This is a genomic window from Mesorhizobium sp. WSM4844, from assembly GCF_055811775.1.
Genome location: NZ_JBVVQB010000057.1, coordinates 1 through 41,083 on the forward strand (window position 1 = coordinate 1; position 41,083 = coordinate 41,083).

41 protein-coding genes and 1 pseudogene are annotated in these 41,083 nt (G+C 64.3%); 21 read left to right on the forward strand and 21 right to left on the reverse strand.

Annotation, left to right across the window (positions count from 1 at the left end):
- Window positions 1–148 precede the first annotated feature (148 nt).
- Window positions 149–769 (reverse strand): DUF922 domain-containing Zn-dependent protease, encoded by a 621-nt coding sequence (locus tag AC0L2A_RS29635; protein WP_473611819.1) that lies wholly within the window; start codon window positions 767–769, stop codon window positions 149–151.
- Window positions 770–999: 230 nt separating this feature from the next.
- Between AC0L2A_RS29635 and msuE the strand changes: the two genes are divergently transcribed.
- Genes msuE through AC0L2A_RS29660 form a run of 5 tightly spaced genes read left to right on the forward strand, consistent with a single transcriptional unit; the run spans window position 1,000 to window position 5,675 of the window.
- Complete coding sequence (gene msuE / locus AC0L2A_RS29640; RefSeq protein ID WP_027154279.1) at window positions 1,000–1,551, forward strand: FMN reductase; 552 nt, start codon at window positions 1,000–1,002, stop codon at window positions 1,549–1,551.
- Between the two features lie 53 nt (window positions 1,552–1,604).
- A complete protein-coding gene (locus tag AC0L2A_RS29645; RefSeq protein ID WP_287137469.1) occupies window positions 1,605–2,969 on the forward strand; it encodes an LLM class flavin-dependent oxidoreductase in 1,365 nt (454 codons plus the stop codon).
- Window positions 2,970–2,995: 26 nt separating this feature from the next.
- A complete protein-coding gene (locus AC0L2A_RS29650) occupies window positions 2,996–3,844 on the forward strand; it encodes an ABC transporter permease (RefSeq protein ID WP_473611821.1) in 849 nt (282 codons plus the stop codon).
- 57 nt (window positions 3,845–3,901) lie between these two features.
- Window positions 3,902–4,900, forward strand: a complete 999-nt coding sequence (locus AC0L2A_RS29655) for an ABC transporter substrate-binding protein (RefSeq protein ID WP_287215845.1) — start codon at window positions 3,902–3,904, stop codon at window positions 4,898–4,900.
- Window positions 4,901–4,913: 13 nt separating this feature from the next.
- Window positions 4,914–5,675, forward strand: coding sequence for an ABC transporter ATP-binding protein (locus AC0L2A_RS29660; RefSeq protein WP_236377479.1), 762 nt, complete (start codon window positions 4,914–4,916; stop codon window positions 5,673–5,675).
- Between the two features lie 90 nt (window positions 5,676–5,765).
- Here the strand turns inward: AC0L2A_RS29660 and AC0L2A_RS29665 are convergent, their stop codons facing one another.
- The 4 genes from AC0L2A_RS29665 to AC0L2A_RS29680 all read right to left on the reverse strand — a co-directional run bounded on the left by AC0L2A_RS29665 (window position 5,766) and on the right by AC0L2A_RS29680 (window position 9,574).
- Window positions 5,766–7,733, reverse strand: a complete 1,968-nt coding sequence (locus tag AC0L2A_RS29665) for an acyltransferase family protein (RefSeq protein WP_473611822.1) — start codon at window positions 7,731–7,733, stop codon at window positions 5,766–5,768.
- A 543-nt stretch (window positions 7,734–8,276) separates the two neighbouring features.
- On the reverse strand, window positions 8,277–8,639 hold the full coding sequence (locus AC0L2A_RS29670) for an SPW repeat protein (protein WP_027154285.1): 363 nt from the start codon (window positions 8,637–8,639) through the stop codon (window positions 8,277–8,279).
- A gap of 138 nt (window positions 8,640–8,777) precedes the next feature.
- Complete coding sequence (locus AC0L2A_RS29675; protein ID WP_473611847.1) at window positions 8,778–8,999, reverse strand: alkylphosphonate utilization protein; 222 nt, start codon at window positions 8,997–8,999, stop codon at window positions 8,778–8,780.
- Window positions 9,000–9,343: 344 nt separating this feature from the next.
- Entirely contained in the window at window positions 9,344–9,574 is a 231-nt protein-coding gene (locus AC0L2A_RS29680; RefSeq protein WP_236377482.1) for a hypothetical protein, read from the reverse strand.
- Between the two features lie 492 nt (window positions 9,575–10,066).
- Here AC0L2A_RS29680 and AC0L2A_RS29685 point away from each other — a divergent pair, with 492 nt between their 5' ends.
- Both AC0L2A_RS29685 and AC0L2A_RS29690 read left to right on the forward strand, forming a co-directional pair.
- Window positions 10,067–10,993: a hypothetical protein gene (locus tag AC0L2A_RS29685; RefSeq protein ID WP_473611824.1), complete on the forward strand. Its 927-nt coding sequence runs from the start codon at window positions 10,067–10,069 to the stop codon at window positions 10,991–10,993.
- Between the two features lie 166 nt (window positions 10,994–11,159).
- Window positions 11,160–13,169 (forward strand): AI-2E family transporter, encoded by a 2,010-nt coding sequence (locus tag AC0L2A_RS29690; protein WP_473611825.1) that lies wholly within the window; start codon window positions 11,160–11,162, stop codon window positions 13,167–13,169.
- A gap of 46 nt (window positions 13,170–13,215) precedes the next feature.
- On the opposite strand, the gene AC0L2A_RS29695 is transcribed toward AC0L2A_RS29690, so the two are convergent.
- The 7 genes and pseudogenes from AC0L2A_RS29695 to AC0L2A_RS29725 all read right to left on the reverse strand — a co-directional run bounded on the left by AC0L2A_RS29695 (window position 13,216) and on the right by AC0L2A_RS29725 (window position 20,665).
- Entirely contained in the window at window positions 13,216–14,145 is a 930-nt protein-coding gene (locus AC0L2A_RS29695; protein WP_091598842.1) for a phosphatidate cytidylyltransferase, read from the reverse strand.
- 162 nt (window positions 14,146–14,307) lie between these two features.
- Window positions 14,308–14,967 (reverse strand): annotated as a pseudogene (locus AC0L2A_RS29700) (lysophospholipid acyltransferase family protein); the annotation flags it as partial.
- An 8-nt stretch (window positions 14,968–14,975) separates the two neighbouring features.
- Window positions 14,976–15,404, reverse strand: coding sequence for a hypothetical protein (locus tag AC0L2A_RS29705; protein ID WP_473611826.1), 429 nt, complete (start codon window positions 15,402–15,404; stop codon window positions 14,976–14,978).
- Window positions 15,405–15,669: 265 nt separating this feature from the next.
- Window positions 15,670–17,001, reverse strand: a complete 1,332-nt coding sequence (locus AC0L2A_RS29710) for a phosphatase PAP2/dual specificity phosphatase family protein (protein WP_473611828.1) — start codon at window positions 16,999–17,001, stop codon at window positions 15,670–15,672.
- Window positions 17,002–17,003: 2 nt separating this feature from the next.
- Window positions 17,004–18,785, reverse strand: coding sequence for a bifunctional alpha/beta hydrolase/class I SAM-dependent methyltransferase (locus AC0L2A_RS29715; RefSeq protein ID WP_473611829.1), 1,782 nt, complete (start codon window positions 18,783–18,785; stop codon window positions 17,004–17,006).
- A gap of 30 nt (window positions 18,786–18,815) precedes the next feature.
- Window positions 18,816–19,418, reverse strand: a complete 603-nt coding sequence (locus tag AC0L2A_RS29720) for a CDP-alcohol phosphatidyltransferase family protein (protein WP_473611830.1) — start codon at window positions 19,416–19,418, stop codon at window positions 18,816–18,818.
- A 128-nt stretch (window positions 19,419–19,546) separates the two neighbouring features.
- Window positions 19,547–20,665, reverse strand: coding sequence for a nucleotidyltransferase family protein (locus AC0L2A_RS29725; protein ID WP_473611832.1), 1,119 nt, complete (start codon window positions 20,663–20,665; stop codon window positions 19,547–19,549).
- A gap of 270 nt (window positions 20,666–20,935) precedes the next feature.
- On the opposite strand from AC0L2A_RS29725, the gene AC0L2A_RS29730 reads away from it, so the two are divergent.
- The 6 genes from AC0L2A_RS29730 to AC0L2A_RS29755 are packed head-to-tail and all read left to right on the forward strand — an operon-like array spanning window position 20,936 to window position 27,406.
- Window positions 20,936–21,925, forward strand: a complete 990-nt coding sequence (locus AC0L2A_RS29730; RefSeq protein ID WP_473611833.1) for a sugar phosphate isomerase/epimerase family protein — start codon at window positions 20,936–20,938, stop codon at window positions 21,923–21,925.
- A 39-nt stretch (window positions 21,926–21,964) separates the two neighbouring features.
- Window positions 21,965–23,023, forward strand: coding sequence for a sugar ABC transporter substrate-binding protein (locus AC0L2A_RS29735; protein WP_473611834.1), 1,059 nt, complete (start codon window positions 21,965–21,967; stop codon window positions 23,021–23,023).
- Between the two features lie 56 nt (window positions 23,024–23,079).
- Entirely contained in the window at window positions 23,080–24,633 is a 1,554-nt protein-coding gene (locus AC0L2A_RS29740; protein ID WP_473611836.1) for a sugar ABC transporter ATP-binding protein, read from the forward strand.
- Window positions 24,630–25,607, forward strand: a complete 978-nt coding sequence (locus tag AC0L2A_RS29745) for an ABC transporter permease (protein ID WP_023799047.1) — start codon at window positions 24,630–24,632, stop codon at window positions 25,605–25,607. Before AC0L2A_RS29740 ends, AC0L2A_RS29745 begins: the two co-directional genes overlap by 4 nt.
- A complete protein-coding gene (locus AC0L2A_RS29750) occupies window positions 25,604–26,482 on the forward strand; it encodes a MurR/RpiR family transcriptional regulator (protein ID WP_091598869.1) in 879 nt (292 codons plus the stop codon). The genes AC0L2A_RS29745 and AC0L2A_RS29750 overlap by 4 nt, the downstream gene beginning before the upstream one ends.
- A 33-nt stretch (window positions 26,483–26,515) precedes the next feature.
- Window positions 26,516–27,406 carry a ribokinase gene (locus AC0L2A_RS29755; protein WP_473611837.1) on the forward strand — a complete coding sequence of 297 codons (891 nt, stop codon included), beginning with the start codon at window positions 26,516–26,518 and terminating at the stop codon, window positions 27,404–27,406.
- Window positions 27,407–27,705: 299 nt separating this feature from the next.
- Here AC0L2A_RS29755 and AC0L2A_RS29760 read toward each other — a convergent pair whose 3' ends face one another.
- Together AC0L2A_RS29760 and AC0L2A_RS29765 are read right to left on the reverse strand one after the other, a co-directional pair.
- Window positions 27,706–28,242: an Hsp20/alpha crystallin family protein gene (locus AC0L2A_RS29760; RefSeq protein ID WP_473611838.1), complete on the reverse strand. Its 537-nt coding sequence runs from the start codon at window positions 28,240–28,242 to the stop codon at window positions 27,706–27,708.
- Window positions 28,243–28,300: 58 nt separating this feature from the next.
- A complete protein-coding gene (locus tag AC0L2A_RS29765; RefSeq protein WP_128171064.1) occupies window positions 28,301–28,765 on the reverse strand; it encodes an Hsp20 family protein in 465 nt (154 codons plus the stop codon).
- Window positions 28,766–29,011: 246 nt separating this feature from the next.
- On the opposite strand from AC0L2A_RS29765, the gene AC0L2A_RS29770 reads away from it, so the two are divergent.
- Together AC0L2A_RS29770 and AC0L2A_RS29775 are read left to right on the forward strand one after the other, a co-directional pair.
- Complete coding sequence (locus tag AC0L2A_RS29770; RefSeq protein ID WP_023799042.1) at window positions 29,012–29,230, forward strand: hypothetical protein; 219 nt, start codon at window positions 29,012–29,014, stop codon at window positions 29,228–29,230.
- Window positions 29,231–29,376: 146 nt separating this feature from the next.
- On the forward strand, window positions 29,377–29,634 hold the full coding sequence (locus AC0L2A_RS29775) for a DUF982 domain-containing protein (protein WP_128247007.1): 258 nt from the start codon (window positions 29,377–29,379) through the stop codon (window positions 29,632–29,634).
- Between the two features lie 120 nt (window positions 29,635–29,754).
- Here AC0L2A_RS29775 and AC0L2A_RS29780 read toward each other — a convergent pair whose 3' ends face one another.
- Window positions 29,755–30,042 (reverse strand): usg protein, encoded by a 288-nt coding sequence (locus AC0L2A_RS29780; protein ID WP_091598882.1) that lies wholly within the window; start codon window positions 30,040–30,042, stop codon window positions 29,755–29,757.
- A 376-nt stretch (window positions 30,043–30,418) separates the two neighbouring features.
- On the opposite strand from AC0L2A_RS29780, the gene AC0L2A_RS29785 reads away from it, so the two are divergent.
- The 3 genes from AC0L2A_RS29785 to AC0L2A_RS29795 all read left to right on the forward strand — a co-directional run bounded on the left by AC0L2A_RS29785 (window position 30,419) and on the right by AC0L2A_RS29795 (window position 32,732).
- Entirely contained in the window at window positions 30,419–30,736 is a 318-nt protein-coding gene (locus tag AC0L2A_RS29785) for a co-chaperone GroES (protein ID WP_023799038.1), read from the forward strand.
- 58 nt (window positions 30,737–30,794) lie between these two features.
- Window positions 30,795–32,423: a chaperonin GroEL gene (gene groL / locus AC0L2A_RS29790; protein ID WP_473492907.1), complete on the forward strand. Its 1,629-nt coding sequence runs from the start codon at window positions 30,795–30,797 to the stop codon at window positions 32,421–32,423.
- A gap of 102 nt (window positions 32,424–32,525) precedes the next feature.
- Window positions 32,526–32,732 carry a hypothetical protein gene (locus tag AC0L2A_RS29795; RefSeq protein WP_473611840.1) on the forward strand — a complete coding sequence of 69 codons (207 nt, stop codon included), beginning with the start codon at window positions 32,526–32,528 and terminating at the stop codon, window positions 32,730–32,732.
- A 330-nt stretch (window positions 32,733–33,062) separates the two neighbouring features.
- Here AC0L2A_RS29795 and AC0L2A_RS29800 read toward each other — a convergent pair whose 3' ends face one another.
- The 5 genes from AC0L2A_RS29800 to AC0L2A_RS29820 all read right to left on the reverse strand — a co-directional run bounded on the left by AC0L2A_RS29800 (window position 33,063) and on the right by AC0L2A_RS29820 (window position 38,220).
- Window positions 33,063–34,079 (reverse strand): ABC transporter permease, encoded by a 1,017-nt coding sequence (locus AC0L2A_RS29800; protein WP_473611841.1) that lies wholly within the window; start codon window positions 34,077–34,079, stop codon window positions 33,063–33,065.
- Window positions 34,076–35,647, reverse strand: coding sequence for a sugar ABC transporter ATP-binding protein (locus tag AC0L2A_RS29805; protein ID WP_473611842.1), 1,572 nt, complete (start codon window positions 35,645–35,647; stop codon window positions 34,076–34,078). Before AC0L2A_RS29805 ends, AC0L2A_RS29800 begins: the two co-directional genes overlap by 4 nt.
- A 238-nt stretch (window positions 35,648–35,885) precedes the next feature.
- A complete protein-coding gene (locus AC0L2A_RS29810) occupies window positions 35,886–36,836 on the reverse strand; it encodes a substrate-binding domain-containing protein (RefSeq protein ID WP_473611848.1) in 951 nt (316 codons plus the stop codon).
- 247 nt (window positions 36,837–37,083) lie between these two features.
- The gene (locus AC0L2A_RS29815; protein WP_473611843.1) at window positions 37,084–37,965 is read right to left on the reverse strand and encodes a DMT family transporter; all 882 of its coding nucleotides are present in this window, start codon (window positions 37,963–37,965) and stop codon (window positions 37,084–37,086) included.
- A 48-nt stretch (window positions 37,966–38,013) separates the two neighbouring features.
- Complete coding sequence (locus AC0L2A_RS29820; protein WP_128171069.1) at window positions 38,014–38,220, reverse strand: hypothetical protein; 207 nt, start codon at window positions 38,218–38,220, stop codon at window positions 38,014–38,016.
- Between AC0L2A_RS29820 and AC0L2A_RS29825 the strand changes: the two genes are divergently transcribed.
- Together AC0L2A_RS29825 and AC0L2A_RS29830 are read left to right on the forward strand one after the other, a co-directional pair.
- A complete protein-coding gene (locus AC0L2A_RS29825; protein WP_473611844.1) occupies window positions 38,204–38,425 on the forward strand; it encodes a hypothetical protein in 222 nt (73 codons plus the stop codon). The genes AC0L2A_RS29820 and AC0L2A_RS29825 overlap by 17 nt on opposite strands.
- A 26-nt stretch (window positions 38,426–38,451) precedes the next feature.
- Window positions 38,452–39,891, forward strand: coding sequence for a LuxR C-terminal-related transcriptional regulator (locus AC0L2A_RS29830; RefSeq protein WP_473611846.1), 1,440 nt, complete (start codon window positions 38,452–38,454; stop codon window positions 39,889–39,891).
- 134 nt (window positions 39,892–40,025) lie between these two features.
- Here AC0L2A_RS29830 and AC0L2A_RS29835 read toward each other — a convergent pair whose 3' ends face one another.
- Window positions 40,026–40,310: a BrnA antitoxin family protein gene (locus tag AC0L2A_RS29835; RefSeq protein ID WP_473611849.1), complete on the reverse strand. Its 285-nt coding sequence runs from the start codon at window positions 40,308–40,310 to the stop codon at window positions 40,026–40,028.
- A gap of 303 nt (window positions 40,311–40,613) precedes the next feature.
- On the opposite strand from AC0L2A_RS29835, the gene AC0L2A_RS29840 reads away from it, so the two are divergent.
- Complete coding sequence (locus AC0L2A_RS29840; RefSeq protein WP_029351283.1) at window positions 40,614–40,838, forward strand: hypothetical protein; 225 nt, start codon at window positions 40,614–40,616, stop codon at window positions 40,836–40,838.
- Window positions 40,839–41,083 lie beyond the last annotated feature (245 nt).

The following is a 41,083-nucleotide window of genomic DNA, read 5'->3' on the forward strand; positions in this document are numbered from 1 at the left end:
GGACAGAGGGGGGTGGGAGGGCGTGGCTGCGATCGATTGACAGGTTGGAGGGACAGCACCCCCCTCTGCCCTGCCGGACATCTCCCCCGCAAGGGGGGAGATTGGCCGTCATCAACGCCTTCGCCAGCCTTGCTGCGGTTTCCATTCTCTACCGCCCCATCAGCAAAGCGACGATGAGCCTCTGCAGATTGCCGCGCGGGGCGAATTCTACCCGGTCGAAATCGCGGCTTGCCTGCCGCTGCGCCTGGGAGAATTCGGCAAGCCGCCTGGTCATTTCGGTCCTGATCTTTTTGCAGCCGGGATCGTCGGGGACGGACAGGCCGATGGTCGCCGTCTCGATCTTGCGGACCATGTCGACGATGATATCGCGGTGCACCTTTTCGTGGGCGGCGAGGCCAGCGGCAAAAACGTCCCAGCTTTTCTGCACGGCGGCCGGAATTGGCCCGGACGCTTTGGGCAAGGTATAGGTTATGATGAGTTTGGGGAGCGCCGACACCAGCGCGCAGGCATTGCCTTGCCGCTGATAGTCCCTGACCCAGGTCAGCTTGAAATTGGTATAGGCCATGGCGCGGACCCTGCTTTTGCCGATGGTTGGCCCCTGCTCGCCCATCGAGGCATGGAGTTCCGGCCCGGTCTGCCCTGAAATGGCGTAGGTCTCGACCTTCTCGACCGGCTTCCACTGCGACTTCGACTGCGCCCCCATCTGCGCCTGCCCCGGCGATGCCAGCAAACAGGCCAGGAGAAGATACTTCAGAACGGCTGTTTTCATGCGAATCCCCCGGGGCGATGCCTTTGGTGTGAGATCATCAACGCATGGCCGGAATACGGTCAAGGCGCCGATGCCGAACTCGCCGTGCGCATTTCGCGTCAAAAGAACCAATCAACGGCGATGTGCCGCAAACTCAATCCGCTTGGCGGGCTCGTTTTGAAATCTTCTTTCTCATTAAACTCTATAAACTTAGTAGAGTTAGTGCACACAGCGTTTTGCGAGGAGCCAAAATGTCGAAAAATCTGGTGGTGGGGCTGTCGGGCAACCTGACCCGTCCGTCAAAAACCAAGGCGTTCATCAGCCACATCGTTGCGGAGGTGGCGAGCAGCACCGGTGCAGCCTCGACCGTTTTCGACATCGAGGATCTCGGTCGGTCGTTTCCGCTGGCAAGGCGCATTGGCGATCTGGATCCATCGGCCAGGAACATCGTCGAGCGATTGCTGGGCGCCGACGTCCTGGTGGTTGGCTCGCCGACTTTCAAAGGCAGCTACACCGGGCTTTTCAAGCATTTCTTCGACCTGCTCGACCCATCATCCCTGCGGGGAAAGCCGGTCATCCTTGCTGCAACCGGCGGCGGCGATCGTCATTCGCTGATGGTCGAACATCAGCTTCGGCCGCTGTTCGGCTTCTTCGAGGCGCTGACCCTGCCGACCGCAATCTACGCCTCCGACAAGGACTTCGCCAACGGCGTGCTGGTGTCCGAAGCCATCCATGCTCGCGCCAGGCAAGCGGTCGCCGAAGCATGCCGTGCGGTGCCGCGCAGCGTCGGTCTTGCCGCCTGAATACCGGCCCGTGTCCTCAATCCGCTTCCCGCACAGCTCAGAAGGAGCCCGCAATGACCAGACCCAGCAAGTCGAGGCAGATCAAGCTTGGTGCTTTCCTGCCCGGTGGCGGACAGCATATCGCAGCCTGGCGGCATCCTGACGCGCCGGCCGACGGCGCGACGAATTTCGAGTTCCACAGGCAGCTCGCGCTGACCGCCGAGCGCGGCCTGTTCGACGCCTATTTCCTCGCCGACAATCTGACCGTCGGCCTCGGCGCCCGCGAAGGCGGCAATGCCAAGATCGCCGGGTTCGAGCCGGTGACGCTGTTTGCCGCATTGGCGCCGCTCACCACGCATCTGGGCTTCATCGCCACCGCCTCGACCACCTATGAGGAGCCCTATACGCTCGCCCGCAAGTTCGCCTCGCTCGACCTGCTGTCGAACGGCCGGGCCGGCTGGAATGTGGTGACCTCGGCGGGTGACGAGACCGCGCGCAATTTCAATCGCGAGACGCAGCCTGCCCACGCCGAGCGTTATGCCCGGGCGCATGAACATGTCGAGACGGTCAAGGCGCTGTGGGACAGCTGGGAAGACGATGCCTTCATCCGCGACAAGAAGTCGGGGCGCTTCTACGACAAGGACAAGCTTCACGACATCGACCACAAGGGCCGGCATTTCAGCGTCAAAGGTCCGCTCAATGTGCCGCGCCCGGTTCAGGGCCACCCGGTGGTGGTGCAGGCCGGGCAGTCGGAGGACGGACGCAAGCTCGCCGCCCAGTCGGCTGAGGTCATCTTCACCGCCCATCAGAACCTGGCCTCGGCGCAAGAATTCTATCGCGACATCAAGGCGCGCGTGGCGGCAGTCGGCCGCGATCCCGGGCAGGTGCTGATCATGCCGGGCGTAGCCCCCTTCGTCGGCCGCACCGAAGAGGAAGCCCGCGCCAAGTACCAGCAGCTGAACGAGCTGATCCTGCCCGAGGATGGCGTGGCCCTGCTCAATGGGCTGGCCGGCCAGACGCTCGACATCCGGGGTTACCCGCTCGACGGACCGCTGCCGCCGAGCCGGGAAACCGAAGGCATGAAGAGCCGCCAGGCGCTGATCCGCCAGATTGCCGACGAGCACAACTTCACCATCCGCCAGCTCTACCAGTGGGTGGCGACGGCCCGCGGCCACTACACCGTGATCGGCAGCGCGGCGCAGGTTGCCGATCAGCTGGAGGAATGGTTCGGCAACGACGCAGCCGACGGCTTCAACATCCTGCCGCCGTGGCTGCCCGGCGCGCTCGACGATTTCGTCGACCTGGTGATCCCCGAGCTGCAGCGTCGCGGCCTGTTCCGCACCGCCTACGAGGGCAGGACGCTGCGCGAGAATCTCGGCCTCAGGCGGCCGGAAAACCCCTGGACCGCCGCCCGCTCCAAGGTGCTGGCCGCCGAATAGATTCTCTTGAAGCAAAGGGCAAGACGATGAGTTTGCAACACATCGAGCAGCGGGTGACGATCGATGCACATGACGGCAGAACCGGCCTTGGCGCCGATTTCCCGCGCCTGGCCAACCGCACTGTCATCCGCTTCCTGTCCCGCTACGGCATCCTGATCGCCTTCCTCGCGATCTGGCAGGTGTCGAGCAGCGCGGGATGGGTCAACGCCGCGGTGCTGCCGCCGGTCGACACGATCGTCTCCGCACTGTGGAATGGTCTGGCACGCGGCACCTTGCTAGGCGACATCGCCATCAGCCTGCAGCGCGCCGGCCTCGCCTTCGCGGCGGCGGTGGCGGTTGCCATCCCGCTCGGTCTGTTCATGGGCCAGGTGCGCGCCGTCGAAACCGCGCTTGACCCGATCCTGCAGGTTTTCCGGCAGACCTCGGCGCTGGCGCTCTATCCGGTGTTCATCCTGCTGCTCGGGCTGGGGGAGGCATCAAAGGTCTTCGTCATCTTCTGGGCGACGCTGTTTCCGCTGCTGCTCAACACCATCAGCGGCGTCAAGCAAGTCGATCCGAAACTGCTCGAGATGGCCCGGGTCTACGGCGCCACGCGGCTCACCGCGTTTCGCCGGGTCGTGCTTCCGGGGGCCGTCCCTTCGATCTTCGTCGGCTTGAGGCTGAGTGCGACCACGGCGCTCTTGTTGCTGATTGCATCCGAAATGATCGGCGCCAACAAGGGCATCGGCTTCCAGGTGATGAACGCGCAGTACAACTTCCAGATCCCGCTGATGTTTGCAGCGATCGTCATCCTTGCCGGCCTCGGCCTGATCGCCAACCAGGCGCTGGTCAGCCTGCAGCGGCGGCTCTGCCGCTGGAGCAATCCCATCGACTGACCAGCTTTCAACCATCCTCTCCCACAGGCCCCATCCTCCAACACGAAAGTCCGGACCATGCCAATCACTCGCCGTTCCCTGCTTGCGGGCGCTCCCTTTGCCGCCGGCATCATCGCCACCGGCCTGCCTCGCTTCGCCGTTGCGCAAGCCGCGCCGGTCACGTTGCGCTACCTCGCCAGCCGTGGCAGCATCTCGCCGCATGAGCTGGCGGACGCGCTCGGCTATTTCAAGGACGTCGGCGTCAAGCTTGAGAATGTCGGCTACTCCAGCGGCGGCCCGGAATCGCTGTTCGCGCTCGCCTCCGGCAGCGTCGATCTCGGCTCGGCCGCAACCGCTGCGGTGATCAATTCGATCTCCGGCGGCAACGACTTCGTCGCTGCCTATCCAAGCAACGGCATCAACGGCCAAGTGCGCAGCGTCTTCTACGTGCTGGAAGACAGCCCGATCAAATCGATTGCCGACATCGCCGGCAAGACCATTGCGGTCAACACGCTCGGCGCCCATCTCGACTATACCGTGCGCGAGGCGCTGCACGGCGTCGGCCTGCCGCCTGATGCCGCCAACCTCGTCGTCGTGCCCGGGCCGCAGCTTGAACAGACCTTGCGGTCACGCCAGGTCGATATCGCGGCACTGGGCTACTGGCAGGCGACGTTTGCCGGCGCGCTGGTCGACAAGGGCGGTGTGCGCGGCGTGTTCAACGACACCGACGTGCTGGGCGAACTGGCCGGCGGCTTCATTGTCCTGCGGCGCGACTTCATCGCGGCGCATCCGGATGGCGCCCGCAATTTCGTCGAACAGTCGGCCCGCGCCGCCGACTGGTCGCGCCAGAACCCGAACGAGGCGCGCAAGGTGCTTGCGGAGATCCTCGATAAACGCGGCGAAAATGGCGAGCTGGCGCGCTACTGGACTGGCTTCGGCCTGCGCGAAGGGGCGAAGGCTGACGACCGCGACATAGACTTCTGGGTCGGCGTGCTTGAGCGCGACGGCCGGCTGCCCAAGGGCAGGCTGAAAGCCGCGGATATTCTTTACGGGCGCGGCGAAACGAAAACCAATTGATCGGGAGACGGCCATGGCCAGCACAAGCGGCGGCGAGGTCACGATACGCGATCTCTCCAAATCCTTCACCCTCGGCGGGCGCCCGCTTGCCGTGCTGAGGGCGCTCAACCTCGATATCCGCTCCGGCGAATGTCTCGTCATCGTCGGCGCCAGCGGATCGGGCAAAACCACGCTGCTGCGCATCCTTGCCGGTCTTGAGGCCGCCGACAGCGGCGGTGTCGCGATCGACGGCAGGCCGGTCCATGGCGTCGGCGCCGAGCGCGCGGTCATCTTCCAGGAACCGCGCCTGCTGCCCTGGCTGACCGTGCTCGGCAACGTCGCCTTTGGCCTCGAAGTGCGGGGCGTGCCCAAGGCGGAGGCCGAGGACAAGGCCCGCTTCTATACCGCGCTCGTCGGTCTGGCCGAATTCAGCGATGCCTATCCCAGGCAGCTTTCGGGCGGCATGGCACAGCGCGTCGGCATTGCCCGGGCCTTGACCGTGCAACCTGAAATCCTGCTGCTCGACGAGCCGCTAGGCGCGCTCGACGCCATGACCAAGATCGGCATGCAGGAGGAACTGGCGCGCATCTGGAGCGAGGAGAACGTCACCATGGTCATGGTCACCCATGATCTGGAAGAAGCGATCTATCTTGCCGACAGGGTGCTGATCCTGCCCAGGGAGAAGGGCGGCACAGCACGGCTGGTCGAGGTTGAACTGCCGCGCCCCCGCGATCGCAGCGAGAGCCGGTTCGTGCGCTACCGCGAAGAACTGCTGCGCGAGTTTGGCTTGCACTGAGACTGGGGGCACTGAGACTGAGAGCACTGAGACTGGGGGCACTGAGACTGGGGGCACCGAGACGCTGGTGAAAGGCGCGTCTTGCGCGCCTTACTTCCCGGCCGCCCCAGTCGAGAACAGCGCGCGCTCGACGGTCGGCTCCAGCGTTTGCGCAAAGGGCGTCGCCATGTGGTGGCGGTCGCGATAGGCCAGCTTGCCGTCGATGAAGACATGGCAGGTCTTGGCGTCGCAGAACCGGTCGGTCATGTCGATGTAGGTCGCGTTGGGGACGGCGCGCACGATGTCACGCTCCACCGCGGCTATGGCGTCGTTGGCGGCGTCGGTTCGCGGCGCGTCACATACCGATGGCGTCTGTCCACGCCACAGCGCGCGAGCCACGCAGGTGTCGACAAACAGGGTGTTGAACGGCACATCGCGGATGAAGGCGACTTTCAGCCCGGCCTGGCTGAACGCCTCCAGCGTTGCGCGCAGGCCGCCCTGCCAGTCCTGATCGAGGCTTTCGGATTGCCGGGCGTCGGGCGACAGTTTGCGCGAACTGGTCAGCGAGATCTCCGAGATCACCACCAGGCTCGGGCGCAGGGCGATGATCTCCTTGATCGATTGCTCGCGCCATTGATCGCACTCGGTGTAGTCGCGCTTCAGCTTCGAGCTCCAGACCGTCAGCCGCGATGCCCGGCAGGCGGCTTTGAGCCAGGTGACGACCTTATAGTCGTTTCTCTTCGCCGCCTCGATCAGCGGCGTCGACCAGTGATCGGCATGCGAATCGCCGAACAGCGCGATCGAGCGCTCGGCATTCTTGGCGCCGAACTCGCAGGCCTTCGGCGTCACGGTCTCGTAGTCGACAACGCAGCCTACCTTGGCGCGCGCGGTGGAGGGCTGCGCGGCAGTTTCGGCAATGATGCGTTGCGAGGGGTCGAGGCCGTCCACGGCAAGGCGCGCATTGGCGTAAGTCGCCACGACGCCGGCGCCGGTCAGCATTGCGGCGGGGATTAGTGCGCGCGCCGCGTTCGCCATCAGCCAGCCATTGCGACGGATCGGGTTTTCGATGAAATTATAGGTGAAGAGCGACAGCGCCAGCGTCAGTGCCGCGCAGCCAAGCCGCCCGGGCCAGGACAGGTCGGGCACCATCATCGTCGCATAGACGATGACCGGCCAGTGCCAGAGATAGAGCGAGTAGGAAAGTTTCCCCACCCATTGCAAAGGCGGCAGCGCCAGCATGGCGCTCGGCCCTCTTTGGACATTGCCGGAGCCGCTGAGCAAAAGGAGCACGGTGCCGGCCACCGGCACCACCGCCGCGAAGCCGGGGAAGGGGGTGTCCTGCTCGCTGAAGGTCAGATAGGCACCGGCGATCAGCGCCAGGCCAAGCCATGCCAGCGCTGCGCCCAGTTGCGGGCGCTCTCGCCAGAATTGTGCCGGCGCCATCGTCGCCAGGCCGCCGGCGGCGAACTCCCAGGCCCTGAGCGGCGAGAAATAGAAGGCCCAGGGCTGCGCCACGGTGGTGAGCCAGGCGCAGACGGCGAACGACACCGCGCCGGTGAGGCCGATCACCAGGATCGCCGTGCGCTTGCGCGGGCGCAGCCATGCCGCCAGCAGAAGCAGCCCCGGCCATACGAAATAGAACTGCTCCTCGACCGAGAGCGACCAGAAGTGGATGAAGGGGTTGTTCGCCGCGTCGGGGGCGAAATAGTCGAACGACCAGCGTATCAGCCAGAAATTGATCGCATAGGCCGAGGCGAACATGGCGCCTTTCGAATAGAGCGACTGTTCGTCCGGCGACAGGATGAAGTAGCCGGCGACCAGCGTGGCGAAGATGACGAACAGCGAGGCCGGCAGCAGGCGCCGGGCGCGCCTTGCATAGAACCGCCACAGGTCCAGCCTGCCGTCCTCGGCGATTTCCCGCAGCAGCTGGCCGGTGATCAGGTAGCCGGAGATGACGAAGAAGATGTCGACGCCGGTGAAGCCGCCAGGCAGGTCCGACAGACCAAAATGGAACGCGACGACGCCGGACACCGCCAACGCACGCAGCCCTTCGATATCAGGCCGAAACGATGCTGACACGGCAAAACCTCGCGAAGTCGTTGAAAAGCCACCCGTGCGAAGACTCGACGCAATGCATTGATATTGCAATGCAACAAATCTAACGCAGTGCAACATAAGTGGAAGTTTGCCGGGTGCAGCGCGCCATGCTCGTCGGCGTGTCCTCAGCGAACGCCGCGCCAGCGCTGCCATCCGCATCCGCGGCGGCGGATTTTGGGCGGCGGGATTTTGGAGCACAAAAAGACAATTTGGTCGGGATACGGCGGGCGGGAGGCGTGCGAATTTGACTGGCGCCCGCTCCATCTGTTCGCTTTAGCCCCATTTCTGCAACGCCAAGTGATTCCGCCTGGCTGCAAAAATACTCTAGCGGGCCCGATCTCAGGCTTTAGAAGGAGCCCGCCGCTCGCGCGCCGCGCTCCTCCCCTTAAAGCGCCTCGCGTTCGAAAGGAAATCAACGCGCTTTAAGTCTTTGTTTCTGTGCGTGTCGTTACCCCAAAGCCGCTGCGCACCCTCGGGCCAGGCCCGAGGGCATGCTTTTGGGCGACAAGCATCAGTCGTCACCGATCACGCATGCGCTGGCGGATGATGACGGGAGTCCCAGACTGCCCAGGCCGATGCCGCAACCACCAGCACGCCGAGGACAACGTGGGTCGCCATTGCGTTGGCGTTTGCCACGAAGCCGAGCAGCCAGGGCGAGGCGATCAGCCAGAGCCCGACGACAAGGTTCACCCACTCTTCCCATTCGGCGAATACTGAAAGCGCCGCGAGAGCCAGGGCGCCGAGCAAGATCGCGGCAATCCAAGCGTTCCAGGCAGCAGTGGTTTCAGCAGCGAAGCCGACAACCCAGGGTGAGATGAACAGGCATGCCGCTAGGATCAGGTTGATCCAATCCTGAGGCTTCTTTCCTTCCATCAGATCGTTTGCCATGACAACCTCCACAGATGAAGCTTGACCAAAGCACTACGTCGCGTGCAACGCACGCTTAGTCATTGATATATCGCACTTTCGGCGGCTTTCAAGGAGTGGCTCCGGGGCGGCCGGTTACGCACTGAGTGCCGGGCGCGATCACGCCTTTTTCAGGAACTCGGTCTTCAGCACCAGGCCCTTGACCTGCTTGGTGCTGCACTCGATCTCGCCGGGATTGCCGGTGAGGCGGATGTTCTTCACCAGCGTGCCTCGCTTGATCGTCTCCGACGTGCCCTTGACCTTCAAATCGTTGATCAGGGTGACGGAATCGCCCTCGTTCAACTGGGCGCCGTTGCTGTCTCTTACGATCGCGTCTGCCATATCAGGGTCTTTCATCGAAGCCGGACAACGGACTATCCGGCGGATGGCGGCAAGGTCAAGCGTGGTGGCAAACTGTGCCATCTCTGGCGCCTGAAGCGGCAGGGCACCCGCGTTGCTCATGTCAGGTGGCCGCATCGCCCGTCGAAGTCGGCGATGCCTCGTGGTCGAAGCCGATTTCACGGGAACGTGGAGGATTAAAGCCCGGCGCGCCGCCGGCTAAGCCTGTCGATCAGGTGGCCTGTCGATCAAGTGACCTTCGATCAGGCGCCCGTCGATCACGGGTACCGCAAGTGTGGCACGGTCGACCAAGAAGATAGAGCCCCACCACAAGGGATGGATCGACTCTAGAAATTGAAATAGATCGCCGGCGGATACGGGCTGGACGCATTCTTGTCGGCCGGCGCTGCCGTCGCAGCAGACGAAGCGGTAATCCCGCTCGTGGACTTGTTGTCGAGCGGCGGCCGGTTTTTCTCGGCTGTCGCCGCTTTGGCATCGGTGGCAACGACTTTCGTTTTGGCCTCGACCATTTGCGAAAACGCGAGCACGGCGAGAAGTGTTGACAGGGCAAGTTTCATAACGAGGTCCCTCCATGGTTAACGTAAGGTTAACCCCGGCCGCCGGCCCGAACACGGCCGCTGTGTGGAAAGGCGTGGAATTCTCCGGAATTCCACGGATATGGCTTGGGGAAAGTGCGCGCCGCCGGGAACGGAGCAAGTGCCGGCGCGTGCAGGCCAGACTCGAGCAGGCCAGAGTCGAGCAGGGCGACCCTTGTTGAGGCGACATCTACGCTTTGTGCCGCTTTGCGAGAACTCGGCTTCGGCGTCGTTCAAATGACTGAGGAAATGATTGGTGTTCAAGCCTACATAGTGTGTTTCACATGATTTGCCCTTGCCCTCCGCGACCGTTGTGGCGCCCGGCGGGTGAAAGGCCAGGCGCGTGGAGCGACGTGGATTTCTGCGGATTTCCTGGAATGGGCTTTTTGGAGAGGTCCGGGCCGGCACTGAACGCGGTGGGAGCAATTGCTGGCCCATGCTATGCCTTGCGGTGGCATAAAGGGGCAAGTGGGGATGGCACAGCATATCGCGCAAAAATTACGGTTGACCGCGGCCGTGCTGGGAACCGTCACCCGCAAGGACCTTGCGGCGGCGTTCCGGGGCGTCAACCCGAAGACGGCGTTCGATCTCGGCCGCGCCGACAAATGGCTGCAGGGGCGCGCCCAGCCACGCGAGCTCAGCGTCTACGACGACTGGACGAAGCTGCTCAAGCTAGAGCAGACCGGCGCCTGGATCGCCGAGAGCGACCTGCCAGGTTTTACCGCGGCGATCTGTGCCCGCCACGGCATCGACAGGGCCGAACTGGAGCGCCGCGCCGGTGTGCATTTCGAGACCGCTGCCGGGCATGAGGAGCGAAGCCTTGGGGCCCTTGCCGGAACCTACGCCTGTTATTCGCGCGCCTTGTCGCCCTATTATCGCGGCCAGCTGATCAGGGGTAGCCTGTCGATTGAGGCCGGGCCGGGGGCGCACGGCCTGACCGCCGCCTATCGCGAGGCCCTGCCGACCGGGCAGCTGCTGCTCGGTGGGCAGATGACGTCGGCAAAACGTGGGCTTTATGCGCATCTGAAGGAAGCCAGCGGCGAGGCGCAATTCTTCTTATGCCTGTTTCCGCACTCGCGGCCGGGAAGCGTGCTAGGCGGCTATCTGTGCGGCACCACCATCATCGGCCCGGAGCCGCAGCCGTCGCTGACCCGGATCCTGATGGTCCGCTTGCGCAATCCGGCGCCCCAGGGTTGGGGCGGATATCTGCCGCCCGACGGGTCGATCGCCGCCGATCTGGCATCGCTTGGCCTGTCCGTCGAGCAGACGGAAGCGGTTGACCGGCAGCTGGCGCAATTCCTCGTCGGAGACAGCGACGGCGGCGCCAGCCAGATCCCGCCGGCCGAGTTCCGCGCCATCGTCGACGTGTTCGACCGTCATTGGCTGAGCCATTCCGTCTGAAACCGGGCCGCCTGATACCGGGCCGCCTGGCACCGGGCCGTCTGGCACCGGGCTGAGGGGGAAGACCCTTGTCGCTGGCGTGGTCGGGCTCGCTGGCACGAAGGTGGGGACGTTGCATGCCGGCTCAATATGCCTGATCATGGTCATGGCGGGGTGGAGGCATCAAGTGGCGGCCAATCGGCGAAACGGCATGCATCCGTCGGAGCCCGGGCTGGTGGGCGTTGTTTCCGCTGCCATGGCCCTGCCGCGCATGTCGCTGCCCACCGTCGCGACCGTCGTGGCGGCGGTTGCGGCCCTGTATTTCGGGCGCGAGGTCTTCCTGCCGATCGCAATCGCGCTGCTGCTGACCTTTGCGCTTGCACCCTTGGTTTCGGCACTCAAACGGGTCGGCATTCCGCGCCTTCCCGCGGTCATCGCCAGTGTGCTGGGCGCATTCACGGTGCTTGCGCTGTTCTCATTCATTGTCGCCACGCAGGTCAGCGAACTGGCGCAGAACATCCCGCTTTACCAGTCAAATATCCTGACCAAAGTCCGATCCCTGAAGGAGACCGGCGTCGGCGGCGGCGTCATCGCCAGGCTGAGCGAGGCGATCGAACGCGTTGGCCAGGAACTCGACAGGCAGGAAACCTCACCGCCCGCCGCGGATCAGCCACGGCGCGAGCCGGTGCCCGTCGAGATCATCGCACGCGAAAGGCCGCTTCAGGTTCTGCAGAACCTGATCGGCCCGCTGATCAGCCCGCTGGCTTCGGCCGGCCTGATCGTCGTCGTCGTCATATTCATGCTGCTCGAGCGCGAGGACCTGCGCGATCGTTTCATACGCCTCGTCGGCTACGGCGATCTTCATCGGACCACCGAGGCGCTCCAGGAAGCGGGCAAGCGGGTCGGCCGGTATCTGCTCATGCAATTGGTCGTGAATATCGTCTATGCCATACCGGTTACAGCAGGGCTTTGGGTTCTCGGGATACCCAATGCACTGCTGTGGGGGTTGCTGGCGCTGGCGTTGCGCTTTGTTCCCTATATCGGCCCGATCATTGGTGCGCTGCTGCCCCTGTTCCTGGCGCTTGCTGTGGCGCCCGGCTGGTCGCTCGTGCTGTGGACCGCCGGACTGTTCGTGGCCATGGAAATGATCACCGGCAACATCGTCGAACCGTGGCTCTACGGTTCACGAACGGGGCTTTCGCCATTGGCCATCATCGTTGCGGCTATCTTCTGGACCTGGCTCTGGGGGCCGCTGGGCCTGGTCCTGTCGACGCCGCTCACAGTCTGCCTCGTCGTGCTCGGCAGGCACGTGCCGCAGTTCGAATTCCTCGACGTTCTGTTCGGCAACGAACCGGTGCTCGAACCCCACGCCCGGCTCTACCAACGGCTGCTGGCCGGCGATCCAGAGGAAGCCACGGATCACGCCGAGGAGATGCTGGAGGAAAAATATCTGTTCGAATTCTACGACAGGGTCGCCATTGCCGCACTGCTGCTCGGCGAGCAGGATCGCGTGCGCGGCGTCATGGGCGATGAGCAAAGACGGCGGGTGGCGGCCAGCGCGCAGATGCTGGTGGCGAACCTCGACGACAGCGCACGGGAGGAAGCAGAGGAGGACGATGATCCGGCCACAGTCGAGCCTGCCACGGCGGACAAATACAAGGACAAGGACGGGGACAAGCAGGCTCAAGGGGAGGGCGAGGACGACACTGAGCTGCCGGATGGCACGGAGATGTCGGTGCTGTGCGCCGGCGGCCGCGGCGAACTCGACGATGCCGCCGCCGCCATGCTGGCGCAGGTGCTCGAAGTCCAGGGGGCGACGGTCTCGAAGGCGAGCTTTGCCGATATGGATCCGACTGGCATTCGCCGGCTCGAGCTCGACGCTGTCGACACCGTTGTGGTCGGATTCCTGAACCGCGACTCGGTCAAGCACGCCCGTTTCCTTGTTCGTCGGCTGAAACGTGCCAGGTCGGCGCTGCGGGTAGGCATCGTGTTCTGGTCGAAAGACGGCGACGACAAAAAGACAGAAGTCGAATGGGCCAATGACATCAACGCCGATTTTGTGGCGTTTGGCATCGTCGAAGCCGTTCTGGGCGCATTGTCGAGCGATCCGCCGGTTGCGCTGAAGGTCGCTGCCAAGCGCCGCATGCGCCGCCGGCCGCGCCCGGTCAGGAAGGCACCGCTTGCCGCTGCAAAGTGAGAGGCTGTTTGGAAACTCAAACAGCCTCTGTGACCGCGGCTGGCCCTCACGTCCAGAAATAGCGCACCGTGTGAAAGAAAACCGGGGCGGCGAAGACCAGGCTGTCGGCGCGGTCCATCATGCCGCCATGGCCCTCGATCAGATGGCCCCAGTCCTTTACCCCCTGGTCGCGCTTGATGGCGGAGGCGACCAGCCCGCCGAGGAAGCCCATCAGGCAGGCGATGAAGGCGACGGCCGCTGCCTGGAGCGGCGAAAACGGCGTCAGGAACGACAGCAGCGCGCCAAGCAGGCTCGACGTCGCCAGCCCGCCGACCAGCCCTTCCCAGGTCTTCGACGGCGAAACCTTCGGCGACATCAGGTGCCTGCCGAACAGCTTGCCGAAGATGTATTGCAGCACGTCGCTGCCTTGCACGGTGATGATCAGGAAAGCGACCAGCAACAAATTGCGGCCATCGAAGCCGGGCACGTCGAGCGTCAGCAGCGCCGGCACGTGGCTGACGCAGTAGACCGAGATCATGACCGCCCATTGCTGCGCCGAGATGCGCTCGAGAAAGCGCTCGGTGTCGCCGTGCAGCGCGGTGATCGCCGGCATCAGGAGGAAGCAGTAGACCGGGATGAAGATGGTGAACAGGCCGTACCAGGCGGTCCATACCAGCCAGTACTGGAATGGGATGATGATGCCGAACATGCCGAGCAGCACCCAATGGTCGCTGCGGCGGCTGTGCGTCAGCGTCACGAATTCGCGCAAGGCGGCAAACGAGATCAGCGCGAACAGGATGGTCATGCCGGCGCGGCCGAAGAAGAAGGCGACGGTGATCGCCACCACCATCACCCACCAGGCGTTGATGCGCTGGTTGAGGTTGACCAGCGTCGGGGACAGCGGCTTCGGCGCGCGCCACGACAGGAGGCCGGCGACCAGGCTTGCCGTGGTCAGCACCGCAGTGAGGCCGACAACCATGATAAGCGTCTCGTGCATTGGCATGTTGTTCTAGTCGTCTCTTGGAGCATCGTGACTTGCAGCATCGTGCCGGATACCGGATCCGCCACGATCTCCAGCTCTTTGGGCTCTACGCTGTTTGGGCTCGACGCTGTTTTGGTCGCATGATGTTTTTCGGAAAACCGGATTCCACTTTTCCGCATCATGCGCTGGCGGGCGGGGGTTCAGCGCCAGCAGTGTTTGGCGGGCGCGGTCGAGAAAGGCGCGGCGTTCCTCGCCGGGCGCAATGGCGATCGGCGCGCCGAAGACCACCCGGCAGAGCAGTGGCACCGGCACGAACTGGCCCTTGGGCAGCACCCGCGACATGTTCTCGATCCAGCACGGGATGAGTTCGACGTCGGGCCGCGCCATCGACAGATTGTAGAGGCCGGAGCGGAACGGCAGCAGCGGCTGGTCGGTCATGTTGCGCGTGCCCTCGGGGAAGATGATCAGCGAATGACCCTCGTCGAGCACCGACAGCATGATCGAGATCGGATTCTGCGCCTCATCGGTCCACTGCCGGTGGATGAGCACCGAGGACAGCATGTCCTGCGCGATGAACCGGCGCAGCCGCGATTTTCCCCAATAGTCGGCGGCTGCCACCGCATGGGTGCGGGCGCGCTGCTTCTCGCTGAGGCAGGCCGACAGCAGGATGAAATCGCCGTGGCTGGCATGATTGGCGAAGTAGATGCGCTGCCGGTTCGACGGCTGGGTGCCGTTCCAGATCGGCCGCACGCCGGTCACCGCCCAGGCCAGCGCCGACAGGCCGACCGAGGTCACGGTCTGCAACAGGGTGAAGCTCCTTGTGCCGAGCTTGCTCATCGTCGGGCTCAGAAAGACAAGGCGACGAGCGACGCCGCGACGAACAGGCCGAGCGCGATGCGCTGCTTCATCAGTAGGCGCTGCGTGCCCGCGATGCGGCGGTCGAGCGAGCGGATGCCGGCAGCGGCCGGTTTGACGCGCATGCGCGCCAGCACGTCGTCGACCGAGGCACCGCCGGCGGCCTCGCTGATGTGGCTGGCCATCAGCCAGAACAGCAACGCGTCGAAGCCAAGCAGGGCCGAGACGGCGAGAGTGACCACGCCGCTCGCTGCCGCGACCAGCCAGGCCGCTGCCGCCAGCGTGATCGCCTGCGGCTGCGCCGCCACGGCAATGACCGGCGCGGCCGCCAACGCGGCCAGCACCAAAAACAGCGGCCACACCGCCTGCGTCATCAGCCCGGCGGCGAACGCTTCGGCCTTGTCTCGATGGGCACTCATGCCGGAATAATCGCGTCAGGTTTGGTGCCGCCCTTTTCCAAATGCTTGCGCCGCCCCTCATCGCCCTGCCGGGCACTTCTCCCCGTATAGTGACGGGGAGAAGGGGCTGGCCGCGGTGTCGGCGCCATTTCTAAAACGCTGGTGATTGGCGAAACCGCTGATAACGGCACCCCTCTCCCCGTCACTATACGGGGAGAGGATGCCGGCAGGCAGGTGAGGGGCAGCGCCGACTTTGACAAGTGGCTTCGTCTATTGCTCGAACTGTTCATGCCGGCTGGTCCACGTGAAGATGCACCGGCCGGCCCGCGGTGGCGAGCTTGTTTCGCGCTTGCGCCAGCGTGTCGGCGCGGCCGGTGGCAACCAGCCAGGCGGCGACGGCGCCGGCGCTGCGCTGGAAGCCGAGCGCGCAGCAGACAAGCACCGTGCCGTGGCTGCGCGCGTCCTCGATCGCCGCCACCGCTTGCGCCTGCGCCTCGGGCGATGGCGGCAAAAGGTCGACCATGGCGACAGCCGCCCAGCGGCAGGCGACGCCGCGCGGCCGCTCCAACTCGCCGGCAAGGTCGATCACCGTGCCGAATGCGCCAGCCTCGGCGACGGTGGGAAAGCGGCCGAGGAAGACACCGTCGGCAATGGCGACATGCGGCGGCAGCTTGCGCGTCCATATCCATGCATTGATCCTGGCGCCAAGCCGGTGGGGCAGCAGCAAGACACGGCTGGCCAGCGAGACGCTGCCGTCGGCCGTTTTCTGGAACACTTTTGCGCCGGCTCCGGCATAGGCGAAGGCAACGATGGCCAGCGCCAGCGCCGGCCACAGCAGGATGAGCCACAGCGCCGAAACGAAGGCGCCGGCAGCGGCGCCGGCCAGCGCCAGTGCTGCGACCAGCGCGTAGAACAGCGCCAGCCGCCGCGCGCCGGAATCAGCGGTCAGCCGGAAGCCGGCGAACGGCAATTCGCCGTGGCGCGGAAACAGCCACAAGGCGAAGAAGCCGAGCAAAGCGCCGGTCGGGATATCGATGACATGGTGCTGCCACGTCGTCAGCACCGAGGCGCCGATCAGCAGACACCAGGCATGCCAGACGACGCCTGCCATGTCCTTGAGCCGATCGCGCCAATGATCCCAGATGATGACCAGCAGCGCGATGTGCAGTGACGGCGCCTGGTTGAACGGCTTGTCGAAGCCGCCGAGCACCGCGAACATGAAGCCTGGCAGGCCTGAGGTCTGCGGCCGCACGAAGGTCGCCGTCAGCGGGAACAGGATGAAACAGGCGATGGCGACGATCTGCGCCGTCAGATAGCGGCCGGCGAGACGATCGACGCCGCGCCTGGTATCGTTGAGCAGCAGCGACAGGCCGTAGAACAGGTTGATCGACCAGTAGGGCACGATCGTCCAGGCGATGAACGGGATGTCGCGCTCCCAGGTGAAGACGATGCTGCCGACATCGTCGCGCTGCGACGCCAGCCAGTTGGCGAAGCCGTAGCTCGCGTAGAAGAACGGCGCCAGGAATGCGAGCCACAGCGCCGCCCGTAGCGCGATTCCAGCGTACGGCTCGCGCGCAGGGGCAGAAGGGGCGGCAGGGCCAAGGACAGGCACGACCATGCTCAGACGCGCCGCGCGACCGATACGGTGAAGATGCCCCACTGGTCGATGCGCTGGTCGAGCTTCTCGAAGCCGGCCGCCGCCACCAGCTGGTCCATCTCGCCTTGCGTGCGCCGGCGCATCACCCAGGCCTGGCCGCCGCGATGCGAGGTCAGGCTGCGCGCGATCATTTCGAGCTGCGGATGCCAGGGCTGGTTGGTGTAGACAAGCAGGCTGCCGGGCTGCATCGCCCTGGCCAGCCCGCCGAGCGAGCGGATAATCATGGCGTTGTCGGCAAACAATTCGTAAAGCCCGGAGACGATGGCCAGGTCCGGCGCCGGCTCGAGCCCGGCAAGCATCGCGGCGTCGAAGGCATCGGCCTGGCGGAACGAGACGCTGGTCGGCAGGTGCCGCTCGGCGATCAGCTTGCAGCCGAGTGAAACGTTGAGCTCGGAAAAATCCTGCAGCCGCACGCTGGCCGGCGGCTCGGTGCATTTGGCGACGGCGTCGAGCACGTAGCGGCCGTGGCCGGCAGCGATATCGACGATATGGACTGTGCGGCCGGCGGCCTTCAGCGTCCCGGTGGCGCTGCCGATCAGCTCTTCGAGATGCAGCTTGCGCTGGCGGATGCCGCGCCAGCCGATGGCGTCGAGAAAGGTGCGGTCGATCATGCGGCCGAGCGGACCGGCGCCCCGCGCCTGGTTCTCATAGACATAGTCGAGAGTCGAGCCGGAATCGAAGCCGGTGGCGATCCCGGTCTTCATGCCTGACGACAGCCAGGCGCCGATACGGATCGAGGCGCGGCTCATTGCCCAGTAGAGGCCTTTCGGTGACAGCAAAGCGAGCGGCGAGGCCAGCCGGTCGGCCTCGTCGCGTGTGTAGCCGGCGCGGTCGGCCGCGGTCAGGTCGACCGGCATCTGCGACGTCGAGAACTGGCTTTCGAGGAACGGCTTGATCAGGTCGAGCGCCTTGCGGCGGTCGCGTTCGCCCAGCGTGTCGTGGAAGAAACCCGGCAGCACATGCCGCTGCTTGGCCGGGCTGGCGAGATTGACGAAGAATTCGTGCTGCGGTCCATGCCGCACAACCCAGTCGCTGCCGGAGATCAGCAATTGCGTCGGCACGGTGATGGCGCGGGCATTCGAGACGATGCGGGCGGCGTGGTCGTAGAGCTCGACCAGGATGTTGGAAGCGATCGCCCGCGTGATCAGCGGATCGGCCTCGAAGGAGGCGATGCGCTCGGGGTCATGCGTCAGGAACTTGGCCCTGACGTAGGAATTGACGAAGAAGCGGCCCTTGATCTTCTGCCACAGCGCAATGCCTTGCTTGGCGAAGGGCACGTAGAGCTTGACCGAGAAGGCCGGCGAGGCCAATACCAAGGCGCGAATCTGCGGTGCATAATCATGCACCCAGGCGGCCGCGAGCACCGCGCCGAATGATTGCGCGATCAGCGCGATGTCGCGCTGGGAAAAACCGTCTCTGCCGATCTCGCGCACCAAACAATCGATGTCGCGCACAAGTGCTGCAAAAGACGGCGCATAGCCGCGCTCGCCGGCCGAGCGGCCATTGCCGCGCGCGTCCCAGGCGTAGAAGGCATGGCCGGGCATATCGAGTTCGTCGACCAAATGCGCCATGCGGCCGCCATGCTCGTGGCCGCGGTGGAACAGCACAATCGCGCCCCTGGCGGGTTGCCCGACCGCCGGCCAGTAGCGGTAGAAGATCTCGGTGCCGTCATGGCTGCGGAAGCTGCGCTCCTGCGCCACCCGCTGCTCAACTGCGGAAGCAGCAATCGTCGGTTCATGAAGCATGTTTTTCCCCAGGCGGATGCGACCGGAATTTCAGTCGCCGCTCCCGTTAAGGCCGCTGCGTATCCGGTTGATGGCGGTCACCAGCGAGAGTGTAGCCATTGCCGGAAACACGAACGGCGTGATGGCTTCCACCCACAGGCCGCAGGCGATGAGAAAGGCGACGATGCCGAGCGCCAGCGCCCGATCGCTCTTGCCGAACGGCCCGGCATAATTGCGCCCGGTGCCTGCCGCGATGCCGAGCACGCCGGCGAACTCCACAAGCACTGCTGTGACGGCAAAGGCGACGACGCCCCAGGCAGGGAACAGAGCGGCAAAGGCCAGGATCAGCGCCAGGTCGGAGACGGCGTCGCAGAGCTCGTTGAGATACATGCCGAGTTTTGAGGCCTGGCCATGCTCGCGCGCAAGCATGCCGTCGATGGCGTTGAGCGCCATGCGCGCAAACAGCACCACCGGCATCAGCAGGAAGACCGCGCGTTGGCCGGCAAGGGCCGCGACCACAACGCCGGTGGCAACCGACAGGGCGGCAGCCAACAGCGTGATCTGGTTGGCGGTGACGCCGGCCCCGGCCAGCCGGTCGGCAAGCGGCCGCAGCCTGGCCTGGAAGGCCGGTTTCAGCGCATAAAGCGTCGGCATGTGCGAACCCCCCGGCCGCGGTGCAACTGCGGCGAGAATGATGAATTGGCGCGCAAGACGCAAGGGCGGCCAGCGGTTGTACAGGGTTACGATCAGCAGCGCCCGCCCGGAACCTTTATGCGCAGGCCCTACGGCTTCGGTGCGGCCGCCACGTCTTCAAGGTGGAATTCGCTAGGATCTCTTTCCAGCTTTCGAATAGCGCGGGCCAGCGCCGGCAGGACGGTTTCGCGCGTGCCGTGGTCAATCTGGGACAGTGTCTTGCGTATGGCTTCCTTCCAGGCCGCACCGCGGCCATATGCCTCCATGAAAGCATCGGCCAGATCTTCCGACTGCCGTTGTTCGATCATGGCTTCCATGATGGTTGCAGCCTGCATCTTGTCCTTGCGGCTCTTGGCGGTGCCGTCGTTGTCCGTCCGGCGGCGGCTGGCGATGATGAGCTTATGGATCGCGTACCGTTCGGGCGAAGGCACGTTCACCGGCACGCCGGCGCCGTGCAGGAGAACGGCCCGGATCGGTTCGTATATCAGGAAATCGAGAAAGCGCAGGGGCTGCGCCGACGCGCCACCAAGCGCGGGCATGGTTGTAGGATGACCCTCGTAGTCGGCCGAACCGGTGTTCGGAGTCAGGAATTCGACCCTGTATCCGGAGCGAGACGAGTATTGCGTCGTGAAGCGGCCATCAGCCTGGTGCGGAATCTCTCGGAAAGTCGGATCGACTTGCCTCAGCGTATCGAGCACGGGTGGCATTTTGTCATCGAGGGCCGTCGAGATCGAATGAAACTGCGCAAAATCGGCATCGCCGGTGACCATTGACGTGCTAGGTAGGCGAACGCCAAGGACGGCTGGATAGCATTGGTAAGCGACGGTACCGACCAGGACGCCACGAAGTCTGAAGAAGCCAGCTTCGGCGAGTGCCTGGACAATGTCGCCGGTCTTCCTTTCCGGCCGTGGCAGGTAGGCTTCGCGAACGAGTGTCGAAACCAGTTTTCGCCGCTCTTTGATGTCGGCTTTCAGGTCTTTGAAGTTTTCGACCCTCCTGGTGATTTCAGGATCGTCGACGGGGCCGACATATCTGCGTGTTTTGCCGCCGTCAGGGCTAGGTAGGTCGAGATACCAGTAGCGGCGGCCTTTCACCTCGGCTGTGACAAAGCGGCCGCCGATGTTGAATTCCGTCGAAAACGCGGCGTCCAGCGACCGCTGCGCCAACTCGGAATAGAGCGTCTGGTATGTGTGGGGTATTTGCTGCATGGGCGTTGTTACCGTTTTCGCGAAAAGGGTAATAACACAACTTCGCTGCCACGGCCATCATTGAGTTGTTACCGTTTTTGCGAAAACGGTAACAACTGCGCTTAAAGCATCATGAACGCGGATCAAATCGTGCGTCAGCAGTTCGTCTCTTCGTGGCCGTCTGCTCCTCTCTATGTACGCTGTACCGTCGCCCAGTCTTGAATCAAACGGCACATCTGACTTTACAAATAAACTAAAGTATGTGAAGTTATGTCCAAGAAGGGGTCATCCATGACAGCCAATCGTTTCGCGACACGCCTCAATTCCTTTGCCTCGCGGCCGCAGGCCGAATGGCCGGAGCTTGTCGGCAAGCCGTCCATGCTGCAGATGGCAGCGCGTGCGGCGAACGTTGCGGGGCTGACCGACCTTGACCTCAACTTTCCCGATCATGTCGGTGAAAAACCTGCGGAAATAGCGCGAAAACTCGGCGATCTCGGACTTTCCATCAATGGTTTCGCCATGCGCTACTACTCCAATCCGGCATTCAAGCTCGGCGCCTTCACCAATCCGGATCCGGCAGTTCGCCGCGAAGCCATCGACCTGACCAAGGCCGGCATCGACGCCGCGCGTGAGGCGGGCGCCAATCTGATGACGCTGTGGCTTGGTCAGGATGGCTTCGACTATGCCTTCCAGGCCGATTACGCGACACTGTGGCAACATGAAATAGATGGAATTCGTGAAGTTACTGCGCATGATCCCGACTGCCAGATCAGTCTGGAGTACAAGCCCAACGAGCCGCGCTCCTACAGCCTGATGCCCGACGCAGCGACGACATTGCTGGCGATCCGCGATGTCGGCCTGGCCAATCTCGGCGTGACGCTTGATTTCGCCCATGTGCTCTATGCCGACGAGCAGCCGGCCTTTGCCGCGGCACTCGTGGCGCGCCACAGCAAACTCTTGGGCGTGCATCTCAACGACGGCTACGCCAAGCGCGACGATGGCCTGATGGTCGGCGCGGTGCATACGCTGCAGACGGTCGAGCTGCTCCGCCAGATCCGCCGCGACGGCTACGCCGGCGCCATCTACTTCGACACCTTCCCCGACATGACCGGGCTCGATCCGGTCCACGAATGCGAAGTCAACATCGCCACCGTCAATCGCATGCTGCGCGTCGTCGACCAGCTGGAGAAGGACAATCGCCTGTCCACCGCCATCGACCGCCAGGACGCGGTCGCGTCGCAAGCCATCATCCAGGAAGCCATGCTCGGGCCGGACAGCTGAGGCTCGACCTCAAAATCGTTCAACAAGGGAGGAAAGACCATGAAATTTCTGCTTGCCACCGCCACCGCTGCGCTGATGGCGCTGTCCATCGGCTCGGCCTTTTCGACCGACCTCGCGCCGCTCAATTCCGATACCGAGAAGGGCCGCATCGACTGGTCGCAGCTCGAGGCCAAGTTCGGCGCGTTTCCCAAGCTGCCCGACGGCACCAGGGCGGGCGCCGTCTCCAAGACGCTGACCAACGAATACTGGCGCTCGCTGGGTGAGGGCTACAAGTCGTTCGGCGATCGCGTCGGCGTGCCGGTCGTCTACCAGGCGGCGCAGAGCGAGGGCGACCAGCTCGGCCAGCTGACAATCGCCGAAGGCCTGGTCACGCAGGGCTACAACGTGCTGCTCGTCTCGCCGCAGACCGACTCCAACCTGCAGCCGATCATGGAACAGGCCAAGGCCGCCAACGTGCCGGTGGTCAATGTCAATGACGCGGTCATCCCGCAGGCGGAGCACTATGTCGGCAATGTCCAGCGCGACAATGGCGTGCGCGTCGCCAAATGGTTCATCAAGAACCGGCCGGATGGCGGCAAGGTCGCCATCGTCGAAGGCCAGGCCGGCGTCTATGCCGCAGTCCAGCGCACCGATGGCTTCAAGACCACGATCACCGAAGCCGGCAAGTTCGAGATCGTCGCCAGCGTGCCCGGCAACTGGGATCGCCAGACCTCCTACGACGCTGCCAGCAACATCCTGCAGCGGCACCCCGACCTGATCGGCTTCTATGCCAACAATGACGGCATGGCGCTGGGCATCGTCGAGGCGGTCAAGGCCGCCGGCCTGCAGGACAAGGTCGCCGTCTTCGGCACCGACGGCATCTCCGACGCCTATGCCTCGATCCGCGCCGGCGAGCTGACCGGCACTGTCGATAGCTTCCCGGTGCTGACCGGCGAGGTGGCGCTGGAATCGGCGCTGCGACTGGTGGCCGGGCAGAAGCTGCCGCGCGTCGTCGCCACGCCGCAGGCGCTGATCACCAAGGACAATGCCGACCGCTATTCCGGCGCCGGCGACGCCGTGCGCAAGGCGCTGCTCGAGGACGCGGCGGCGGGCAATTAAGGGCAGGACTGCGGGTGCCGGCCGGGCTGGCGCCCTTTGCCTGGAGAATAGAACCAATGTCTGTGCCGCGGCTGCAATTCGAGGGCATTTCCAAGGTGTTTCCGGCGGTGCGGGCGCTGAGCGATGTGTCCTTTTCGGTCGGCGCCGGCGAAATCCATGGCCTGCTCGGAGAGAACGGCGCCGGCAAATCGACGCTGCTGCGCATCCTGTCGGGGGTCTACAGGCCGACCGCCGGAAGCGTGCTGATCGACGGCAGACGGGTAACGCTGAACAACCCGGTCGCGGCGCGCGCCGCGGGCGTCGCCATGATCCATCAGGAATTGCAGCAGGTGCCGCATCTCAGCGTCGCCCAGAACATGTTCCTCGGCCATCCGCTGACGCGCGGCGGCATCTTGGTCGCCCGGCGCGAGCAGGAGCGTCGCGCTGCGGAAGCCCTTGCCGCCCTCGATCCGACGATCGATCCGGCAGTCCCGCTCGGCAGCCTGAAGGTCGCGCAGCGGCAGATCGTCGAGATCGCCCGGGCGCTGCTCGATCGGGCACGCATCGTGGCGATGGACGAGCCGACATCGAGCCTGACGCCGAGCGAGTTCGAGCGGCTGGCCGAAGTCATTGCCGGACTGGCGCGCGACGGTGTCGCGGTCGTCTATGTCTCGCACAAGCTGGACGAGGTGTTCGGCATTTGCCAGCGCGCCACAATCATGCGCGACGGCGTCGTGGTTGAAACCGTCGATCTGGCGCAAATGTCGGAAAAGACCGTCGTTTCGATGATGGTCGGCCGCGAGCTTGCCCAGGAACAGCACCGCTCGCACGTTTCCAGCGAGGTCAGGCTGAGCGTGCGTGGCCTCGCCTCGGCAACCAAGGTCCATGACGTCTCGTTCGACCTGCATCGCGGTGAGGTGCTGGGCATTGCCGGCCTGGTCGGCTCGGGCCGTACCGAACTGCTGCGGCTGCTGGCCGGCGCCGACCGCGCCTCGTCGGGCAGGGTCGAGATCGACGGCAAGGCGATAAAACTCTGCAGTCCGCGCGACGCCATCGCCGCCGGCATCGGCCTGGTGCCGGAGGAGCGCAAGCGCGAAGGCATCGTGCCGCTGCGGTCGATCTCCAGCAATATGGCGTTGGCGTCGATGGGCGTGTTCGCACCGCGCGGCGTCATCGATCACACCAGGCTGAAACGGGTCGCGGCCGAGAAGATGAAGCGGGTCAATCTTAGGCCGTTCCTGCTCGAGCGGCCGATCCGGCTGTTCAGCGGCGGCAACCAGCAGAAGGCGATCATCGGCCGCTGGCTGGCGGCGGGAACGCGCATCCTTTTGTTCGATGAGCCGACGCGCGGCATCGACGTCGGCGCCAAGGCGGAGATCTACCATTTGATCGAGGAGCTCGCCGCCGAAGGCCATTCGGTCGTCGTCGTGTCGTCCGAGCTTCCCGAGGTGATCCGGCTCGCCGACCGCGTGCTGGTCATGCGCGATGGCACGGTCGCCGCCGAGCTCGACCGGGCTGATCTCAGCGAACAGGCGATCGCGGCGCACGCCATACCGCAAACGGAGACACAAGGCCGGCAAGGCGCAAGGCCATCGGGCCGGCAAGGCACAACGGACAGGACCAGCGTATGACTGATGTAACCGAACACACAGCAGCGCGCCCACGGGCTGAATTCCTGCACCGGTTTTCGCTGCGCGACGCCGGCACGCTGATCGGCCTGGTGGTGATCCTCGCCGTCTTCGGCGCGCTGGTCCCGGGCTTCTTTGCCGAGCGCAATTTGATCAACATCCTGCAGCAGTCGAGCATCAACGCCTGCCTGGCGTTGGGCATGACGCTGGTGATCATCTCGGGCGGCATCGATCTGTCGGTCGGGCCGACGGCAGCCCTTTCGGCCGTCATCTCGGCCTCGATGCTGGTTGCCGGCGTGCCGTTTCCGCTGGCCATCGCCGCCGGCTTCGCCATCGGCCTCGTCTGCGGCCTGCTCAACGGCGTGCTGGTCGCCTATGTCGGGCTGCAGCCCTTCATCGTCACGCTGGGAACGCTCAGCACCTACCGGGCGCTAGCGCTGATCTATACCGGCGGCAATCCGGTGCTCGGCCTGCCAGCCGGCTTCCGCGCCATCTTCAACGGCTCGCTGTTCGGATTGCCACTGGCGGTCATCATCGTGGCCGTGGTCGCGCTGATCGCCTGGATCATCCTCAAGAAGACGCCTTTCGGCGAATATCTGCTCGCCGTCGGCGGCAATGAGGAGGCGGCCTACATAGCCGGCGTGCCGATCGCTCGCACCAAGATCGCCGCCTACATGATCTCGGGCCTGCTGGCGGCCCTTGCCGCGCAGATCCTGATCGGACGGCTGGGTGCCGCCGAACCCATTCTCGGCAATCTCTGGGAGCTCGATGCCATTGCCGCGGCGGCCATCGGCGGCGCCTCGCTGATGGGCGGCAAGGGCAGCGTCGTCGGCACCATCCTGGGCGCCGTCATCCTCGGCACCATGCGCAACGGCCTGACGCTGATGAATGTCCAGTCCTTCTATCAGCTCTTGGCAACTGGCCTTATAATCCTCGCCGCGATGCTCATCGATCGCGTGACGAGGGGACGTGGATGACCTTGACCAGCCTGGATCTGAAAGCAGTAGGACCGCGGATCCGCATGATGATGCCGCATTTGACACCGCTCGAGGCGAAGGTGGTGGAAACCGTGTTCGGACGGCGCGGCTTCGACGAGACCATTCCGCTCAAGCAGATCGCCGAAGAAGCCGGCGTGTCGGAGGCGATGGTGGTGAAGATCGCCAAGAAACTGGGCTTTTCCGGCTATCGCGACTTCCGCACCGCGGTTTATGAATACAGCCGCCTGCCGACCGCCGAAATGCACCAGGAACTGTCGGTCGACGACAGCTCGGCCGAGATCGTCCAAAAAGTGTTCCGCACCTCGATCCAGGCGCTGGAGGAAACGCTGGCGATCCTCGACATGGACGATTTCGACCGCGCCGCCGATCTTTTGTACCGCGCCAGGAACCGCGATTTCTATGGCGTCGGCGGTTCGGCGCAGATCGCGCGCGACGTCTCGCACAAATTCCTGCGCATCGGCATCCGCGCATCTGTCTACGACGATTCGCACATGATGCTGATGTCGGCCTCGCTGCTCGGCGCCGACGACATCGCCGTCGGCTTCTCGCATTCCGGCAACACCAGCGCCGTCATCGATGCCATTCATCTCGCCCGCAAGAGCGGTGCGCGGACGCTGGCGATCACCAATTACGACAACTCGCCGCTGGCCGCCGTCGCCGACATCGTGCTGTGCTCGACCGCGCAGGGCTCGCCATTGATGGGCGAGAACGCGGCGGCGCGCATCGCCCAGCTCAACATTCTCGACGCGCTGTTCGTCGCGGTGGCGCAGCGCGACTACCAGGCGGCGGAGCGCAATCTCGGCCGCACGATGTCGGCGGTGACGTCGAAACGCCGGGACAAGGGCGGTTCATGAAAGATTGGGGCGGCTCATGAAAGATTGGGGCACATGACGGCTCCGCTGGTCACCGTGTTCGGCAGCCTGCATTACGACATCATGGTCGAAGCGCCTGACCGCCCGCGCAAGGGCGAAACCGTAACCGGCCATGCCTGGCAGCCGAAATGCGGCGGCAAGGGCGGCAACCAGGCGGTCTCGGCGGCGCGGGCCGGCGTGCGCTCGGCAATGATCGGCGCCGTCGGCGATGACGATTTCGGCCGCGCGCTTGTCGGCAATCTCGCGCGCCGCGGCGTCGACAGCCGCTTCGTGCGGGTCGCACCTGGCGCCGGCTCGGGCATGAGCGTGGTGATCTTCGACGCCGGCGGCGATTATGGCGCGGTGATCGTCTCGGGCAGCAATCTCACCTTGGGCGAGAAGGACATCGTGGCCGCGACCGAGATGGTTGCGCAAACGGCGGTGCTGCTGCTGCAGAACGAGGTGCCGGAAGCCGCCAACATTGCCGCAGCGCGGGCGGTGAAGGCGCATGGCGGCCGCGTCGTGCTCAACGCCGCCCCCGCGCGAAAACTGTCCGGCGAATTGATCGCACTCACCGATATCGTCATCGTCAACGCCATCGAGGCGGAATTTTTGGCCGGCGTTGCGGTCGTCGATACGCTCGAGAGTGCTGCCGAGGCGGCACGCATGCTGATCGATTTCTACCCGGCGGCGATCGTCACGGCCGGCGGGGAGGGCGTTGCCTATTGCGGCCGCGACGGCCAGGCGTTCGCGCGGGCCGCCCTTCCGGTGAAGGTGGTCAGCACCCATGGCGCCGGCGACGAGTTCGTCGGCGCGTTAGCGGCAGGCCTTGCCCGCGGCCATCGGGTCGAGGCCGCACTTGCTGCCGCCAACGCCGCCGCGGCCTTGCTGGTCGCCACGCCGGAACGGCAGCGCGAGGCGATCTGAGACGGGTGGCTGCCGCCTCCGCCCGCGATCGTGACACGAAGCGGATGGCGAGGACTTTTCACAGGCCGATAAAGCCGACAATTGATACGAAAGCCCGCCACCCCAAGGGATGACGGGCTCCGTAGCCTGTGCGCCAGGAACGCCACGGTAGCGACGCTGCTACTCAATGCTCCGTAGATACTCACTATGTGGCCTTCGCGCCATCAGGCGCATCGGCCGAACAAATGAAGCCCGTGCCTTTGGGCGGGGCGCGGATCTGCGCAGCCGGGCGCGGCTGGCGCGTCCGGCTGCCGATGTCGTCAGTGCTTGCTCTTGCCGGGGCTGGCGGCACCGCCACTGATGGCGATGCGCTTGGCTTTCGTCCGTGCGCGCTCCGTCTTGGGCAGCGTCACGGTGAGCACGCCGTTATGGAAGGCGGCGTTCACCTTGTCCTCCTCGACCTCGTAGCCGAGCGGGATGCGGCGCTCGAAGCGGCCGTAGAACCGCTCGGAGAACTGCCTGTCCTTGTCTTCGGTCTCGGAGCGCTTCTCGCCACGCAGCGTCAGCACGCCGTCATCGAGCATCACCTCGACGTCCTTTTCGTCCATGCCGGGAATTTCCGCGGTCACGCGGATCTCCTTCTCGCCGTCGGCGATTTCGACGCTCGGCCAGCTGCCGCGCGCCGACGAAAATCCGCTGAGCATCGGCATACGCGTTTCGAAGCCGCGGAAGGCGTCGTCGATCAGGCGGTTCATCTCGCGATGCAACGCCATGAACGGGTCGCGGTCCTCGTCACGATAGAAGCTGGGAACCGGACTGTTCTCCCGGCCCCAGGGTATGAGATCACGAATAGCCATTGCTGTTCTCCTTTCTCGACTGGTTGTGTCAAAGGCGAACGCCAGAGATCGCCTTCGCTCAGGCGGCCTGCTTCGGCTTCTCGACCTGTCCGGCCTTCGGCGCGGCGTCTTGCTTGGCGATCGTGATGCGACGCGGCTTCATCTCTTCGGGCACTTGGCGCACGAGGTCGATCGTCAGCAGGCCGTTGTTGAGCGAGGCGCCGGTGACCGTCATGTGATCGGCAAGCTCGAAGCGCCGTGTGAACGGTCGCACCGGAAGGCCGCGATGGAGATATTCCACCTCGTCGTGTTCCTTGCGCTCGCCAGAGACGATGAGAAGGTTCGGCTCGTGGCTGATGTCGAGATCGTTCTCGGAAAAGCCGGCGACGGCGATCCTCACCCGATAGGTGTTCTCGTCGCTTCGCTCGATGTCATAGGGCGGCCAGGTTTCGACTGCCTGCGGCGCGTTTTCCAGCAGGTTGAAGATGCGGTCGAAACCGATGCTCGACCGATAGAGCGGGGAAAAGTCGAATGCGGTTCTCATAGCTACATCCTCCATGGAGCAACATAGTACGAGGGACGCCAAAGAGCTTGGCGCTCCCTGGGTTCTGCCGGTCCCATTCGGCAACCGGCAATTTTCATTTGGTTATTGTCAGGCCGAAATCAAGACCCAGATTCTGTCCCGCTGCCAGAATTTTTGTTGCCGGATTGTACTGGCCCCGATTGTGCTGGCAATGCCGGTTTCAACCGTCGTTTGAGGGTCGCGCCGGCACGCCGCATGGAGGACATCATGACCATGACACGCGACGACATCATTTCGGTGCTGGGCCCGGTCGACGACGCCGTGATCGCCGACATCGCCTCGACCGGCGCGACGATCGAAGAGTTGCGCGAGGCCTTTGCCTGGGTCGGCGCCGATGAGGCGCTGGTCAACGAAGGCCGCCCGCTGCCGTCGGCAAGGGTGGCGACGCTGATCGGACTTCTCGAACCCCCGGACGACGACATATAGCGCCGGGTTTCGGCAAGCAGGGCTGGAGGCAAGTAGTCTGGAGATGGGGAGATCTTGAAGCGTGCACCCATACGAACCATCTCGTCAGTCGGGCGCCGATCGGGCCGCCTTCCTGGTTATTCTCAAAAAGAAAAAAGGAGGAAGTGATGAACGACGTCCCATTCTCCGAGCCGATCACGCTCAAGCTCCAATCCGTCGGAGAGCGCAAGGTCGCCAGCAGCTGGGAAGCCATCGAATGCATGCAGCAATGGCCGGACCGGGCGCGCGGCCGGAGCTGGCGCGCAGCCTATCGCGCCTGCCGCGACGCGCTCGACGGCTGGCGCACCGCCCGCGAGGCGCGAACCGCCTTCGTCAAGGCGGCGCGCACCGCCGGACTGCTGGTCACGGGACGTAAATCCACCTGAACGCCAATCCACCTGAACGCCAATGAACCTGAAGCCGGGGAACCTGAAGCCGGGGCGGACGCGCTGTGCTGCAGAGGCGGCGCCATTCATGAAAAGCGCCGCCTTTTTTCTATTTCACGTTCACTGCAGCGTAATGACGCCGTCCACCGCCCGCCATTCGGAGGGCTGAATCAGACGGTGATGGGCGACGCGCACAGAATGCAGCGGGCCCTCGATCTCGCGTTCCCAAAATTCGAGGAAATGCTTCAGCGTCGGGAAATCCGGGGCGATGTCGTATTGCTGCCAGATGAAGAGCTGCAGCAGGTCCCGATAGTCGGGAAGACGATAATGGATCTCTGCCGTCGTCAGGCCAAAACCCTGCATCTGGAGCCGGAACTCGTTGCTGACCTGGAACTCATTACCGACCATGCCCGTCTCCTTTCCGAACGATCAGGCGTCCATCCTCCGCGGGGGAAAACGCTTCCACTTCCTCATCGGTTCCGGCCGCCGGCAGACGGTGCCAGGATCGACGATGATGTCGGAAGGTTGCGCCCCGATTTCAAGCCGCATCCGTCGTTTCAAATCCTGGAATAGCGCCATTATTACAGTGCGTTATTACGGTGCGTTGGCACTCGACAACGGCGAGTGCCAAAATTTTTTCGGCGTCCTCTTGAAAGGCTGGATAGGCAGACTAATTCGATAGGCGCGTGATGCCTGAGCAGGGGTCGCGCACCGTCGCACCGACCCACTGGTCGGCTGCGAAGGGAGGTCCAAGAAAATCTGTTTGTCCCATGAGGAGAACGACATGGCGTTCCGTCCATTGCATGACCGTATCCTGGTCCGCCGCATCGAGGTCGACGAGAAGACCGCGGGCGGCATCATCATTCCTGACACAGCCAAGGAGAAGCCGCAGGAAGGCGAGGTCATCGCCGCCGGTCCCGGCGCGCGCGACGATAGCGGACAGTTGCAGCCGCTCGACGTCAAGGTCGGCGACCGCATCCTGTTCGGCAAATGGTCGGGCACCGAGATCAAGCTCAACGGCGAGGACCTGCTCATCATGAAGGAAAGCGATGTGTTGGGCGTGATTGAAATGACCGACCAGATAAAAAAGAAGGCCGCCTGAGCGGGGCCTGAACAAGCAATCAGTCAACGAAAAGCTGCCTATTTGAAGGAGTTATCCAATGGCTGCCAAGGATGTGAAATTCCATACCGAAGCCCGCGAGAAGATGTTGCGCGGTGTCAACATCCTCGCCGACGCGGTGAAGGTGACGCTCGGTCCCAAGGGCCGCAATGTCATCCTCGACAAGTCGTTCGGCGCCCCGCGCATCACCAAGGACGGCGTTACCGTCGCCAAGGAAATCGAGCTTGAGGACAAGTTCGAGAACATGGGTGCGCAGATGGTGCGTGAGGTCGCCTCGAAGACCAGCGACGTCGCCGGCGACGGCACCACGACCGCTACCGTTCTGGCGCAGTCGATCGTCCAGGAAGGCGCCAAGGCGGTTGCCGCCGGCATGAACCCGATGGACCTGAAGCGCGGCATCGACAAGGCAGTCGACGCCATCGTCGCCGAACTCAAGGCCAATGCCCGCAAGGTGACAAGGAACGACGAGATCGCCCAGGTCGGCGCCATCTCGGCCAATGGCGATGCCGAGATCGGCCGCTTCCTCGCCGAAGCGATGGAAAAGGTCGGCAATGAGGGCGTCATCACGGTCGAGGAGGCCAAGACCGCCGAGACCGAGCTCGAAGTGGTCGAGGGCATGCAATTCGATCGCGGCTATCTCTCGCCTTATTTCATCACCAACCAGGACAAGATGCGCGTCGAGCTCGAAGAGCCCTATGTGCTGATCCACGAGAAGAAGCTGTCCAACCTGCAGGCCATGCTGCCGGTGCTCGAAGCCGCAGTGCAATCGAGCAAGCCGCTGCTGATCATCGCCGAGGATGTCGAAGGCGAGGCGCTGGCGACGCTGGTCGTCAACAAGCTGCGCGGTGGACTGAAGGTTGCCGCCGTCAAGGCGCCGGGTTTTGGTGACCGCCGCAAGGCGATGCTGGAAGACATTGCCATCCTGACCGGCGGCACGGCCATCAGCGAGGATCTCGGCATCAAGCTCGAAAACGTCACGCTGGAGATGCTCGGCCGCGCCAAGAAGGTGCTGATCGAGAAGGAGAACACCACCATCGTCGACGGTGCCGGCCGCAAGGACGAGATCCAGGCACGCATCAGCCAGATCAAGGCGCAGATCGAGGAGACCACCTCCGACTATGACCGCGAGAAGCTGCAGGAGCGGCTGGCCAAGCTCGCCGGCGGCGTCGCCGTCATCCGCGTCGGCGGCTCGACCGAGGTCGAGGTCAAGGAGCGCAAGGACCGCGTCGACGATGCCATGCACGCCACCCGCGCTGCGGTCGAGGAAGGCATACTGCCTGGCGGCGGCGTGGCGCTGCTCAGGGCAGCGAAGGCGCTCGACAATGTCGCCGTCGACAATCCCGACCAGAGGACCGGCGTCGAGATCGTGCGTCGGGCCATCGAGCAGCCGGTGCGCCAGATCGCCGAGAATGCCGGTGCGGAAGGTTCGATCATCGTCGGCAAGCTGCGCGAGAAGACCGAATTCGGCTATGGCTGGAACGCCCAGACCAACGAGTTCGGTGATCTCTACGCGCAAGGTGTGATCGACCCGGCCAAGGTGGTGCGCGCCGCTCTGCAGGACGCCGCGTCGGTCGCCGGCCTGCTGGTGACCACCGAGGCGATGGTGGCCGAGAAGCCGAAGAAGGAAGCTGCCGCACCGGCAATGCCCGGCGGTGGCATGGACTACTAAAGGTCAGGCGTCCAAAGCGAGGCTTCTAAACGGCAGATGGACCGTGTCCGCCAAAGCGGGCACGGTCTTGCCGGTCCGGACCAATGCGGAGCAGGTGTTGCCATGGATGTGATGGACAGTTTTGGAAAGATCGCGGCGCCGACCCGCCCGAAGAACGATTTCAACTATGAAACCGATTGCAGGGCGGCGCTGGCGCCCCTGGTCGACGGCTTGCTGGACATGGCCGAGCAGGCCGGCTGGGATCGCCGCAAGGCGGCCTATACGCTGATGTTCCTGTCGGCCCAACGCGTCGGGGCCGGCCAGGAGTAGACGGCGCGAGCGACCTTCGTGGCGTTCGCCCGCCGCAACGATCTTCTCGCGCCGCAGACGAGCTCTACGGATGCGGGTGGACCGCTCGGAGATTGGGCGATGCGTTCGCAGCGTGAACGCACCAGCGTGAACGCGCCTTTTCCGTCATGGCCTTGCGCATCTTGCGCGCATTGCCGCGGTTGTTCGGAGGTACGTGATAGTGGTTCACTGCTTCTATTCCCTCCGCGCGAAACTTGCCTATCCCTATGCGCCGCGCTTGAACACCCCCCTCTGTCCGGCAGGACAAAGGGGGTACTGTCCCGCCGACCTAGGTCTGTATTGCCCCTCGGGCTACCGCCTTACCCGCGATTTCAGCCAGCGGTCGAAGGCCACGGCGAGGATCAGGATCAGGCCGATGACGATGCTTTGCGTGTAGGACGAGACGTTGTTGAACTGCAGCCCGTTCTGCAGCACGCCGATCAGTGCCGCGCCCACCACCGTGCCGCCGACCGAGCCAATGCCGCCGAACAGCGAGGTGCCGCCGATGACCACCGCCGAGATCACCGTCAGCTCGTAGCCGATGCCGGCGACGGCTTCCGAGGAATTGAGCCTGGCCGATAGCACGAAGGCGGCAAGGCCGGCGAAGAAGCCGACGATGATGTAGACCGAGATCAGGATGCGGTCGACGCGCAGGCCGGACAGCCGCGCCGCCTCGGCATTGCCGCCGACGGCGTAGACGGCGCGACCGTAGCGCGTGTAGCGCAGGACGATGTGGCAGAGGATCGCCGCCGCCGCGAAGATGATCGCCGGCACCGGCACCGGGCCGATCAGGCCGGTGCCGAACCAGCGCATCGAAGCGTCGAAGCCGGAGATCGGGCCGCCATTGGAGATCGTCAGCGTCAGGCCGCGAAAGACGGTGAGGCCGCCGAGCGTGACGACGAAGGGCGGCACTTTCAGCCGGGTGATGGCAAAGCCCTGGACGCCGCCGGCCAGGGCGCCGACGACGACGGCAGCCAGAAGGGCGGCGAACCAGCCATAGCCTTGTGCGCCGGACGTCGACAGCGACAGCGTGTTGGCAGTGCCGCCCTTGGCCACCACCGCCGCGACCATGCCGCAGAAGGCCAGCAGCGAACCGACCGACAGGTCGATGCCGGCAGTGAGGATGACGAAGGTCATGCCGAGCGCGATCAGCCCGGTGATCGAGATCTGCCGCATGATGTTGAAGATGTTGATGGGATCGATGAAGCTCGGCTTCAGCACGGTGAAGACGACGATCAGCAGCGCCAGGAACATCAGCGGGCCAAAACTCATCAGCAGGCGCGCGACATTGATGCCGCTGCGCTCGCTCTGTTCGGTCGTGCTGGTCATTGCGTCGCTTCCTGCGTTTGATCGAGCGCCATCAGTTCCATCAGTTTTTCCTCGGTCGCCTCGATGCCTGGCATCTCGCCGGTGATGCGACCGCGCCGCATGGTGACGATCCTGTCCGACACCGCAAGCACTTCGGGCAATTCCGACGAGATCATCATGATGGCGATGCCGCGCCCGGCGAGCTGCACCAGGATCTGGTGCACCTCGGCCTTGGCGCCGACATCGACGCCGCGCGTCGGCTCGTCGACGATCAGCACCTTGGGGTCGCGCGCCAGCCAGCGGGCGAGGATGACCTTCTGCTGGTTGCCGCCGGACAGCCCCTCGATGGGCTGCTCGGGCGAGGCCATGCGGATCGACAGCGTTTTTCTGTAGCTCGCCAGCGCCTGGCGCACGCGGCGCTCGGCCATGAAGCCGAGAGCGTTGGAGTAGCGGCCGAGCGCTGCGACGGAAAAGTTGGTGAGAATGCCGAGCGCGGCGAAGATCGCCTGATGCTTGCGGTCTTCCGGCACCAGGCCGATGCCGAGGGCGATGGCGTCGGCGGGTGTTTCAGGCGCGATCGTCTTGCCGTCGAGGGTGATGGTGCCGGCGGCGATGCGGTCGGCGCCGAAGATGGCGCGGGCAAGCTCGGTGCGGCCGGAGCCGACGAGGCCGGCGACGCCGAGGATCTCGCCCGCCTTGAGGTCGAGATCGATGCCTTCGAGCACGATGGCGTGCGGCGCCTGCGGATCGCGCACCGTGCGCAGGCCGCGCACGGAAAGCCTGACGTCGCCGGCGACATCGCGCAGCGTCGGCCTGGCATAAAGCTCGGACGCGGCGCGGCCAACCATTTTCTCGATGATTTTCGGCAGCTTGATCGGCCCGCCATCGCGGTCGAGATGGCCGGCCAGCCTGCCGTCGCGCAGCACCGTCATGCGGTCGCAGATCGCGGAGGCCTCTTCCAGCCGGTGGGTGACGAACATGATGGCGACGCCGTCCTTGCGCAGCCGGCCCATGATCGACATCAGTTTTTGCACTTCGGTTTCGGTCAGCGCCGAGGTCGGCTCGTCCATGATGATGAGCCGGCTCTTCAGCGACAGCGCGCGGGCGATCTCGACCAGCTGCTGCTCGGCCACCGACAGCGCAGACACCGGCGTCGCCGGGTCGAGGTCAAGGCCGACGCGGGCGATGATCGCGCGCGAGTCTACCTCCATCTTCCGCCAGCTGACCAGGCCGAAGCGCCCGAGCGGCGCGCGGCCAATAAAGATGTTCTCCGCCACGGTCAGCGTCGGGATCAGGCTCAGTTCCTGGTAGATGGTGACGATGCTGAGGCGCTTGGCATCCTGCGGATTGTGCGGATTGAATTCGACGCCGTCGAAGACGATGCGGCCGCTGGACGGCGGCATCACGCCGGACAGGATCTTGAGCAGCGTCGACTTGCCGGCGCCGTTCTCGCCGAGCAGGCCGAGGATTTCGCCGGGCCGAACCTCGAGCGAGACATCGCTCAGCGCGGTGACGCCGGCAAAACGCTTGGTCACGCCCTCGACGGCGAGGAGGGGGGGACTCTGTGACGATGCTACGTTTTCAGCCACGGACAAAGGTTTCTCCCGGGGTGCAGTTCATGCCACCTTGAACGCCGAGCTTGAACACCCCCTCTGTCCTGCCGGACATCTCCCCTGCAAGGGGGGAGATCGGATGTCGTCACGGCTTTCGCCAATCACCAACGTTGAAGAAAAGGCGCAGCCAGCGAAGCTGCCAATCTCTCCCCTTGCGGGGGAGATGGCCGGCAGGCCAGAGGGGGGTGCTGTCCCACCGGCCTCGCCAATTGGCCTACTTCGTCTCGCCCAGCCTTTCCGCCTTGTCGAGATTGTCCTTGCCGATGACGATCGGCGTCAGCAGGACGAGCTTTTCCTTGGGCTCGGTCTTGTCCCTGGCGTAGGCGACGGCGATCTGCACCGCGGTGCGCGACTGCTCGCCGGGGAACTGTTCGACGGTGCCGGCCAGCTTGCCGTCGCGCACGGCGACCAGCGCTTCGGGAAGCGCATCGAAGCCGTAGATCTTGACGTCGGTGAAGTTGCGCGCCGCGCAGGCTTCGACCGCGCCCAGCGCCATGTCATCATTGGCGCAGATGATCGCGTCGGGCTTGCCGTTGGCGGCAAGGCCGGCCTCGGTGACCGAGAGCGCCTCGGCGCGGGCGAAATTGGCGGTCTGCTCGAAGATGACCTGGTACTTGTCCTTCATCGGGTCAAGGACGTTGTGCACGCCCTTGTTGCGGTCGATCGCCGGACCGGCCCCTGGCTGGCCCTGCAGATGAAAAATCTTGGCGCCGTTCGGGAACGCCGCCACCATGGCCTGCGCTTCGGCCTCGCCGCCCTTGACGTTGTCGGCGCCGACATGGGCGAGGATGCCTTCAACCCCGTCGACGCGGCGGTCGATGGTGACGACGGGGACGCCGGCCTGGATCGCTTGCTCGATGGCCGGGGCCAGCGCGTTGACGTCGAGTGGCGAGATGACGATGGCGTTGACCTTCTGCACGAGCGCTGCCTCGATATCGGCGGTCTGCTTGGGCGCCGAGTTCTGGCCGTCGCTTTCGACAAGATTGACGCCCTGCGCCTGAGCTTCCGCCTTGATCTGGTTCAGCATGTGCACGAAGAACGGAAAGCCGAGGCTCGGCACCGAACCAAGGATGGTCAGCTTGTCCTGGGCGAAAGCCAGTTGCGGAGCGGCCAGCGCCATCGTGCCCATCGCCACGGACGACAGCAGGAATTCACGTCTGTTGATCAATTTAGTCTCCTCCCACATGAGCGCATGAACCCGAAAACCGGTTCCGGTTTTCCGAAAATTCCTGCGTCGATCCAGAAATGGAGTGTCCTTTGAGCGCCCAGGGGGACGCAACGGCGCTCCAGCCGGTCCACCGCGACGTTCTCCTCCGCTCGGCGCCGGCGGGCGGATGCTAGCCAAGGCCGGAGATTTGCGCAAGAACAGGGGGGCGGCTTCGCGGGGTTCGCCGGACTGCCGGGATGATCTCTCAGTCTGCCACCGCCGGCTTGCTGATTTTGTCGGTTGTCAGCGACAGCAAGGTGATTGATCCAAATATGACCGCAGCACCGGCTGCTCCGGTCGGCGACAGCCGCTCGCCCAGAAATATGGCGGCGCCAACCGCTCCGAACACGCTCTCTGCGCTGACGATCACCGCGGCATGGCTGGCCGACGTGAAGCGTTGAGCGATCGTCTGCATGCCGAAGGCGGCCCCGGTCGAGAAGATGCCGAGCACGGCGAGTTCCGGGGCGGCATCGCTGATGGCGGCCAGCGACAGATTACCCAGAACGGCGCCGAGCGGCAGCGTGATCACGGCGGCGCCGAGAAATTGCGCGGCAGCCGCTGCGATCGGCGCGCCGTGGGTCTGCATGTGACGACCAAGCTCCACCATCCACAGCGCGTAGCACGCGGCCGAAAGTGTCGCAGCGAGATCGCCCTGGCTGAAGCTGGTGATCAAGCCTCCGGACAGCAGCAGGACACCGGCCAATGTCATGGCAGCCGCAAGCCCGCCGACAGCAGTCGGGCGCTCGCCAATCAGCAACCAGGCCGCGAGCGGTGTCATCACCGTTGCGGTGCTCACCAGGAAACTCGCATTGGTAACCGTGGTGTCGAGATAGGAGACCTGCTGGATGATGATGGATATCGAGAACAGTGCGCTGACTTTGGCGAGGCTGATCCAGTAGCCTGGCCCGGATTTCGTTCCCCATTCGAGCCCCGTCAGCGGCGCGGCCATGAGCCCCGCGATCAGGCAGCGCATGCCCACGGCGCTGAGCGGATCGAGATGATCCAGCACAGTCTTCTGCGCAACATTGCCGAAGCCCCAAAAGGCAGCAGCAAGCAGAAGCAGACAGTTGGCCTGCACCTTCGACATATCGATGTCTCGGCAAAGCTTGCGCCGCAAAGGGCGGATCGCTGGTTGCTAGCGGGCGGCGAGCTTGTCCCACCGCTTGCAATACAGGCGGACGCCGACGGGCATGATCTCATAGCCGGCGTCATTCAACTGCAGCTTCATCTCCTCGAAATGCCGCTTTGAGCCGCTGACGATCGATTCAGGCGTGTAGTCCCAGCCGTTGCGGGCGGCATTGGCCAGGATGTCGGCATAGAGGCGCATGCTCGTGATTTTCACATCCGATTCCAGCACCTGCCTGCATCCTCTAGCGAACGACGGCGACTGGGCGGCGGAAAAACTCAAGATCGTGCATGCCAGCATTATCGAAACAGGACGCATGGAACCTCCCCCGGATTGCAGCTTGTTGCGGCAAACGACCTTGCAATTTGTGCGCCTGCGGCGGAATCGCGCAGATGCAGTATTCGGCCTCCTGCATTTGTAGTATTCTGTCCTGGGACGGTTTTCACCATGACGGTCAATGACGCTTCGAAGGCGCAGGCGCTCGATGCCTTGTCGGGTCGCGAGCGCGCGGTCGCGGAAAAATTCGCAACCGGCATGACCTATCGCGAAATCGGCAATGCACTTTTCATTGCCCCGACCACTGTTCGCACCCATCTGGCGGCCATCTACGAAAAACTTGGCGTGCGCACCAAGATCGGGCTCGCGGCGTATTTTGCCGGCGCTTCCGGCGCTCGGCCCGGCGGGCAGTCACGTCAGTCGGACGCTCCGTCAGTGCTCGCCATATTTCCGATCGAATGCCTGAATTCCGACGAGCGCTGGCGCCGCTTTGCCGATGGCCTGTCGTCAGACATCACCTTCAACCTGGCGCGATACGCGGGCTTGCCTGTCATCGCCTTCCACACGATGAAATCGCTGGGCAGCAAGCCGGCCGATTTCGCGGCGGTAGGCAAGGCGCTCGGCGCCACCTATTTCGTATCGGGCCAGTTGCGTGCGGACGACCAGAGGATTCGCTTGACGATAGAGCTTGCCGATGCCGATAGCGGCGTCAACCTGTGGAGGGAGCGTTACGACCGCCCGGCCGAGGACATTTTCGCGCTGCAGGACAGCCTGGCCGAAAGCATCATCAACGTGTTCGCCGGCAGTTACGGAACGCTGGCCACGGTCGGCCGCAATGCGGCTCGCCGCAAGCCGCCGGCCAGCTTGCGGGCCTATGATTTTTATCTGCTTGCGCTCGAACAGCACACCACGTTCAGCCGCGCCGGCAATGCCGAGGCGATCCGCCTGTTTTTGCGCGCGCTGGAGCTTGATCCTGCTTTCGCCAACTGCTGGGCCGAACTCGCCTACGCCTATTCGGTCGAGGCCTGCAACGGCTTTGGCGACGACGTGCTGACGTCGATCGAGAACTGGCGGATCACGGCCGAAAACGCCTTGCGCCTCGACCCGACGGACAGCTGCGCCCACGCATGCCTTGGCAATGTCAGGGCATGCCTTGGCGATCTCGAAGGAGCGGAGCGCGCGCACCGGCGGGCTCTCGAATACGGCTCCAACCACGCCGGCATACTGCTGCTGCTGGCCGGCAGCAAAGCGCTTGTCGCCGGCGATCCAGCTGAGGCGATTCCGCTCATCGAGCGTGCCATGCGCCTCAATCCATTGGCCCCGCACTGGTATTTCGGCATGCAAGGCCGCATCCTGTTTGCCGCCGGCAGGCATCGGGAAGCTGTCGCGGCGCTCCGCAGGAGTTCGCCGGAGTCGCCGGACGTGCTGATGTTCCTGGCGCTTTCGCATGCGGCCATGGGCGAGACCGCCGAGGCGGGGCGCGCCGCGGCCCGCTTGAGAGCCGAATTTCCAGGCTTTTCGGTCGAACGCTTCATTGCAGGCTATCCGGTGACCAACCGGGACGCCTTGCTTGCCATCCGCCACGCTGCCGAACTGGCGAAGCTGCCGTAGGCAAGTTGATGCATGCAGGAGTCGGTGCCGGCTCGCCCGATCGATGCCGGCCGATCAGGCGGGTGTTGCCGCCCTGCACAAGCACCAAATGGGCACGGCGCCATGCCGTGGGCCTCGCCGAAATGATATCCGCCTCAGCCCACTTTCGCCTTCTTCAGCACATCGTTGACCCTGGCCTGCCAGCCCTTGCCGGTTGCTTTGAACTTCTCGGTCACCGCCGGTTCAAGCCGGATGGAAATCTGCTGCAACGGGACGGCGACAGGTGGGCGCCCCCGGCCGCGCTTGATGCTCTCCGCCAGATCGGGAAACGCTTCGGCAAAAGGTTTGCCCTTGGCGATCTGCTCGTCGGTCAATTCCGGGCTGTCGGCATCGTCCCAGTCTTCCTTGGTGTAACCCCGACCGGGAACGAACTCTTTCATGCGGTTCTTGCGGATCATGTCAAAAGGCTCCTTTCCCTGCTGCTGGCCGGACGATAATAGGAGAGTCAACCATTATTCGTGATACAAAAAAAGAAGTTTCCTGATGCAAGCCCGTTTCCTTCAGTGGTTGTCCTCTTACGAAGGACAACCCAAAAGGCAGACATGGTACGATGCGGGCTCGTTTCGGCATGACGCGGCGATGGTCCAGGCCGTTCGCGCCCACTGAAAAATTGACACGACAGCCGGGCTCGGCCATGCTTATGCAGCCGCCTTCTCCTGCGGCGGCGTGTGTATGAGCAGTCCATGGCCAGTTCCGTCACCAGCCAGAATTCCAAGCGTGCCGCGGTGCGCAAGGCGCTCGACCGCCACAAGGTCTACATCACCGCACAGAGCTTTTCCGCCGGCGCCTACAAGGCGCGTGTCCTCGTCGACGGCGAGGCATATTGGGTCGACGAATTCCGGCTGAGCCAGCTCCAGCAGGGTCTGTCGCCGGCCGAGCTCGAATTGACGCCGGCCACCGACGATTGAGTGTGACGTTCATCCCTTCGTCATCCCAGGAATATTTCGGGGCGCAGGCGGGACAGTACCCCCCTCTGGCCTGCCGGCCATCTCCCCCGCAAAGGGGGAGATTGGCAGTGTCACTGTGGCCGCCCTCTTGGCAACGTCGGAGGTTGGCGAAAGCATTCGTGACATCCGATCTCCCCCCTTGCGGGGGAGATGTCCGGCAGGACAGAGGGGGGTGTGAAGAAACTCGACGGAGGGTGATCGGTTCT

Excerpts from the sequence above, each read along its gene's own strand:
- AC0L2A_RS29635 (WP_473611819.1), bottom strand. The coding sequence starts at position 769 with ATGAAAACAGCCGTTCTGAAGTATCTTCTCCTGGCCTGTTTGCTGGCA.
- msuE (WP_027154279.1), top strand. The coding sequence starts at position 1,000 with ATGTCGAAAAATCTGGTGGTGGGGCTGTCGGGCAACCTGACCCGTCCG.
- AC0L2A_RS29645 (WP_287137469.1), top strand. The coding sequence starts at position 1,605 with ATGACCAGACCCAGCAAGTCGAGGCAGATCAAGCTTGGTGCTTTCCTG.
- AC0L2A_RS29650 (WP_473611821.1), top strand. The coding sequence starts at position 2,996 with ATGAGTTTGCAACACATCGAGCAGCGGGTGACGATCGATGCACATGAC.
- AC0L2A_RS29655 (WP_287215845.1), top strand. The coding sequence starts at position 3,902 with ATGCCAATCACTCGCCGTTCCCTGCTTGCGGGCGCTCCCTTTGCCGCC.
- AC0L2A_RS29660 (WP_236377479.1), top strand. The coding sequence starts at position 4,914 with ATGGCCAGCACAAGCGGCGGCGAGGTCACGATACGCGATCTCTCCAAA.
- AC0L2A_RS29670 (WP_027154285.1), bottom strand. The coding sequence starts at position 8,639 with ATGGCAAACGATCTGATGGAAGGAAAGAAGCCTCAGGATTGGATCAAC.
- AC0L2A_RS29675 (WP_473611847.1), bottom strand. The coding sequence starts at position 8,999 with ATGGCAGACGCGATCGTAAGAGACAGCAACGGCGCCCAGTTGAACGAG.
- AC0L2A_RS29680 (WP_236377482.1), bottom strand. The coding sequence starts at position 9,574 with ATGAAACTTGCCCTGTCAACACTTCTCGCCGTGCTCGCGTTTTCGCAA.
- AC0L2A_RS29685 (WP_473611824.1), top strand. The coding sequence starts at position 10,067 with ATGGCACAGCATATCGCGCAAAAATTACGGTTGACCGCGGCCGTGCTG.
- AC0L2A_RS29695 (WP_091598842.1), bottom strand. The coding sequence starts at position 14,145 with ATGCACGAGACGCTTATCATGGTTGTCGGCCTCACTGCGGTGCTGACC.
- AC0L2A_RS29705 (WP_473611826.1), bottom strand. The coding sequence starts at position 15,404 with ATGAGTGCCCATCGAGACAAGGCCGAAGCGTTCGCCGCCGGGCTGATG.
- AC0L2A_RS29710 (WP_473611828.1), bottom strand. The coding sequence starts at position 17,001 with ATGGTCGTGCCTGTCCTTGGCCCTGCCGCCCCTTCTGCCCCTGCGCGC.
- AC0L2A_RS29715 (WP_473611829.1), bottom strand. The coding sequence starts at position 18,785 with ATGCTTCATGAACCGACGATTGCTGCTTCCGCAGTTGAGCAGCGGGTG.
- AC0L2A_RS29720 (WP_473611830.1), bottom strand. The coding sequence starts at position 19,418 with ATGCCGACGCTTTATGCGCTGAAACCGGCCTTCCAGGCCAGGCTGCGG.
- AC0L2A_RS29725 (WP_473611832.1), bottom strand. The coding sequence starts at position 20,665 with ATGCAGCAAATACCCCACACATACCAGACGCTCTATTCCGAGTTGGCG.
- AC0L2A_RS29730 (WP_473611833.1), top strand. The coding sequence starts at position 20,936 with ATGACAGCCAATCGTTTCGCGACACGCCTCAATTCCTTTGCCTCGCGG.
- AC0L2A_RS29735 (WP_473611834.1), top strand. The coding sequence starts at position 21,965 with ATGAAATTTCTGCTTGCCACCGCCACCGCTGCGCTGATGGCGCTGTCC.
- AC0L2A_RS29740 (WP_473611836.1), top strand. The coding sequence starts at position 23,080 with ATGTCTGTGCCGCGGCTGCAATTCGAGGGCATTTCCAAGGTGTTTCCG.
- AC0L2A_RS29745 (WP_023799047.1), top strand. The coding sequence starts at position 24,630 with ATGACTGATGTAACCGAACACACAGCAGCGCGCCCACGGGCTGAATTC.
- AC0L2A_RS29750 (WP_091598869.1), top strand. The coding sequence starts at position 25,604 with ATGACCTTGACCAGCCTGGATCTGAAAGCAGTAGGACCGCGGATCCGC.
- AC0L2A_RS29755 (WP_473611837.1), top strand. The coding sequence starts at position 26,516 with ATGACGGCTCCGCTGGTCACCGTGTTCGGCAGCCTGCATTACGACATC.
- AC0L2A_RS29760 (WP_473611838.1), bottom strand. The coding sequence starts at position 28,242 with ATGGCTATTCGTGATCTCATACCCTGGGGCCGGGAGAACAGTCCGGTT.
- AC0L2A_RS29765 (WP_128171064.1), bottom strand. The coding sequence starts at position 28,765 with ATGAGAACCGCATTCGACTTTTCCCCGCTCTATCGGTCGAGCATCGGT.
- AC0L2A_RS29770 (WP_023799042.1), top strand. The coding sequence starts at position 29,012 with ATGACCATGACACGCGACGACATCATTTCGGTGCTGGGCCCGGTCGAC.
- AC0L2A_RS29775 (WP_128247007.1), top strand. The coding sequence starts at position 29,377 with ATGAACGACGTCCCATTCTCCGAGCCGATCACGCTCAAGCTCCAATCC.
- AC0L2A_RS29780 (WP_091598882.1), bottom strand. The coding sequence starts at position 30,042 with ATGGTCGGTAATGAGTTCCAGGTCAGCAACGAGTTCCGGCTCCAGATG.
- AC0L2A_RS29785 (WP_023799038.1), top strand. The coding sequence starts at position 30,419 with ATGGCGTTCCGTCCATTGCATGACCGTATCCTGGTCCGCCGCATCGAG.
- groL (WP_473492907.1), top strand. The coding sequence starts at position 30,795 with ATGGCTGCCAAGGATGTGAAATTCCATACCGAAGCCCGCGAGAAGATG.
- AC0L2A_RS29795 (WP_473611840.1), top strand. The coding sequence starts at position 32,526 with ATGGATGTGATGGACAGTTTTGGAAAGATCGCGGCGCCGACCCGCCCG.
- AC0L2A_RS29800 (WP_473611841.1), bottom strand. The coding sequence starts at position 34,079 with ATGACCAGCACGACCGAACAGAGCGAGCGCAGCGGCATCAATGTCGCG.
- AC0L2A_RS29815 (WP_473611843.1), bottom strand. The coding sequence starts at position 37,965 with ATGTCGAAGGTGCAGGCCAACTGTCTGCTTCTGCTTGCTGCTGCCTTT.
- AC0L2A_RS29825 (WP_473611844.1), top strand. The coding sequence starts at position 38,204 with ATGCTCGTGATTTTCACATCCGATTCCAGCACCTGCCTGCATCCTCTA.
- AC0L2A_RS29830 (WP_473611846.1), top strand. The coding sequence starts at position 38,452 with ATGACGGTCAATGACGCTTCGAAGGCGCAGGCGCTCGATGCCTTGTCG.
- AC0L2A_RS29835 (WP_473611849.1), bottom strand. The coding sequence starts at position 40,310 with ATGAAAGAGTTCGTTCCCGGTCGGGGTTACACCAAGGAAGACTGGGAC.
- AC0L2A_RS29840 (WP_029351283.1), top strand. The coding sequence starts at position 40,614 with ATGGCCAGTTCCGTCACCAGCCAGAATTCCAAGCGTGCCGCGGTGCGC.